Raw genomic sequence first — 57,671 nt, 5'->3', positions numbered from 1 at the left:
GCGTTCATGTCTTCTAGGGCGCGTTCGCGGGCGGCGAGGTCGCAGTCGGCGTCGACCATGATGCGGATCAATTCTTCGAACGGCGTACTCGGTTCCCAGCCCAACGATTCGCGAGCTTTGCTGCAATCTCCTTGCAAGAAGGAGACGTCGGTGGGGCGGAAAAAGCGTGGATCAATTTCGACGTAATCTTCCCAGTTCAAATTCACACGGTCGAAGGCGATTTCCAGGCAGTCGCGAATGCTGTGCGACTCGCCGGTGGCGATCACAAAATCATCCGGCTCGTCTTGTTGTAGCATCAGCCACATGGCTTCCACGTAATCCTTCGCATAACCCCAATCCCGTTTGGCATCGAGGTTGCCGAGGAAGAGTTTGTCTTGAAATCCATGCATGATCCGGCCGACGGCGCGGGTGATTTTGCGGGTGACGAACTGTTCGCCCCGACGGGGGGATTCGTGGTTGAACAAAATTCCGTTGCAGGCATACAGATCATACGCTTCGCGGTAGTTGATGGTCTGATAATACGCATAGACCTTGGCGCAGGCGTAGGGGCTTTGTGGGCGGAATGTGGTGAATTCGTTTTGCGGAACATCGGGAGCTGCCCCGAACATTTCGCTGGAGGAAGCTTGGTAGACTCGGACTTCCTTACGGCGAGCGAGTTGCCGGGCGACTTCTAAGATGCGCAATGCTCCCACGCCGGTGATGTCCATGGTGTAGAGCGGTTTGTCGAAAGAGACGCGCACGTGGCTTTGCGCAGCCAAGTTGTAGATTTCGTCCGGCTCGATATCGAGGATCAGAGTGTTCAACCCGATGCTGTCCGAGAGATCGCCGTAGTGCAATTCGACGCTCCCCGGTCCGGGAGCGGCATCCATCAGATGGGCGATGCGGCCCGTGGTCGTGGTACTGGAGCGGCGGATCAGCCCGTGCACCTCATATCCTTTGGAGACCAGCAGTTCGGCCAAATAGGACCCGTCCTGGCCGGTGATCCCCGTAATTAGTGCACAGCGATTTTCGCTCATCGATGAAACCTTGGCGTGACGAAGAAATTGATACGGGACGTGGTTTGTGTCCCATAATTGGGTGAGGGGGCGGGCATGGGTGCCACAACTCCTCACTGAATCATACCAGTCAACCGAACCAAAGTCACATGCTGCAGAGCGAAGCTGCCGGTTCTGGTCCGTTTTGTTGCGTGTCGGTGCGTTGTTGGTTGTCGATTCCGACTTTTCCGATGGAATTGAGTTGTCTGGTTATACCGGTGTCAGTTTTCGCGGCGAATCTTGTCCCCTATAATTGATTACGCAGTGTTACGGCCGACCGCTAATGTGGCTCGTCCGTGTTTGTCTGGTCAAAACAGCATATTGATTATCGGTCGTGCATGTCCTCTTCTAAGTCAATCCCCTGGTGGAGTAGCCCGCGAACGCTGCTGCGGGCAATTTTATCGTTGGATGACAGTGCGCATTCAATCGCCAAAGGGACTGCGATCGGCATGTTTTTGGGGCTGACCCCCACGGTCGGCATCCAAATGGTGTTGGTGATGCTGGTCAGCCTGTTCGTGCGGTTCAACCGTAAAGCGGCTTTGATCACGGTCTACATTTCCAATCCCCTGACGATGATTCCCATCTATTGGGCGAATTATAAGGTGGGGACGCTGTTCTTTAAGGACACAGTCAGCCACGACGACTTTGAGCGGTTGTTGACCTATCATGGTTTCAGCGAATGGCTGGATGCGATTCATGCGGTCTTTATTGACGTCGGTATGCCGTTGTTGTTCGGCTCGGCGATTGTGGCGACCGTGGGCGGAATCATCACGTATCCCATCATGCGATGGTTGTTGCGTGCCGTCGGCAAGGACAAACCGCAAGACGTTGAGAAGCCGGCCGATCCTGTCGAGGCTGTGGAACCAACCACGAATAATGCGGTGAAGGTCGTTGAACGTCCGGTCAATGTGCCCCCAATAACCAAGCCGGCCGAGACCGCTGGGTAATTCTGTCGAGCCGGGGAGAAGAACGGGGATATGGCTGAGTACCGATATGACTGTCTTTGCGTCGGGATTGTCGTCGCTGACCATGCCTGCACGCCGATCACGTCGTTGCCTGCGGCAGGTCATCTGCAAATGGCCGATCGGCTGCAACTTTCCACCGGAGGCTGCGCCGCCAATGTGGCGGTCGATTTGGCCAAACTGGGCCTGCGGGTCGCCATTGTGGGACGTGTCGGCGACGATGTCTTCGGAGGTTTTGTTTCCGAGTCACTCACTGCTGCCGGCGTCGAGACGCAGTATCTGATGGAAACGCCCGATACGGAGACCAGTGGCACGCTGATTGTCAACGTCGCCGGAGAGGACCGCCGTTTCGTGCATGCATTCGGCGCCAATGCGGTTTTCGACGGAACCGAGGTGAGCGACGAAATGTTGGCCTCTGCGCCGATTTTGTATCTCGGTGGATATTTGCTGATGCCCGCCCTGACCGCTGAGGCGGCGGCGGATTTGTTTCGTCGCGCGCAAGCGGCGGGGGTGAAAACAGTCTTAGACGTGGCTATCGCTCCCACGGCAGAACTCTGGGAGCGGATTGCCGCCGTCTTGCCGTACACCGATCTGTTTTTCCCCAACGAAGACGAAGCGCGGTTGATGACTGGTTTGGAAAATGTGCGGGATCAAGCCGAGCGATTTCGTGCTGCGGGAGCACGGACGGTCGTGATCACCCGTGGTGAAACGGGTACGGTTTTGGCCAGCGATGGCGAGCAAATCGAAGGGGGCGTGTTTCCGGTCTCGTTTGTCGACGGGACCGGCAGCGGCGATGCCTTTGACGCGGGGTTCGTGTTGGGCATGCTCGAGGGACGCTCCAATGCCGAGTGTTTGCGACTGGGTAGCGCACTGGGAGCAAGTTGCGTCCGCCAAATCGGCGCCACGGCGGGCGTCTTCACGCGTCCGGAGTTGGATGCGTTTTTACGCGAGCACGACTTGCCGCTCGATTGATGTCTGTTGCACGACCAAGCCGCTTGACAGCACACTAAAAAACCGGCCGCGTGAAATAATTTCACGCGGCCGGTTTCAATTTTTAACAGTGAGCTTCTCTACAATGGTGAGAAACCGTTGTTCTGTCGTTTCGATCAATCGTCGTAGTCGACGATCACTTTGCCGTTCCGCGAAGTGACTTCGATGCGGTACTTGCCATAGTCGTATTTGACGTAGTGGCCGTTGCGACGCGTCTTGATCTTCGGGCAACCGCAAGGGGGAACGCAGATTTGCACGTTCACACAGGGCGGGGCACAGCAATTACCACGCTTCTGCCCGCAGGGATCGGCGATTTGGATAATCGTCGGGACTGCACACGGGTGAATGTGATGCGGATCTTTCACTCTCACGCATTGAAACAGCGAGAAAGACTCGACCACGCCGCCCGGATAGGCTTCCATCGGACCGGCGGGAATCGGCTCGATAATCGCTTCACCTTCGGCGGTGGGGGCGGCAAGGGTGTCACCACCACTGGCCGGACCGAGAATCACAGGACCTTCTTGGCCAAAACTGACCGTCGAGGCGCAGAATAGTAAGGCAAATGCCGTCGTAACCATGAGTTTTTTCATCGAAAATGCTCCTTCTCAGATGAACCTTCCTTGCTCAAGCCAAATCTTTCGAAACGTTCGAAGGGTAACTGGATCAGGCACTGAGTTGTTTGTCTTACCCACAACGTGACGAACTCCGTTTTGTCGTCAAACTGCTCTAATTGTTGAGGCGAACCAAATTCGCTGGGTCCATTTTGGGGATCTCGTCACGAGCCGCCGTAATCACTTTGGCTCAGACACGCGAAGTATATCTCAGAAACCAAACCCTTTCAGCGTGTTTTCTGGAATTCCACTTACAAATCCGTACAATATGGGTGAGTTCTTCCGGTTAGGGATACTAGGAAAATCTTGCTTGTGCAAGTCACTCAGCCTGCTTCGGCCCCCTTTTCCGCAAACTGGGAATAATTCCTACCAGTCACCAAAATCAGGCCGCAAACGGGATTCCGCACAAGGGGACAAACGCCTCTTCACGGCATCCAACAGTCGGCCTCGTCTTGCGGCTGAACTGTCGACCTCGCATAATGGCCGTCGCTGCTAAAAAAACATCGGGGGGATATGCCGTCTTCTAGTTGGACACTTTGTGCATCTGAAATTTCATAGGTCGCCCACACATGTTTCGGCGACGATGGCTGTCGCCACAAATCGGATGGGAGAACAGGTTTTTGAAGAAGTTTGACCAACAATCGTTTGTCGAACGCGCGCTCCACGCGGTTGTGCTCGTCGTCCTTGGGACGTTCTGCGGATGCTCCGGCAACGAGCCGACCACGGATACGCCGACCAACGATCCGACAAGCGCAGCGAATGCTCAGTCCGCACCGAGCAACGCTACACCAAGCAATACCGCGCCACAGGCTGCTCCACCGGCTGACGACCCGGCGAAGACGCCGCCGACTATCTCTGGAATTCCGCTCGATGTTTGGCCAAACGTCTGGTTCGATGACCCGTTGGCGGTTGCCAACTCAGGAGCAGCCTCAAGCACAACGGCGCCGACTGGCACAACGGCAGAGACCACAACGACTGCAAACTCCACCGAATCCGACGCGACGAATTCGCCCGCAGAACCAGCGAACCCGAAGGACAACTCCGACCAGGCGGCCGTGTGGGCGGCGCTGTTATCCGGCGATGGCATTCAATTTGAAGCCAAGACGATTCGGCTGGCGCTCAGGCAAGCATTTCAATCTGTGCAACGGTACAACGGCAATTACAAAGCCCTGCAGGTTCAAAGCAGTGTGATGGCCGTGCTGGGAATGATTGCCGAAACGCATCCCGACTTGATCACTTGGAAGGCTCACGGTCCCGAGGTGCGGGATCTTTCCGCGAAGCTCGCGGAGACGGCGACCGGCTTGGGGCGCCAACACTACGACCCGGCATCGAGAATTTATGAACAATTGGAACAACTGCTCTCAGGAAATCAGCCGGCCGATTTAGAGCCGCCCAACACCAACGCGCAACTCGACGAATTTGCGCCGCGCAACAACTTGATGAAGCGCATGCAACTTAGCGATGCGTGGTTGAAAGCGAACACCGGGGATGAAAACAGCTTCCGGTCGCAGCCAGATCAACTACGGCATGAGTTGTCGATGCTGGCATTGTTGGCGACGGTGACGGCACGCAAGGAATATGATATGGCCGACGAGCCAGAATATGTGACGCAATCACAAGCCTTGATTCAAGCGGTCCAAGATGCATTGCAAGCCGCTGAGAAGACCGATTTCGCCGCGCATTCAGCAGCACGGGAGCGGATGACCAAAGCCTGTACTGCCTGTCACCTCGACTTTCGCTTCGACGCAGAATAAACTGTTTTCAAGAAGACACGAGTTCGCAATAGAAATTCTCGTCGGGTGCTTCGCGAGAAAATTCTCACCCCGGCCTTCTCCCGGAGGGAGAGGGAGTTTGTTATGGATATGAACAAGGCGAACGCAGTGTTGAATCACTTCGCAATTCGAAACTTTCCCAAGCGGAAAGAAAACAGCCATGATAGGAAAGGATGCCTGATGCAGCGGATTTCCCACAGTCGTTTGATGATGCTGGCGGTTGTCGTGGGGGCAATCGTCGGAACCGGTGCCCGCGCGGCACGCTGCGATGTGATTGAGTTGAAGTCGGGGCAAACACTGCAGGGGGAAGTCCTCAAGGATGCCGGCGAACAACTGATTCTTGATCTGGGAGTCGACATTGTGCGGGTACCCAAGTCGCGGATTAAGACCCACACCAGCGATGACAAACCAAAACAAGCCGCGCCGCAGGCGGTCGAGAAGAACGACCTTTACAGCTCCGCCAAACTGCCGGTTCGTTCGGTCAAGGATTTGACGCAACAATTTGGCGAAGCGGTGGTCCTGATCACCACGCCCGGTGGACTCGGCTCGGGATTTATCTTAAACGACCGCGGATATTGCGTCACGAATTACCATGTGGTCGAGCAGGAAACTCGCATCGCCGCGACTGTGTTTCATCGCAGCGGCGAAGGGGAGTTCGTGCGGCGGCAAATCAACGATGTGAAGATTGTGGCGCTGAATCCGTTTTTGGATTTGGCATTGTTGCAAATCCCCGTGCAGTCCGACTTGAAATTCAAGCACGTCTTCATTGCCGAGGATGACGAACTGCGCGGCGGCGATCCGGTCTTTGCCATCGGCAATCCTCTCGGTTTGGAACGTTCGGTTTCTCAAGGGATTGTCAGCAACCGCAATCGCAACTTCCAAGGCTTGGTGTTTATCCAAACCACGACGGAAATCAATCCCGGCAACAGCGGCGGGCCGTTGTTCAATATGCGTGGCGAAGTGGTCGGCGTGACGAACATGAAGCTTTTGTTCGGAGAGGGTTTAGGATTTGCCATCCCGGTCGCCTATTTGAAGCAGTTTTTGAATAACCGCGAAGCCTTTGCGTTCAATAAGAACAATCCCAACACCGGCTATCGCTACCTCGATGCGCCGCGACGCAAAACCGCCGGGGGGCCGGAGCGGAAAAAAACAACGACGCCGAAACCCTAATCAACGTGCCAGTCAATCTCGCTCCGTTTTACCGAGAGTGTTGCGACACACTTTCTCCAACGACTGACGGATTCCCATCGTAGCCAAGTGTTGGGGACTTTAGTGACCCGCTCACAGGCTGCAGTTGGTAATTTGTTGAGACGTTATGTGGTCATGTCTGCGGGGCGGTCGCTGACAGCTGAGAAGCGCAAGCCAAACGGCGATTTCAGGCGAGAGCGATTTCGGGCTACGACATTTCCCGCTTGTCGACTAGACTTGCTGGGCGTGGCCACTAGAATTTCGTCAGGCTGTGGCGGACTTCTCCGTTTACCAGCCGAACGGCAAGTGATCGTTGCGTCACGACGACTTATAAACGGCTGCGAAAGTGCGGTGGGCGGTTCCGCCGCCGCGGCCGATGAAATCCAGAAAGGATCAAACGAGACCCATGAAACAACTTGTCCAATTCTGCCTGAGTGTAGTGGTCGGCTCGACCTTAGTCTTCGCCGCTGCACAATCGGCCCGCGCCCAGGACGAGGCAATTTCCAGCGTGCGGCGCTTGCCTACGAATGTTTATGCGTATTTGAGCGTTCGCAATACCGCTGAATTGAAGGAAAAATTCAATGCGTCGTTGTCGGGGCAAATGTTGAATCATCCTGATTTGGCAACGGTCCGCGAAAGCATCGTCGAGGTCATTCAAGGGAAATCCGAAGAATTCGAGGAGAAACTCGGAGCGAGCTTGGAAGAATTCCTGTCGATTCCCCAAGGGGAAATCACAGTGGCCGTCGTTCAGCCTCCTGGAAAATCGATTGCACCGGTCGCCATGATCGACTTCGGCGACAAAGGCGATCTCGTCAATACGGTGTTGGATAAAATCACCGAAGGCATGCAGGAAAAAGGGATCGAACGCTCGACCGAGGAGTATGAGGGCAGCGAGATCATCTCACTGAAGGAGGATGTGGCCGAGGGTCAAGCCCAGCCTACCGATTTTGATCTGGCCTACTGCCTCAAGGATTCGTACCTGATCATCGGCAAAGGAGTCGACGTCGTTCAGACGGTCTTGGCACGCTGGGACGGAGAACATGACAGCACGCTGATGAGCAATGACGTGTTCCGGTATCTCGTCAAAAAATGCAGCGGAGAAGGCGAAACCTCCCCTTCGTTGATCACTTGGTACTTAGACCCGATTGGGTTGGTTCAAGTGCTCGCTGCTTCCAACCCGCAGATGGGCATGGTCGTCGGCTTTTTGCCATTGACCGGTTTGAGCAATCTCAAGGCCGCTGGGGGAACCGTGTCGATGGGAGAAGGGGAATTCGATTCCGTTTCTCGGACATTGTTCTACATGGAACAACCCACAACTGGACTGCTGAAAGTCTTCAATTTCCCTCCCGACTCACAAGTGCCGCCGGCATGGGTCCCGAAGAATGCGACCAGCTATTTTGCCATCAACTGGGGAATCGATAAAGCCTATCGTTCCATTGAGACATTGGTCGACACCTTCAGGGGACCGGGCGCATTGGCTATGGTTTTGGACCAGTTATCCGAAGGCCAATTCAACGGCGACGTGCATCTGAAAGACGATGTGATCGATTTGCTGACCGGGAAAATCCGAGTCGTCCGCGACATGCCTGATGTCGACGATCCCGAACATACGCGATCGTTGTTTGCCATGGAGGTCAAGAATGGCGAGGATGCCAAAGCCGTTTTGGCCAAGATTGCGAACATGGAAGGCTTTCCGGTCGAAACACGTGAGTACCGCGGTGAAACCCTGTATGAAATCACGGTGCCTGCGGGAATGGCAGCCCAGCTGAATCCAGGGCAAGCCGCCGGTGGTGGTGAAGAGCAGTTGATCGGGGTCGCTATTGTCAAAGATCATTTGATGATCGGCATGGACGTGACCATGCTGGAGAAAGTGATTTTGGGAGATGCCGACGCGGGCAAATTGTCCGACTCCGCTGCCTACAAGAAAATCGCTGCATATTTCCCAGCCGAAACATCAGCCGTGACATTTACCGAAAGCGATGCCGATGTGAAAACGGCATACGAGTTCATCAAAGCGGGTAACGGTGGATTTATGTTCGGCGAAGCATTTGATGAGATTGATTTCTCCCAATTGCCGGACTTCGAGACGATCGCAAAATTCCTCCCGCCGCGCGGCAGCTATATGGTGCCCGATGAGCAAGGGTACTTTTTGCAAAGCTTTACGCCCAAAAAGTCCGAAGCGCCGTAATCGAACTTCGGTGCCGAGAAAGTCGACACCGTTCAGAAATTGCAAAATGTCAACGGTCCGCAATCCCTGCTAGGGAGCGCGGGCCGTTTTTTAATCATTGGATCGGAATAGGATTCTACGGAGATTTTCGCAATTTTTGCCAAGGCGGGCGATACCTGGGGGGAAAAGCGGTGTTTAATAGGTTGTGAACGAACAATACCTGTCTCCCCGCCGTGGGGCATTTGCTTCCCGCGGCCGCGAACACTTTTCGACCCTCCAATTCAGGAAACACAATGATGAAAGTGACACTTTTTTCGTGGTTCGCGGTGCTTGGCCTCAGCCTGGGGCTTTCACCGTTAGTCGCCACGGCAGATGATGCAGCAGACGGTCCTAAACCGGCCAATCTGTTTGAGAAGTTGGACAAAAACAGCGATGGCCAAATCGATGCGGATGAAGTCGGAGAGGCGCGGGCCAAGTTCTTTGCACGTTTGGTCCGTGTGGGAGACGAAGACAAAGACGGAAAATTGTCGAAAGACGAATTCGTCAAGGCCACCAAACCCGAACCCAAGCCAACAGCCACTGCTGAGGGTCCCGGCAAAGGCAAAGGTAAGAACAAGAAAAAGGGGGGACGAGATCCCAAAAAATTGTTTGGGCGGCTCGATAAAAACGGTGACGGTATAGTGACCAAAGACGAGATTCCCGAGAGGCAAAAAAAACGCTTTGACCGCATCTTTACACGGTTGGATAAAGACGAGTTGACGCTTGAGGACTTTGAGAATTTTTCCGGTAAAGGCAAAGCGGGCAAGAAAAAAGCCAAGGGCGAAGGTAAAAAGCCCGACGCTGAAGGCAAAAAAACCGCTAAAAAAGGCCCCGGCCCCGGTGCTGGTCGGCCTGAGGGACGACCGGACCCCGAACGTATGTTCAAACGGTTCGATGGCGATGAAGACGGCAAGCTGACCGTCGATGAAGTGCCTGAAGGTTTCAAGGAACGATTCGCGGGCATGCTCAAGCGTGCCGGCAAAGACGAGGATGGCAGCATCAACTTGAATGAGTTCCGCCGCGTCGCCCGACCGGGGCGTGGCGAGGGAGACGGACCGGGACCGCGACGTGGAGCTGGGCGTGGCGCCCGACGCGGACGTTTCGGCGGTCCCCCGCGGCCTCCGGCATTCTTTACGAAATTGGACGCGAACGACGACAAAAAATTGAGCAAGGAAGAGATGACCAAAATCTTTGAATTGTTTGATGAACTAGACAAAAACAATGACGGCATGTTGGATGGGCCTGAATTGCTAGGTGCCCCCGGACGACGTGGCCCGGGCGGAGATCGACCAGCATTCGGACGACGAGGTCAGCGGCCGGAACGAGGACGTCGTCCTCAAGGTGGCGAAGCAGGGCGGCGCGGCAGGGGACGCATGCTTTTGGAACGTCTCGACGAAGACAAAGACGGCAAAGTCTCCAAAGAAGAAGCGGACGAACGCTTGAAGCGGCATTTTGAAAGAATGGATAAAAACTCCGACGGTTTTCTGGAAGCTCAAGAGCTTCGTTTCGGACGACCCGAAGGGGGACCGGGCGGAAAAGGTGGCAAAAAGGGCAAGGGGAAAAACAAAGACAAATCTCCTGAAAAGTCCGAAGAGAAACCCGCCGATTCTAAGGACGGCAAAGACGCTTAGCATTAGCGGCGACTAGTCCGTCGACTGGTACGATGGAAGAAGTGTTTCTGGCCGAGTGGCTGATTTTTCGAAATCGGCTGCTCGGCTTTTTTTGTAGGGCCAGCGCGCATCTTGCGAAGGCCCTTCCGCACTGATACGCTATCAGGGCAGCGCCGCTGCATCGGCCGTTGAACGTTTCGTTTGAAATGACCTACTCCTCCGAGATCCAAGGCAGACCAATGACGCAAAACCACATGGGGCAGGACAGTGGAGTTTCCCGACGGGATTTTTTGCGAACCAGCAGCGCCGGTCTGGGGGCAGCTGGCATGGGGTTGGCCGCAACACCCTCCCTAGCCAACACGAACAGCACGCGCGCCGCACAAAGTGAGCGCCGCGTGATTCTGTTGTTCCTCAACGGCGGACCGAGTCATCTGGATACGTGGGATCCCAAACCGGAGGCACGATCGGAGATTCGCGGACCGTTTTCAGCGATCTCGACTAATGTTCCCGGCATTCAACTCAGTGAACATTTTCCATTGATGGCGGCGCGAGCCAATCAATATGCGTTGTTGCGCGGCGTCTATCACGAGGAATCGCCGATCCACGAAACCGGTCATCAATTGATCAATACCGGCTTCCTGTTTCGCGGCGGTATCGAGCGGCCCAGCGTCGGGTCGGTCGTACGGCAGCTGCGCGGTAGCCGTGACGACAGCGGCTACGTCGTCTTGGGAGGTCGCTTGGGAAACACCGGCGTGAATGTTTCTCATGGGCAGGACGCGGGGGGATTGGGGCGGCAACGTGATCCGGATTACCTCACCGCTAGCTCCGTATTATCGGCTGAGCCGACCCCCGCTGCGGACTGTTACGGTCACACGTCCTTTGGACAAAATTGTCGAGCGGCGGCGCGGTTGGTCGAAGTGGGGGTTGATTTTGTGACGGTCAATATGTTCGATACGGTGTTCGGTCAAGTGAGTTGGGATTGTCATGCCAACGGCGGCGACTTATCCACAACGCTTGAAGATTATTCCCGGACGGTTTGCCCGATGTTCGACCGCGCTTATACGGCGCTGCTGGACGATTTGAGTGAACGAGGTTTGTTGGAGTCGACACTCGTTTTGGCCGTTGGTGAATTTGGACGGACGCCGCAGATCAACGCGCGAGGCGGACGCGATCACTGGCCCGGCGTTTGGACGGCGATTGCCGCCGGCGGCGCTGTTCAGGGTGGCCGTGTGATCGGAGCCAGCGACCGGCAAGGGACCGAACCCAAAGACCGCCCGGTGCATGCCTCTGAATTGGCCGCGACGATTTATCAGCATTTGGGAATCGATGCTGCCGCCAAACTCAACTGCGGTCGTCACGAATCACTCGCCATCGCCCAAGCGGACCCGATTGCCGAATTGATGGCTTGAAATCGACAGTCACATCCGCGTTAAGGCATAGACGTAATCGGCCGAGCTAACCAGCGTCACACCGGCAGCGATGTGCACGTCGATTTTTCCCTGCCCGCTAAAATGTAGTTTCTGGACCAACGCACCGGTCGCCGGATCGCAAAACAACACCGGAAAATCACCAGCTTGATTGTGGAAGCGTGGCGACGCTAGTAGATAACGTCCGCAACATGCGATCTTCCAGGACACGTTGTCGCCCCCCAAAAACTGTTCCCAGCGAAGGTCGCCGTCATCGATCCGGAAACTACGCAGGATACCCTCGCTCGCCACATAGATCGAATCTCCGTCGATGGCCATGCGGTTGCGGGCGTGGGGCAGGATCTTCAGTCCCAGCCCAACACTCCATCGCTTACTTCCGTCGTCCGCGCCAACGCCGATCAATGTGTCGCCATCGACGACGAGGGTGACGTCGCGACCGTTAGTGAGAAAATCAGGAGCGGCGTTGGTGCGGGAAATGGCTTGCGGGTATTGCCAGCGGATCGCGCCGTTTAGCCCGTAACGCGTGAAGGTGGTCTCTGCTGCGGAGTTGACCGCCAAAGCCAAATAATCATTCTCGAAACTGCGTGGATCGGCCGACCATGGCTCGTTGGGGCTAACGGAATCAGCCAATGGCGTACCGTCGGCGGCGTTTAAAACAAAGACGCGCAGTGGATCTGTTGTCTGCACGACACAACGGTCGCGGTGTAGAAACCAATGGGGATTGATGGTTCCTTGGGGTGGGCGAAACCGCCACGTGACTTTCCCATCGTTAGCCCGTACGCAGACGATTTCGTCATGCGCGAGCAAGCAGACCAGCGGACGATGTCCGTCAAAAAGCAGCCGGGGTTTCCTACCCACGTCGTTGGTGAGTTGGTGGGAGGAATTTGCCAGCGATTCATTCTCCATCCGCCACAACCGTTGGCCAGTACGCAGTGACACCCCTTCTAAGCCGCGCGGTCCGGACAACAGCAACCGCGTCCCCGCGTATCCGGCCCACTCGATTTCGTCCGCTATCGCAGCCTGCCAACGCAGGCTGCCGTCGATCATGTTGAAACAGTTGAGGCGGTCAGCGGCGATGATCACCGATTGCATTTCTAGTGACGGCGGCATGCCGACCGGAATCAGCAGTCGCCGGTGACTACCCAGTGAGCGTCTCCAACTGCGTCGCAGGGGTAAAATGGCCTCGGGGGGGGCATCGATTTGCGTCTGATGCGCAAAATCCGGCCGCTCTAAATGGGACCGCACATACGCAGCAAACCTCATCGGCGGTTCACTATCAGGAATCATTGATTCCGGGAATTGCGCCGCCAATTCCAACCAAGACTGCTGCGCTTCTCGCCAATTCTCGGATTGTTCTAGTGCACGAGCCATGCCCCACAGCGCCGACAAACGGATCTCATCGTCGCGGTGATCCAGCAAATGTTCATAGGCCTCGATGGCGCGGTCGTAGGCATGCAGCTGGCTGTGTTCCTCTGCAATATCGAGCCAACGACGCGCCGCAACGCGCGCATGTGGATAGCGCATTAAGACTGCGCGAAGTCTATTCGAAGAGCTGTCAACAGGCAGTGCTTCCGTGTCAGTCGTGGCGCGAGCTTCGATGGATTCATAGACGGCATCGCCGTGCAGGGCGAGCAGGTTATCGATTTCAGCATCGGCAAGATCGCCGGCGCGGCGCCGGTGGCCCGGTGTCGCATCGATGTAAAGTTCTGAAAGTTGGGAAGCATCTAAGATCTCCTGCCACGCTGCGACTGCCTCACGTGGCTTCTCCAACTCGGCATAAGCGGCAGCTAGGCCGCGTGCGATTTCCAATCGGACTTCGGGAGCCGTCGACAACTGCAGCGCATCGTGATAATTTTGAGTTGTCGTCTCGCCATCGCCCTCCTTGGCCGCCCGCTGCGCTGTCAGGATCAACAATTCGGCCAGTTTCTCGGTGGCAAACGTGTTGAGCGGACGATTTTGAAACTGGTCCCGCGGCGCTGCCAGGCGAACGGCTTGGCGGTACTCTTTGATGGCCGAGTCCCAATCCCCCGAGGCATGTTCGGCACGCGCCAGGCGCAGATGGGGAAACGGGTCGTCGGGCGCCGCGGAGATTTCCTCGCGGAGTTTTTTCTTCATGCGTCCCCAGAGTGCATAGGCGACCAGCGCCTGCTCCTGGGCGATGACCAACATGTTGTCGGCAATCAACAGATTTCCCCCGGTCAATTTTGGGCCGGAGTCGGTGCGCCATTGTCCGATGGCGATTTCCGCATGTGGTGCTCCCGTGAGAGCATTCAAAACCCAGATCGATTCTCGCTTCGGCCACATCACAAAATCCCCGGCCAGCAAGCCCCTCCCGTAGCCGTACGACTCTGCATCTCTTTGTCCTTTCTTCCAGACCATTCGTCCCGTGTCGAGGTCAATGCCCCAAAGAAAGTCGCCCGAAACAATCAGCCGGTTTTGACGAACACCCAGCAGATGTCGCACGCCGCCGGTTAGCTCTTTGGTCCATTTGCGAACACCGGTCTTAGCATCGATGCCCATGATCGTCCCCGTTGCGGGCTTCCTCCAAAATTGACCGGGACCGGCACCTTGGGCGGCGATGTTCTTCAAGTCCGCCGGTGCTGCCACAACGGTTCCTTGATGGTAGAGGCAGGGCACCAGGCCGTTTTTTAATTTTGACATCCAGGGCTGTTGCGTGTTTCGCTCGTAAGTGACGACCCAATTTAATGAGCCGTCGTGTGCATCAATCGCGGCGATGGCGCCCTGATTCGTGGAGTAGAACAGTGTTCCATCACCCAACGTTAAGAGTTGATGGCTAACCTCCTCCAGGTTATCCCCATCCGGCGCCAAAAACGCGCACACCTTACGATTCCACAGCAGCCTTCCGTTCTCCGCATCAAAGCAGGCGACATTCGCTTGCGGTTGCGGTAAACTTTTCCTTAAGGCGACATAAAGTTTTCCATCCGTCACAATCGGCGAGCCTTCGAATTCCCAGTTCCCAAGATCCGGAGAAATCTCGCCCGCCTCGATCGTCCATATCGCTTTGCCTTGCCCCGTGGCGATGTTCAGACAGACAAGATGGCTTTCCGAACGGATGAGTTGATTCTCGTCGGATCGGCTTGTGACCGGGGAGCCCATCCGTGCGTAGAGCCGACCATCATGGACGGTCATGGTGTATCGCGGAATTCCCATTCGCGCGTTCTTCTTGTCTCGTTGATTGCCAAATGGCCGCAAGGCCCGATAGATAACTGCATCGTGACTATTCGGTCCTGACCATGCCGGTTTCCCGGTGAGCAAGTCATAGGCGGAAACCGTAGTTGCGTCGTTGACAAACAGCGTATCGCCGACGATGACCGGGAAATAACTCAAATAAACCGGTTTCGCCAAGCCGCCGCGGCGCGACTTTTCTGCATGGGCCGCCGGCGGCAAGGGGTGCGTCCACTGCACGGCGCCGATGTCGTCAATGGCTTGCGGAAGCACTGCATTGCGACTCGCGTTTCCAGCAAACGTTGAGACGTCGGAATCGGTCGTGGAGTCAGTCCAATGCTGTGCCTCCTCGGCCAAGGTCTTCAATATTTCGCTCAGCTGTCCCGTTCGTCCCGCCAATGTTCCTTCAGCGTCGCTGTGCCGCAAGGTGAACGCCGCTAGTTCTTGTTCGAAGCGGGGCAAGTCCCGTTGAAACAGACTGCACATCACCAGGCGGGCACGCATTTCTGCAAGGTCGAGGTCCGTATCGGGATAGGTCAGGACGGTTAGCGGATCTCGCGCCGGCCGCGGCGGTTCGATCGGTAAAGTCATTTCCCAATAACCGCGCGCATCCCCATAGGCCCCGCGTTCGAATGCCATTTCTCCCAACGTCGCTAAAGCGTCATCTCCATGACTGCTTAAGAATGCCAGCTTGACGATCTTCAGCAGCGGCGCTTCCTCATGATTGGTGCGGCCTTCCTCCAGCCATTGTCGTGCTTGGGGATCAAGCCGTTGCCGCAAGGTTTTTAAGCCGTCGGCATTCATCGTCGCTAACAACGCATGGCACCGCGTTCGCAGACCGATATACCGCCCGGTTCCCGCTGCGATCAGTTTTTCGCCATGTTGTTCCAGGATCTGATTGGCAAGCTGCACTGCTTCGGACCACTGTTCGGCAAGCAGGTATTCCTCGAGCGCGCTCAATTTTTTCGTGGCGGACGAATCGGTATCCAGAAACACCGATTCCTGTAGTCGCCCGGTCGGAGCCTGAGCGATGGCGTCTGCCGCACAGACCGTGAGGCTGATTGCGGAAATCGTCAATATCGCCAATGTGCGGGCGGTCGTCATGAGGGCGGCCATCGATAAGAAAGGGTTGGATCAGGGGCCGGCTATGTTTCGAGCGTGTTGGACAGCAATTCCGTTGTTTCCAATGGCGAAGTTGTTGCCATTGTGCTTACTCGCTTTTCAACACCTGTCCCAAACTGAAGATGACGATCGTAATGAGCAGCGAAACAGGCATCACGATCAGCGGAAAGTTGTAGAAGTTGATCGAGAAAATCACCATCAGGGGTAAAAACACGAGGCAGCAAAATTGTAACGCAGTGCCAATAGATTGTCGCACGGTGCTGTTCCTAACGGGTCGATTTTCTCTCAGACGCCCCGCCTTGCAGCGGGCGCGGCGGGGGCAGGTCTTTTTGCAAACACAAAGCGGCCCCTAGTATTTTACCGCTGTGGACGCGGACAGCAACGATCGTTGGGGGGAATGGGGGATAAAATTTGGGAGAACTAGGGGTAGGGAAAGCGGTGTCGCTCTCCTAGGCTCCTGCGCATGAGAAAAGAATTCGCTAAGCTTTCCCGTTTCTAATGTGTTAACATCAAAGCGGTAACACATTTCTATGGGAACAGTGTTGCCCAATCAGGCGAATTTATCAGCGGCACGGATTACGGAAGCTTGGTCAGCTCAACCATTCGAGAAATTAGCCATGTCAGACTTCAGCGCCAAAGGTTTGAATCCGTTCGAGCGTTTAGTCATATTCGATTTCAGCGCTAAAGCTTGGAATCGGTGGGCGAAGATTCTTTGCGGGATGTCTGTGCTTTTCCTGCTCATCGGGGCCGTGTCAGCAGTTTACCGATGGAACTATCTGAGCGATGCGATTACAACGCAGGCCACAATTACGGATTTGATAGAGAGAGAAGGAAAGGACGGGGACACTTTGTATGCCCCGGTATATGTCTTTACCGATCAAGACGGCCAGTCTGTTAAGGTGATATCCTCCTCTGCAAGCTATCCACCTCCAGGTATGGTGGGAGACCAGATTGAAGTGCTTTACGATCCAAAGAATTCTCAGCACTCAATCCAGAATCGGTTTTTCAGCGTTTGGGGATTGGCAGCGATAACCAGCGGCCTTGGCGCGTTCGATTTTATTGTATTTGGTGCTGTCGCATTTTTCACCGGACGCCATCTGAAGAAGAAAGCCGCACAGGATGGTCCACCCGCCGGCATTGGTCGTCTCCAAACCCAACAGTAATACCGCCGCCTGAATTGCAGCAAGCGTCTTCCTGAGGGGCTGACGACGGGTGACCTTGGGCGTTGGGTGATTGAGTCGCGTAGGGTTTCCGCGTCGTCTATTCGGCAATGAAACCATGCACCCGCCCCATATAGTAGGCAAGTAGATAATGGAAGCCGGGACGGAGTCGCATTCCGTCCCCACCGGAGGTGAGTTTCCAGGGGTTCCAATCCCAGTAGGTTTCCTGACGCTCGTCGATCGGAAAGACATAGCCATCGACGCGACGACCGATGGGAGCCCCATGCCCATCGTGGTCACCCATTTGGACCAAGTCGATACGATGGGCGTTGGACATGGGCCATTCGATCAGATCCAAAGGATATCGCTGCAGCGTATCGATGGCTCCTGTGAAACATTCCGCAGGAGGAGACAGGTCCACTTCGCCCCATTGGTCACGACGTGTCTTCCCGAGTGAACAGGCGCCGTAGATAAAGTTCGTGAAGGAATTGCGTTCCGGCTTTTCGTATTTCCAGTTCACGCGAATCGCGTACTGGTACATATTGAGCAGTTTGGGATCCGTCTCGTAGCGAATCAGGTGGTAGTAATTCATAAAGGCCATGTTGTCATCCGGTTGATGACCGGGTGAATTGGGGCCTTCCAACAATCGCATCTGAGTCATGCCGTTCATGCCGTAGCCGTGATCGAGTGCAAGTTTCAAGTAGGCTTCGCGGTACTTCGGGTCGCCCGTGATGTGCTCCGCAATCAAGAGATAAGTCAGGATGCTGTAGGAATTCAGTCCTCGCTCGGCAACCCAAGCGAAGTTTCGGTTGAGGTCGTCCGGAGAAAAGTGCGCCCAGCGTGTCGGCAGACCGTCGTGATCGACGAGACTCAAATCGTTCGCCAGAAGGTGATCGATGATTCGCCGCACAACTTTTCGAACCTCGTCCTTTTGCGCCTTGGTCTCGCAAACATGGTCGAAATAAGTGGCCAACCCGAAGAAATGGCCGTCGAGTTCATCGGAACTGGAATCACACTTCCAGTACCACTTTCCCGACGCATCGACCGGTAGTCGCGGCTGGATGATCTTCCACAATGAGTCCCGTTTGGTGCGACCCATGTCATAATTCAAGTCGTACCGCTGGTTGGGATCGGGGTCGGTGGTCGGGATCACGTTGCGAGCAATAAACCCGCGCGGCGCCGGGTGCGGTCCGCCTTGGGTGACTTCGCTCAAAAACGCCAGGGCCCGGAAGGAGTTTTCAGCATGTTGTCGGTAGGCGGCGTCCCCCGTCACGGTATAGGCCATGCTCATCGCGCCGAGATAAAGTCCCGTGTTGAATCCGTCGTTGTCGGAATACGTGGGAACCGCCGTGCTTTTGTCCCCTGGTGCGGATAGCACGGCTGGATTGACGTATCCGAAACTCGTTCGGCGGTGATACTTCTCGATTTCAGCTTCGTAGAATTTCGCTTTCTCTTCGAGTGTTGTCGGACGAAACTGGATGCAAGAAATGCCGCCGGCTGTGGCGAACCAAGCGTTGCCGTCATCCGTAATGACAATGTCGCGGACATGGTTGTCGAGGAGCCATCGTCGTCCTTGTCGAAATTCCCAGACACCATCGGAGTAGCGAATGGCGCCGTTTTTGGTTCCAAACCAGATTCCTTTGGGACCTGCGGCCATGCAGGTGAAGTCGTTGTAAGGCAAGCCGTCTGTTCCATCCAGCAGCGTCCATTGATCGTCACCGGAGCGAAATCCCACACCTTGCGGGGAAGCAAACCACAATCGGCCGTCACGATCATAGACAACGGCACGGACATAGATCGGCGCCCAACGTCTCCGCTCATCGCCCGGAAGCGCCAAACTCCAGTTCTTTCCATCTCCGAGAAACAGGCCGTTCTCGGCAGCAACAGCGATTTCACCCTCATGCTCGGCGACCGCACGGACCATCCCGCGGCGGCTGACATGCTCTGCCAGCGTCGCATACCAAGGGGACTCGACCGGAAAAAGCCCTGCAGCAACGGAATCGTCGACCGCAACCCAGCTCGGATCCTCGAAACATGCGATCCCCTTGCTCGTCTTGGCAAAGAGGGTCCCGTCGTCGTCGCGCGCTATTTGCAACACATCATTCGACGGCAGTCCGTTGGCAGTGGTATAGGGAACCTGGACCTGCTGATCGAACCGCGAAACCGTAATCGGCAATTCACCAGCCACATCAGCCCCGCCCGCAGTCGCGACGAAAATGGTGCTGAGAACCACCGCAGGCACGACACAAAGACTCAAGCGATGAAGGTGACTTCGAAATTTTAGCATCATCAATTGGTCCTGCGGGTTGCGGTTGAAATGAGGGTGGCATCGCACGGCACTCAGTATAAAACTTAAAATTATCTCTAACCCTCGTCTTCTGGGAATGTGGAAACTGAATTGAGTTTAGCCCCATCGCTGTCGTTTGCTGACGCTCGAGTCATGAATCCAAACTCACCGTCCACCTACATCGGTTTTAGGCTCGCGGTCAGGGTTGGTCGATCAGAAATGCTGGGCATTGCGTCTTTTGGGTTTGGGTAACGATCCGAATCATCGGGCGATTAAGTTTCGCTTTGATTTCAGATTTGGCTGGATTCTCCGCTTCAGTTCACTCTGTTTTTCCTCAATTTTTTCGCGAACCGTTCACTCGACTACCCCAAAAGTCTTTTGAAAAGAATCGGGGGAATACATTCGGCAATCAGTATTGTGTAGCCACACACCGGGGCAACGCTTTTGGATGCCATGCCAAACTCTTAAAAGTTCCGACATTGTGCAATGCGTTTCAAATTTGGAACCGCCCCAATATGACGCAATTCCGGGCCGTATTTCATTGTCGGGGGCGAACGGGCAATCGAGGATGTCGAACTCGATGTAGTGATGTCCAGATTCCCAACGTGCAACCCAAGCAGTCCAGTCTGGCTTCGCGTCATGCACTAGCCTCACTTGTGAAACCGCAAGGATCGCGTCTGCGATCTCTTTTGGGGTGTAGATTTCAGACTTCCAATTGTCGTCGAAACTATACGCAGGGTCGGGAAGATCTATCGGCCCCCAAACAAGCGAAAATTCTGTCAGATTAATGAGTGAGTCCGACATGTTTTTCCAGATAGCGTCTGGCATAACCGGGCGGCGGGGTTACGCGTTGATTGTAAAATCCACAGGATTTGTGGCTCCAGTTCACAAAATTATTACGCGGCCTGTTGATCATTATTCAGTTGATTCGTAGTCGGCCAGTTTTGACATTGCAATCACGTTGTATGTTTCGAAGGTTATTCTTGAATCCGCGATGTCTATCAATTTACAACATCCAGTAATTCGCTTCTACTGCCGAAATGTTTTGTCTTTCTTGTCGATCACGACGATTCGAAATCCCGGATTATTGTCGGAAATATCCCACGCCACGACAGCGAGATATCGTCCGTTATCACTCTTAGAATGGATATCCTGCCAAGTAAAGTCAGGCAATTCAGGTACCCAACTCCCTTTCAATGTTAGATCAGCCCACTGATACGGGGAACCCATTTGGACTTCCATTGCGTTTGTGAACACAGGCTCTAACCGCGCGTATGGCATTCAATCTCTTTCAATAGAACAACTGTTGATCCAGATCCGAATAAACCCCCGCCGAAGCCAGATCACCTCCCGCGGACGGTTCGCTCATTATGCTGCAAACCCCATCCCGAATGCAAATTTCGATCCCAATCTAGCAATGCGTCGTGGAAATCATCCGACTGTTTTACACGTAGCAGATCTCCGATCCCTTCTTCTAGGCATGGACAATGCAGCTTACCGCGTGCACCCCGCGTGACCAGTAAACCAAAGCCCCCACCCAATTCACCGTTGTCGCAATCACACCACCCAGTTTTTCCGGGAATCCCTTGCAAGCCGTCGTGAAATCCATGAAGATGTTTTCGGTCTTCACGCTGGTCGATGCGCGGGTCTCTGTGTCCTCTGACCTGGCGGGTTTTTTTGCTGTTGCCGTCTGCGGACATTTTCCGGCGGATGTGTGGGGGCCGCATGGGATACGCTTTCGTGGCACGTATTGATGCCGGCTGAGCGGATGCCTCAGCCAGTCTGCTTTTTTCGTCGTTTATTTCGCCCCCTCCACCGCTAGTCGGGAGTCACCCAACGGATGTCATCGTCTTCCCTCAAGCCGGCTCGGATTGCATCGCTGGACCAATTCCGCGGCTACACCGTGGCCGGCATGTTTCTGGTGAATTTCCTGGGTGGATTCACCAATTGCCCCCAAGTGCTCAAGCATAGCCACAACTATCTGAGTTACGCCGACACGATCATGCCGCACTTTTTGTTTGCGGTCGGATTCGCCTTTCGCCTGACGTTCGGCCGCCGCATCAGCTCCGCCGGTGTGGGAGCTGCCTATCGAAAGGTCGTGACGCGTTTTCTGGGTTTGATGTTGGTCGCCATTGCCGTTTACGGCTCGGGCCGTGCAGCGGAATCTTGGGAAGAATTGCAACACATCGGCGTGTGGGGCGCGCTCTATTCCCCAATGAAACGGGAATGGTTTCAAACCTTGATGCATATCGCACTCACAGCCATTTGGATCACTCCGGTCATCCGTTCCTCGGCTGGTGTGCGGATTGCCTATCTGTTCGGATCGGCTGCCTTGCATGTTTTACTATCGCACTCATTCAACTTTGAATGGTGCAGCACGTCTCCCAACGTCATCGACGGCGGACCCATCGGCGTTTTAACGTGGTCGATCCCCGCGCTGCTGGGAACACTGACCTGCGACGCGGTCGCCGGCGCCGAGGGACGTCCCAATCTGGTCAAAATGTTTGCCTGGTCGATCGTGGTGATGGGCATCGGCTGGCTAATGACCTGTGGCACGCGTCTGTACGACGTGACCGAAAGCCAAATCGCCGAGCGGGAACAAGACGCCAAGATGCAGAAGTATCTCACCGACGAAATCAATGGGCGAATCGCGCCGCTGAATAAAGAATTGGGTGAAGTCGGCAAGGCGATCGCCGGTCTCCGCGCGCAACTGGACGGCATGTCGCTGGCCGTGGAGCAAGTCACCGATCCCGAGGAACGCGAGAAACTGAATCAAGAGCTGGAAGCCGCGCTGGAGAAGGATAGTGAATTACGCAACAAGATCGACGTAATTAAACAGGAATTTCAGGCCTATCGCGACGGCACTGAGGTCTTCATCAGCAAACAACTTGAAGTCAAAGCCAAGTTGGGTGAGATCAATGCAAAACTGAACGGTTCGAAAACCGTCGACAAGGTCGTTGATGAAAAGCAACGAGCGAAACTAACCGCCCAAAAGGAAGCATTGATCCAAGAGGATGCGGCCGCTGCGGCTGGACTTGAAGAACTCAAGGCGAACCCTCAGGACCCCAACGCGCCACAGGTGCGAGTCTTCCGCGATTCCAAACTCGCGATTGATCCCGTGTTCCCTTCCCAGGCGCGCATCGATGCCCTCAAGGCACGCTTTGACGAACAAGGCTGGCGCGCGATCGTTGCCGAGCCTCCGTTTGTCTATCCCCCGCACACCAAACCGGGTGTAGGCAAGAGATCGGTGATGTTGCGGGAGTGGAATTACTGGATGGTCAGCCAGCGACAAGGCACGTTGTCCTACACCGTCATTGCAGGGGGAATGTCGATTTTCTTGTATGCGATCTTCTATATCGCCTGTGATATTTGGGGATTGCGATTGGGGTTATTCACCACATTCGGCACCAACGCTTTGTTCGCGTATGCCTTGCATCCCTTGACCGGTGGTGCCGTAAAAGCCTTCATGCCGCGCGATGTGGCCACATGGTACATGTGGTTGGGATTCACCGTCTTTATGTTATTCACGTGGCTGTTTGTGCGCGTCCTGGAGAAGAACAACATCTACATCAAACTATAGGTGTTGCTCGATAATTTGATTCGAAAAAAGACCGGCGGGAATGCTTCCTGCCGGTCTTTGATTTTTTCTGAGAGTCGCGTGCCACTTCCAGCTTGCTGAGCCGTGCTTTGCCGGCCGCTCCCGTTTTCGATCGTCCGCCTAATAACGGATATGCGTTTGCAGATAGAATTGCGTGGCAGTATCCCGGGGCAGGGCATTGTGCACGTATTCGCCGTACCAGAACCACGAGTATCCGACCGAGACGGAGAAGTTGGGGTTGTACGTATACGTGGCGATTAGGTCCAACTCGTTGCCGATGTTTTGGCCTTGGTCAAGCGTTCCCAGCGGCGCGCCGGCGACGTTGTAGAGAAAGTCGTTGGTGCTGGCCAAATCAAACCAGTGCCAAGCGGCTGTCCCTTTCCATTTTTTTGCCGGGCTGAAATCAAGTTGCGCGCTGTAGTCGAGCAGGTTTTGGCCGGCGAGGTTATCCAAGATCCCCCAGTAGGCATGTCCCAGCGGATAGAGTACGCTGAAGGTGTTCGTCTCGTCATCGTTGGGATCCTGATCGCCTGAGCCCCAGTAAAACAGGCCGGACAGACGCGGTTGCCAGGGGACCTGCTTCCAGGTATGGCCCAGGATTCCGGTAAAGAATCCAGCGTTGATCCGCTCGCTGTTGTCGCTGCCGAATTGGTAGGCGCCTTCAAAGTCCAGGTCCCACACTCGCGAGACGTTCCCACATGCGTCCGTCACTGGGCTTGTCATATTCCAATGCAAGCCCACGGTGTGCCGAAACCCATCGGCGACGTTCTCGACTTGCTGAGTATCCCGCAACCACAACCAATACAAATCGACGTAACTATTTTCGAATCCCCGGTAGGTGGAATAAACACCCGAGAAAAACTGATCGTAATCGGGTTGATTAAAGTTGTTGTCAAAATCTTCAACCGGTACGATCCCGCGAGCCGCAGCGTTGACCGGGTTGGTGGCGAAGATGTTCAGGTCCCAATCCCCTTCGCTGTAAAGGTATTTAAGCCCCTGGAAGTTCCGACGCGTATTGCTCCAATCCAACGGCGAGACCAACCGCTGCTTGCCGTAGAGCATTTCCTGCCGTCCCACTCGAAACGTACCGGGAACATCCAACGTGGTTTCCAGGTTCACGTCGACAAAGGCGTTGAGTACCTCCCAACGATCGACGTCGATGGGCAATAGCGGCAGATCAGGGTCCCAGGCGGATGCGTCAATAAATTCCACATAGGCGCGGCCCCAATCGCCCACTTCAAGATTGAAGTATTGCCGCCACCGCCACAAGTTGTAAGTACTGCGCCCCGGTCCACCCGGCCGCAGACGGTTGCGTTCGTCCATCGGGCGAAAACGCAGTTCGCCACCGGCGGAAAGAATGAGGAAATCGTCCGCCAGATGAATCTGGTTGAGGCTGTCACCCAAGAGCGGCGGGTCGTTGGGATTGCTTCCGTAGGTGAAGTCGTTGTCAAAAAACAGCGGCTTATACGGATTGATTACTTGAGGGGGCGCAGGCTTGGGCGGCGGCACATAGACCCTCTGCTGCTGTTGTTGATAGCCAGCTGCGTAAGCATTTTGATCAACAGGCGGTTCCGCAGCCTTCGAGATTCCGGCAGAAATCCCCAACCCGATCGCGGTCAACGTGGTGATTACAATGAATCGGTGTGGCATGCCATCTTCCTTGATTGCGCGCACGACGCGATGGGAAATCAGCCAGCCTGAGCGGCCAATTGATCCCCCAAATGCAGCTGGTCGGACAGTTTTGAGATCACGGACCGAAGCAGGATGCGGCCGTGCGGTGCTTGACTCAAAACGCCGGATAAGGACTGTGGAATTGTCCAACAATTCCATCCCTTAAATCGGAAGAATGCTTTCAACCGGTTGAGTTCGCCCGGCCCTCTGTGCACAAGAACCGGCAATCTCTACCAACCAATAGGCAGGGTTTGCCTAACCGGAGCACTGAGAGGTAGTAGCGCTACTTAAAAACTCCACGATTTGAAAGACCGGCTCAAATTTGATACGTAACCTGCATGGGGCGTTTATCAAGGCCTTGGCTATCGATGGTGATATAGGCGTTGACGGTTCGCACTTCTTCGAGAATTCTATGAAGTGTGGACCAGCGTGGCAGCATAATTTCGCGGCAACGGCCGAATTCACCTGGCGTTATGCGGGAGCCATGTCGGGAACCGTCGACGCATCGACGAACATCCGCTGCCACAACTCTAAGCAGAGCAGCGACCACAGACGGTAACTGTGATCCCATTGGCCATCGAGATGCTCTTTCACCAATTGCTCGACCGCTTCAGGGCGGAAATAGCCACGGTTCAGTGCGGACCCATCCAGCAGTGTTTCTTGCAGCATCGGTTTCAATTCATGCCGAAACCAATGGTCCAACGGCACGCCGAAACCCATCTTCGGCCGCGACTGGATCGATTCCGGCAGCAGGTCGCCGAACGTCTCCAGCAGAATTCGTTTCCCTTGCCGCCCGCGAAGTTTGGCCTGTATAGGCAGGCTGGCGGCGAACTCGGTGACATGGTGATCCAAAAACGGACTACGGCATTCCAACCCATAAGTCATACTGGCGATGTCGACTTTGTTGAGAATGTCTCCCGGCAGATAAGTCAGCACATCGGCGCAGGTGGTGCGGGTGACGAAGTCGCGATTCGGACATTCTTCGTACGACCGTAATAACGGTGCAGCTGCGTCGGCCTCTCCTACAGCCGCACGAAAATCATCCGTTAGCAAACCCGCCAGGCGCTGGTCGTCAAAAATGCTGACCCATTTCAAATAGCGTCGTTCCCGCGGTTCGCCCAGGGCGGCCAACAAACGTTTGAGCCGACGTCGCCGCGATTTCTGTCGGACCGATGCCGGAAAATGTTGCCACAATTTCAACGTCGCCATTTTTTGCAACGGCCGCGGCAAGCCGTCAAACCATTCGGCGATGCGGACCGCCTTGTAACGATCGTAACCGGCAAATAACTCATCACCCCCATCGCCTGACAGCGACACAGTGACATTTTGGCGGGTCATCTCCGAGAGATACATCGTGGGGATCGCGGAACTATCCGAGAATGGTTCGTCGTATTGCCAAATCAATCGCGGTAGGATCTTGAGCGCATCGGGTGTCACCATCGCATCGTGATGTTCGGTTCCCAGATGCTCCGCTGCTTCGCGGGCATAGGCGCGTTCATCGAACGCTTTGACGGGAAATCCGATCGAAAATGTTTGTACGGGGCGCTCGGAGAGTTTTTGCATCAGCCCGACGATAATTGTCGAATCCACGCCGCCGGAAAGAAACGCCCCAAGCGGCACGTCGCTCCGCATCCGCAACCGGACTGCTTCGGTGAGCACCGTGCGAAGTTGCTCACGAATTTCCTGAGCGGGGGCATTCTCCGGATTGCTGAAATCGAGTCCAGCGCGTTGCAACTCCCCTTGTTCGTACCCCGGCTTCCAATAACGACGTACGTTCAATTCGCCATTGTGATAGATCGCCAAGTACCCGGGCGGAAGTTTTTGAAAACCGGCCAGCATGCACCGCGGGGCGGGGACGTACTGATAGGTCAGATATTCATTCAAGGCAACCGGATCAATGTCGCGCGGCAGACCGGGGACCTGCAGCAGGCTTTTCAGTTCGCTACCAAAGAGCAACCGCTGTGGATCATGCCGATAAACGAGCGGTTTTTGGCCGAGCCGGTCACGAGCAAGCAACAGTTGTTTTTTGCGATCATCCCAAATGGCAAAGGCGAACATACCGCGAAGATGCGTGACGCAGTCCGGGCCGTATTCTTCGTAGAGGTGAACGATAGCTTCCGTGTCGCAGGACGTACGAAACTGATGTCCCCGTTTTTCCAGGTCGGTTTGCAGTTCACGGTAGTTGTAGATTTCACCGTTGAAGGCAATCCAAACAGTGCCGTCTTCGTTCGAGAGCGGTTGATGCCCGCCTCCCAGGTCGATGATCGACAAACGACGGTGCCCCAAAGCCGCTCCGGGGGGTTGAGCAGCGGACATCTCGCTGGATGCATTGGAGTGATCCGTGGAACGGTAGTAGCCGCAATCATCCGGACCGCGATGCGCAAGAGCAGTCGTCATCCGCCGCAGGATATCGATATCCATTGGCGGTTGTCCGGCGGTCCAAGCAGCTCCAGTGATTCCACACATGGGGAAGGTCGTTTCTGTGATTTACGTTTTACGATGCCGTGTGAGGTGGGGGAGAATCTCTCGTCCGACATAGAAAGGTGCGTCACGACTAAACCGACGGGATTAGTCGGTCAAGACTTCACGATACAATTTGGCATAGGCGGCAACCATGCTGGGGATGCTGAATTGGTCGCGAATCCGTGCGATGGCAGCTTGCCCGAATGCCGCTCGCTGTTCTTTGTCTTCGAGGAGGATGTTCGTATACTTCGCCCGCCCCACGTTGTCGCCGACCGGAACTAAGTAGCCGGTTTTTTGGGGGACGACCAATTCTCGGTTTGGCGGAATGTCACTGGCCACGACCGGCACCCCGGCCGCCATCGCTTCCATGATGCTGTTGGAAAGTCCCTCAAAATCACTGGCCAGCCAAAACACCTCGATCGCCGGAAAAAACCGCGCGGGGTCAGGGTGATGCCCGAGGAAATGAATACGGTCGGTATTTTGTGTTTCGCGGGCGAATGTCTCTAGCTGTTGGCGATCGGGGCCATCGCCGATGATCAAAAAATGAATGTGCGGCTGCAAATTGCTAATGAGTTCTACGGTCCAGGCGAGGTCCCGTACACGTTTTTGCGGCGCGAGTCGCCCGATGAATCCCACGACGCGCGCCTCTTCAGGCAGGCCAAGTTCCTCAAAAAGATTTGCGCGGGTCACCGTCGGAGGCATGGGAAGATCAATTCCATTATAGATCACCCGTAATTTGCGATCCGGAACCTCTTGCTGGCGATAAAAATCAGCAACACTGTGCGAGTTGCCGACGAGCAGGTGGGTCCGCGGAATTAGTTTTTTGTCAAACCACAGTTGCCACCGCGATTTCCAAGAATCGACACAGCGTTCCGAGACGATGATTTTCGGAGTCTTGCCCTTACCAGCAACGAGCCGCCCGTAGGTATTGGCGGCAAATAACCAGGAATGCAAAATGTCCGGTTGCCACTCTCGAATGATCCGACGCAAACGCGAGAGGGTCAGCGGATCGAATTTGAAGCGTTTTCCTAAAACCTGAACATCGATGCCTTGTTCGGCCAACGTTTCGGCATAGGGGCCGCCGCGCGTTAAGGCGACGACGCGGACGTCGAATTCCTCAGACGACAATCCCGAGGCCAAAAGCGTGAGTTGCTTCTCGGCTCCGGAGCGGTCCAGGGTGGGAATCAGCAGTAGGATTTTCGTCTTCAAAGCGGAATTCGGCCGAATCTCTTGTAATCATAGGGGGCGTTGTAATAATTCGCCGTATGTGACGACTGACTTTTTGATATGTCGCTCGGCCGGATAGGTCAAGGTCAGACGTTTCGGCACTGGGACGCTGCTGCGGGGCGTTTGGCCGAAAGCCGTGTTGTTTTCTAAAGCAATTTCCGCTGCTGCTCAAGCGAGAAGGAGTGATATGCGACGTTTATTCTTTACGCCCTGTTTTCTCTATGTGGTGACAAGTCTGATGACAGCCAGCGATCAATGCCAGGCCCAGGACGCCAATTCCGCGCGTCCGACGGTGAAACGTCCCCAAACCAAGAGCGAACCGGTAACGGATGTGCTGCACGGCGAAAAGATCGTCGATCCTTATCGTTGGTTGGAAGACCAACAAAGTCCTGCCACCCGTGAATGGATCAAGCAGCAAAACGTCTATACCGATGCGATGCTCAAAGACCTGCAGGGGCAAGATAAAATCACTGCCCGCTTGGGCCAGTTGATGAAGGTCGACGCCGTCGGTTTGCCGCATGCGCGGGCCGGGCGATATTTCTTTATGAAGCGGCGTGCCGACCAGGACCTAGCGGTCATTTGCTTCCGCAAAGGTGTCGAAGGTGCGGACGAAGTGCTGATCGACCCGGCTAATCTCAGCGACGACGGCAGCAAGTCGGTCAGCATTGAAGACATCTCTGAGGATGGCAAATTACTGGTATACACGATTCGCACCGGCGGCGAAGACGAAGTCGCCATCCACCTCTTCGATGTCGATGCCCGTAAAGACTTGGCGGACGCATTGCCGCGAGCGCGGTACTTCGGTGCGACGTTAACGCCGGACAAAAAGACGATCTTTTATACCAAGCACGACGATGACGGGCCGCGGGTGTTTAAGCACACCGTGGGCGACGATCTCGCAAACAACAAGCAAATCTTCGGCGACGGGTACGACAGTGGAAAAATCCTGTATGCCACATTGTCGCACGGCGGGCAGTATCTGATTTTTCATGTGCTCTATGGATCGGCAGCACCCAAGTCGGACTTGTACTTTCTGGATTTGACAGACGACGGACCGGTTCGGCCGATCGTCAATGATATTGATGCGCGTTTCTTCGGAGCGGCGATTAACAACCGCTTGTTCGTCCGTACGAATTGGGAAGCCTCCAACGGTCGGATTTTAGAAATCGACCTCGAAAACCCTCAGCGCGCCAATTGGCGGGAAGTGATTCCACGCAGCGAAGCCGTGATCGAAGATTTTTCACTCTGTGGTGGGAAGCTCTTTGTGAACTATCTCGACAACGTGAAGTCGCGCGTGAGTGTCTATGATCCTTCTGGCGAGCATGTGCGCGACGTCGAGTTCCCGGCATTGGGATCGGTGAGCGCGGTGTATGGCGAGTGGGAGAGCGACGAGGCCTTCTTCTCCTACAGTTCCTTTCACATCCCCTCGACAATCTATCGCGATGTCGTCTCGACCGGAGAGCGGTCGGTGTGGGCGCGGTTAGCGGTGCCGGTCGACAGCGACAACTTCCAGCTTGAGCAAGTCTTTATTACCTCCAAGGATGGAACCCGCGTGCCGATGTTTTTGCTGTATGGCAAAGGCACAAAACTGGACGGCAAAAACCCGACGTTGCTGTATGGGTATGGCGGCTTCAATGTCAGTTTGACTCCCTCGTTTTCGGCGCGGGCCGTCAGTTGGGTCGAGCAGGGAGGCGTGTATGCAGTCGCCAACCTCCGTGGCGGCGGAGAACTGGGCGAACAATGGCATGAAGCCGGGATGCTGGAAAACAAGCAAAATGTGTTCGACGATTTTTACGCAGCAGCGCGGTGGCTGATTGACCGCGGGTATACCAATCCGGACCGGTTGGCAATCGCTGGCGGCAGCAATGGCGGGCTCCTGGTTGGTGCGGCAATGACGCAACATCCGGAGTTGTTCCGCGCCGTGGTCTGTTCCTATCCGTTGTTGGATATGCTCCGTTACCATCAGTTTTTGGTCGCACGGTTTTGGGTGCCGGAGTACGGTTCCTCTGAGGACCTTGAACAATTCGAAGTGCTCCGTGCGTATTCGCCTTATCACAACGTGAAACCGGGAACAAAATATCCCGCCTTGATGTTGATTACGGGCGACTCCGACACGCGTGTTGATCCGCTCCATGCGCGAAAAATGGCGGCGTTGATGCAGGCATCCTCCACCGACGACCGTCCGATGCTCTTGCACTACGATACCAAGGCGGGGCACTCCCGCGGCCGCCCGGTCAGCACGCAGATCGAAGATTTGGCCTATGAGCTGGGATTTCTCTTCGATCAATTGGGCGTGAAGGTGAAATAGTCGCCGTCACAGCATTCACAGCACGGAGTTGCATTACCCATCAACGCGAGCAGCCGCCCTTCGGCGTACCGAGGGGCGGCTGCTGTTTGTTATTAAAGGGATTAGTCAGAGGACGTGGTCGTCTTGAGAAGCGGTCGTGCCGTTGAACAGGCACTGTTGACTTCTCAGCGGAAACAGTAGGGCGGATCTTGCATGGTCGATGCCTCCTATGTCTCTACCAATTTGGTACGATACGAAACTCTTCTGCGGTCGGACGGTCAGGGTTGTCCGGAATCTAGCGGCCACATAGAGCGGGCCAGCCTTTGTCGCAACAACCATTCCTCCGGTTGGAAGACAAAATGAAACTGCACTTCAAACTTCATACGTAGTATCGCAGGCTGTTTCTAAAATTGCCAGAAAAAAATGGAGCGTGAGCCAATAATTTTGCAGTTCGATCCACTGGCGAAAACGGCGGATTCTCGTTGACCTGGTGACTCGTGCACTAGGCACCTCGTCCAATTTTAAGGCGGGTAATTGTTGTTGACCGGATTCTGCAATTCTGCGACACTCCCGCCGCCCATCTCAGAATCACCGGCAAAACCGTTGCTGGCGTGCGTCACGGAAGGCGATAGAGTGCAGATAGGCAGAATGTTCCGCCTCAAAAAACGTCAATGCGGCGGCCACACAAAAGTGCCATCGGCACGAGCAAGCGGACTATCCGCTCGATGCTTCAAGGAGGAAGTATGCGAGTTGCAATCGTAACCGACCCCCAATCCCACTCCGCTGGCGAGACGATCATCGCCGAGTCCTTGCAGGAAGCGTTTGCCGGGCAAATCAGTCCGCTCGAAACGGCCGATGTCGTCATCAGTACCAGCCGCGCCGCTGCTCGCAATGTGACCGCACCGCTCGGTTCGCCGCACATTTGTTACCTCGCGGACACAAATAACGCCCCACAATCCCATTTGATGGTCCAGTCGCCGCAACGACTCAAGCCAAGCACCTTGGAACTGTCAGCGGTTTCTGCCACGCCAACCGAAACGCAGGCAACTGTGAGTCCCGGCCATCAGGGAATCACACATTATCTGGCCGGTAACGGCATCGCCGCCAACCAATTGCGGCAGGCAATCGACCGCCCGGTGAAAGTCATCTCTCCAGCCATCGACACCCAACCCTTCCGGCCGCAAAAGTTACGACGGTCTGAGCATTATTTACTGATCATTGACGAAGGGAACATCAGCGGATTGGAAGTGGCCATCGCTGCATCGCACATCGCCGGCCGAGAGCTGGTGGTTGTGACCGAACCGAATTTCGAGCTGCCTGATTTGCTTGCCGAGCAATCGCATGTGCAATTCGTGACGGCCGACGATGACTCCGATTTGTACCAATACCTCTGTGAATGCCGGGCCTTGTTGTGCCTTTCGTCTGGAGACTTTGATGCCAATGTGATTCGCGCGCAAGCCTGCGGCACGCCGGTGATTGTCCCTGCCGGAGGAGGCATCGAGGAACTAATTTTAGATGCTGAACAAGAAGGGCCGGGGACCGGATTACTTTTTGAACCTTCGACGCCTGAATCAATTGCCTCAGCGATGCTCGAATATGAGCGTAGGCCCCATAAGTGCTCCGCTATGTTGGCATCGGCACACGCGCAGGCCTTTTCCCCAACACGGTTTGCCGAGGAAATCCACGCCTTTGTGGAAGCTGTCGTCAACTCGACCGTCCGGGCTGTTGCCGACGAACCGTTTGGCGGCGAACAACGACGCGCAGCATAACGCTCGGGCAGGTAGACATCGCCCGTGCTCATGGAATCGGGATTGCGGTCGTGTTCCCATCCACGGCCAAAAAAAACGCAATTTACGGCTGAAAAACTCAGCAGGTTGTGAGATGATACATCAACTTTCGGTCTTGCGATGTTTGCGTCTCATTGCGGCCGGCGACTACGGGCGCTCGTTTGCTATGGCCAGTCGATAAATTTGCCAGAAATTGCAGAGCGACGAGTCAGAGGCGGCACGGCGCTGGCTGGTTTTGATTATTCATCACCCGGGGATCATTCCTATCGTGTTCGGTCCGTTGTATTTTTTGAGTGACCCGCAACTGCTGCTCACCAGCCCGCTGATGTTGATCATGGCGGGGGTGTGGCTGTGGATGCTCATATACTGCATTCGCAATGATCCGGAGCGCAATGTCTGGCTGTGGGTGCTGATCATCATCCCGCCGATCGGCACATTGGTTTACTTTTTCGCACGCTGGCTGCCGCAGGCACGGTTGAAGCCGCCAAGATTTCTCAATCGGATTTCCCGCGGCAAGGAATTGCAACGGCTGTCGATCGCAGCCCGCCAAATCGGCAATTCGCACCAGTTCGTCCAATTGGGCGACGCCCAGCGCGATACGGGCCGCTATGAGCAAGCCGGGGATTCGTATTTTAAAGCGCTGGAAAAAGAACCGGATAACATCCAAGCACTTTGGGGCCTGGCGCAGGTGGAAATGCATTGGAAGCAATACGACAAAGCCCGTCCCCGCCTCGAATCCGTATTGGCCGTTGACCCCAGTTACAAATTCGGCGATGTCTCGTTGGCCTATGGCCGCTGCTTGTTGGAGTTGCACGACCAGGATGCCGCTTTCACGCACCTCACAGAACACCTGAAACGCTGGAAGACTCCCGAATCGCAAGTTGTGTATGCCCGATTGTTATGCGAGCGTGGCGAGACCGACGCTGCCCGTGAGATGTTAGAAGGCATGGTGTTGGAAGTCAGTGGCGGCCCCAAGTTTTTTCGACGTCAAAGCGCCCGCTGGGTCCGCGACGCCAAACGCATGCTAGCCAAAATGCCGCGCCCCCAATAAGAGAGCAACCCAACGCAGGATGCGTCGCGAGGCACCTTTCTCCGTAGGGCAAGTTGCTTACCACTCAAAACAACGGCATTGCAAAAAATCTATCTGCAAACGACGAAAGAATCACACAAACCTTGCCGGACCTACCTACGATCGCTGAATGGATCCGTGAGGCTGATTCCATCGTTGCCTTCACCGGCGCGGGGATTAGCACCGAAAGCGGCATTCCCGATTTTCGTTCGCCCGGGGGGATCTGGTCAAAGTCGACGCCGGTTTACTACGATGACTTTGTGCGGTATCCCGAATCGCGTTACGAATATTGGCGGCAAAAGTCGATCGCCCACCGTGAATTCGCTTCCGCCCAACCAAACGTGGGCCACACGGTGCTGGCTGATTGGGAAACGGCCGGCCGCTTAGACGGGGTGATCACGCAAAACATCGACGGACTACATCAAGCGGCCGGAAGTCAACAGGTGCTGGAATTGCACGGAACAGCGCGGTTCGTCGCTTGTCTTGAGTGTGAGTCGCGGTTCGATGTCGACCCGTGGGTGTTGTATTTTCAGGAGCGGGACGAGGTTCCCCCCTGTCCGGAATGCGGCAGTTGGTTGAAGCACGCAACGGTTTCGTTCGGGCAAGCGCTTCCGCGGGAAGTCCTGTCGCGATCGATGGAACTGGCTCGTGGCGCTGATCTGTTTATTGCGCTCGGATCATCATTGGTCGTCGAACCGGCAGCCAGTTTGCCCCGCTTGGCGAAAGAATCGGGCGGGCGGTTGGTGATCATCAACCGCGACACCACAGACCAGGACCGCTCCGCCGATGCAGTGATTCATGCCTCGATCGGCGAGACTTTGACGGCGATCAATGCACTATTGTGAGCCGGCTGTCACACGTATACCCACAGTTCGATGTAGCTGTTGATTAGGTTGCGAAACGTCTCCGACAATTCCGAGGCGACCATCAACGGCATGTAGAAGATCAACAGGCTGTCGTTGTCCCCCGTCATCATCGCATCTTCCCATTTCCAGTACATGGGGCCAATGGAGAGGACATAGACCACTAGCAGGATAAGCACACGCGTGGCGAACCGCTTGAGCAGTTTTTTGAATCTCGATTTGGGGCGAGGTTGAGTCGTCACGGCGAACGGTTTTTCAGAAAGGCAGAGTAATGGGCGATGCTATTGTTGAGCATCGCAGCCCGCTCCGTTTACGATAAACCGAACCCCACCTCGAAACAACGGATTTTTTAGTTGACCGGCCGAATTTATTCGCTTTCGGACGTTCCCGGCGGCAGAATCGCAAAGATCCGCGTCGGCCCGCCGCTGCCGGTTTCGATTTTGATCGGGGCAATCACCAGATAAAACCCGCGAGCCGGCAATTTGTCGAGATACGCCACGTTTTCCAGGGCATATTTGCCGGCGCCGTTGATCGTATGATGCACGGCAAAGTCCTTCGATGGTCCGTGATCAATGCTCAGCGTATCGATGCCGATACCGCGAATCTTGCGTTGCTTGACCAAAAACTGGGCCGCTTCGTCTGAGAATCCGGGGAAATGCAGGCCGCCGCGGACGTCCTGATTTTTGTACCGCGCGAAGTTCGTCCAAAATCGTCCCCAACCGGTTTTCGCCATCACGACGGCCTTCTCGGGGATTTTGCCGTGCTCTTTTTCCCAATCCGTAATGTCCGCGACACTCATGCGATAATCGGCATCCACTTCCGCTTGTGGCGAAATATCGATCACCACGCCGGGAGCAAAAAACTGCTTGACGGGAATCTGGTCGACCGAGGGCTGATTCGGCTCGAAATGATTCGGCGCATCAATATGCGTACCAAGATGCTCAGGCGAGGTGAATGCTTTGGACAGCACCCCGTCGTTCTTCAGTGTTGCGATCGTCTTCAACGAGAAAGGAATATAATCATCCGCCGGCCAATACGGGCTTTCGGCGTTGAGCGGATAGGTCAAGTCGATGATCTTCATCTCCCCCGCAAACAGGCTTTCGAGCGTGGGAGCAGGAGTCGTCTTTGCTGTATCTTCAGCGACCGACAATTCCGAAAGCCAAAACCCAAAGGCGGACAGCATGGTGAGAACAACGATGGTTAAGACGCGGCGCATGTGTCTCTCCTGATCCAAAGGGTGGGTTTGAAAGTCGGGCCGGCCGACGGCAAACAATTCAACCGGCGGTTCGCGACCATTGTACCGCCGGGGGGGCATTTTGTGACGCTCCCGCATCCCTGGAGGGAGAATTCACCATCCACGGAGCGGTGCCGGTTTTCCAGATCGACTCCAACAATTGTTTTTCACGGAGCGTATCCATCGGCTGCCAGAATCCGTCATGGCGAAACGCCGCCAATTGTCCGTCAGCAGCGATTCGTTCCAAGGCATGTGCCTCAAGCTTGGTCTCGTCACCGATGATGTAGTCCAAGACTTCCGGCTCAAACACAAAGAAGCCGCCGTTGATCCAACCTTCTCCGGTCTGTGGTTTTTCGGCAAACGTCGCTACGCGGTCGCCATCGAGTTCCAGATGGCCAAATCGAGCGGGCGGGCGGACAGCGGTAACCGTCGCCAAACGTCCCTGCTGACGATGAAATTTCAACAACTGCGAAATGTCGACATCGCTTAGGCCATCCCCATAAGTGACCATAAAGGTGTCGTCGTCCAGATATTTTCGCAACCGCGCCAGTCGCCCCCCGGTCATAGTCTCCGCTCCGGTGTCGACAATGCCGACTTCCCAATCCGGCGGCGACTCCCGCACGACGCGATGCGTTCCCTGGCTCAGATTGACGAATAGATCATTTTGACGCATATCAAAGTGACAAAAATAATCCTTGATGACTTCCGATTTGTAGCCGGCTGCAATCAAAAATTCGCGATGACCATACGCCGCATAATAGCGCAGCAAATGCCACAAGATCGGCTGTCCGCCAATTTCCACCATTGGCTTGGGAACCCGCGCGGTCTCCTCCGCTAAACGCGTTCCCAACCCGCCAGCCAATACGACCACCTTCATAATCCGTCCTTATATGCGCTGCATGCGTGTTGGGGGCGGTTTTCTAAGTGATTTGAGATAATCGGTCAACTGCAATTCCGCCGTTGATCTTGGTACACTGGCGACAAGGATCAGCTATCTTAAAACGACACAACAACGATACTTTCAACTCAAGGGATCAGGCCATGTTTCAGGGATTGCGTTTCTTGCTGGTGCGGGCATGTGTGGCGGTTGCAGTGATTGCAATTTGGACATCCTCGGTCGCCTATGCCGATTCGTTTGTCTATCTCTCCGTGGGCGGCGAAAAGCGGATTGCGATATACAAAATGAACGACAAGACCGGCGAACTGACGCATCAAGCCGATGTCGACGTCGCCGGCGCTCCCGGGGCCATGGATGTCGATGCACAAGGACGGTTTTTATTCGTCAGTCTGCGGTCGAACAAAGAGTTAGCGGCATTCGCCATTAATCCCGCGGATGGCAATTTGACGCCCATTAACTCCACAACCATCGGAGAAAATGCCGCCTATGTCAAAGTCGACAAGACCGGCAAGTATCTGCTCTCTGCCTATTACGGCGCGGGCAAAGCGGCCGTGCACAAGATTAACGACGATGGGTCCCTCAGCGAGAAACCGCTGCAAATAGTCGAAACAGCTCCCAAGGCACACGCCATTGTTCCCGATCCCACTAACCGCTTTGTGTTCGTTCCACACACAGGACCGAACAAAATTTTTCAATTCGCATTCAACGAGCGGCGTGGCATGCTGGTCCCGAACTCAGTGGCCGCGGTGACGACACCCGAGGCCGACGAGCCACGGCACATCGCCTTTCATCCCATGTTGGATAGAGCCTACGTCGACAACGAAAAAGGAAACAGCGTCACCGTCTTCGCTTTTGATCCAGCCAAGGGAACTCTCACCGCCAAGCAAACCGTATCAACCGTTCCGGATGATTTCACCGAACGAAGCCACTGCGCCGACATCGAAGTCGCACCGTCAGGCCGATTTGTGTATGCCTCGAATCGCGGACACGACAGCATTGCCGGGTTTGCGATTGATCCCGAAACGGGACTGCTGACCTCGATCGGGCAGACCCCCACAGAAAAAACGCCTCGTTCGTTCAACATCGATCCGTCCGGCCGTTTCATGTACGCGGGAGGGCAGGGGAATGGAAAGTTGGCTGCGTTTCGTATCGACGAAAATACCGGCGGCTTAACCCGATTCGCGACGTACGACGTTGGTCCCGGCATCGGCTGGGTCCAGGTGGTCCGTCTGCCTGAAAAGACGGTTCGCAAATTTGAAGCGAATTACGATGAATCCAAGATTCCCGCCTACAAACTCCCCGACCCGTTGGTCACGGCCGACGGTGAAAAAGTCACCGATGCCAAGACGTGGTTCGAAAAACGGCGGCCGGAAATTTTGGAATTATTCGAAACCCACGTTTACGGCCGCGCTCCCGGTCCGCCGGCTGAGATGACTTTCGAAGTCGTCAGCGTGGATGACAAGGCTATGAACGGCAAGGCGACGCGTAAAGAAATCATCGTGCGGTTTTCGAAAGACGAAAAGGGGCCGAGCATGCGGATCTTGCTGTATGTCCCCAACAACGTCAAAGGCCCGGTGCCAACATTTCTGGGACTGAATTTTTACGGTAACCATTCGATTGATGACGACCCCAAAATATCTCTGTCAGTAGCGTGGATGCGGCCGAATCAATCAAAAGGGATCGTCGATAATCGAGCAACAGAAAAATCACGCGGCACGAGCGCCCAGCGTTGGTCGGTCGATAAGATTATCTCGCGCGGATATGGCATTGCCACCATCTACAACGGCGATATCGATCCCGACGTCGACGACGGATTTCAAAACGGCGTGCATCCCCTGTTTTACAAACCGGGACAAACCCGACCCGCCGATGATGAATGGGGCACAATTGCCGCATGGGCCTGGGGCCTGAGTCGGGCGCTCGATTATTTTGAAACCGACGACGATGTCGATGAAACCAAGGTCGCCGTGATGGGGCATTCACGGCTGGGAAAAACAGCCCTCTGGGCCGGCGCGCAGGATCCACGGTTCGCCTTGGTGATCTCCAACGATTCAGGCTGCGGCGGGGCCGCGTTGAGCCGGCGGGGGATCGGCGAAAACGTCTGGCGGATCAACACCGCCTTTCCCCACTGGTTTTGCGGAAACTTCAAAAAATACAACGATAACGAACAAGCATTGCCGGTCGATCAACATCAACTGATCGCCTTAATCGCTCCGCGCCCCGTTTATATCGCCAGCGCCGAGGAAGATCGTTGGGCCGACCCCCACGGTGAATTCCTCTCCGCCAAGCACGCCAGCCCGGTGTACGAGTTGCTTGGTACCGATGGTTTAGGAGCTTCGGAAATGCCGAATGTCAATGAACCGATCGCCAACACCATCGGCTACCACATCCGCAGCGGCAAACACGACGTGACCGATTACGACTGGGAGCAATACGTACGATTCGCCGACAAACACCTGCGCAACAAAAACGAGTAAGCCCCAGAGTAGGGTACATCACGACGCACCTTGTCAAAAAGCCTCGCGCAAAGCCGCGAAGACGCAAAGAACTATCTTGCGAAGGCAGATTGTCGTCTGTCACACATCGGTTGCGCATCTAGAGTTTGACGTTGCCGAGTTCAACGGTCCTCTCTTTTTCTTCTTATTACCTTTTCTTCTTAGTGGCTCTGCGTCTTTGCGCGAAACCTTTTTTAAAGTCGTTCACCACTCGCAACGCATCGAAATAACAACAGCCCCCGGCGGATTGCGCCGAGGGCTGTTGTTTTTTAGGAAACCTGCTTTGTCTTTCCGCTGCATCCTTAGGCGGCCGCGCCTTGGAAGCGGGCGTCGCCGAAGCCCAGCATCGGGACGAAGATCGCACCCAAAAAGGCGATGCCTACCCCGTATCCGGTCCCCTTGCCATACGCTTTCGCAAAATCGATTGCGGCGATAATCGCTACGACCATGCCGACCAACGGAATCAGCAACAGAATGAACCACCACGCCGGTTTGCCGGCAATTTTCAAAAATACGATCGCATTGTAAATCGGGACCAGCACCGCCCAACCCGGTTCCCCCGCCTTTTCAAAGGCCTTCCAAAATCCGGCAATCACTGCGACACCGATCGCCAACATCACGAATACGGGAACCAGCCCCAACAAACCGCCGCTGCTACCTTCGCTTTGTGCCAACAATGCTTGTCCGAAATCAGCCATATTGAGTTCTCCTCGCGTCAAAAAAAGTGAGTGTGATGCCCCGTCTGCGCATCTTCATCGGGGTGACCGATGTGTAAGACTGCGAAACCAGGCGGAAAGCTTGCCCCAATGCCTGCTACTATTCACAACGAAAAAAAGAGAATCATGGTTCAAAAAAAATGAACGGTTTTGATGTTGTTGTCAAAAAACATTCTGCCGTTGCTGCCATAATTCCATTTTGCGACATTGCCAATCAGAGGATACCTGTGGACTCTGGTGTGCTTTGGAATGCTGATTGGTCGGAGAGTGACTTTGCCTCTCCACAAGGTTGATTCCATTTGCGTCCCCAAACCGGACAGCCAATTTGGCCTTTGTTTTGATTTTTGACGCAATGCAGCAGCTTGCCCGGATTATGCGGCAGCTGACAGCCTATGGAGCTTTCATCCGTCCGCTTCGACCTCAAGTTCAATGGCACGTTGGATGTCGTCGTCGGCTTGTTGAGGGCGTCCCAGTTGGCGGCGGGCTTCGGCGCGGCTGCGATAGGCAAAAGCGATACTGGTGAGCTGCGTACGTCGCATCACCGAGTCGGTCGTGCGTGGTTGTTCTTCCAGTAAATCGACCGCTTTTGAAAAATCTCGTTCTGCCTGCTTGGCATGGTGGCCGGCATCTAGGTAGGCCTGTCCCCGTTGGCTGTAGGCATAAAATGAATCAGGATCAACTGCGACACCTCGGGAGAAATCAGCAATCGCTTCGTCAAAGCGGTTCGCTGCCAACAACACTCTAGCGCGCTCGATGCGATAGGTCGAATCTTCGCCTCCCAGTTCAATTGCACGATCAAAATCGGCCAAGGCTTGCTTGAGCAGATCGTCATCCGGAGCATCGTTATACCAATCGGCCAAGCATTCTCCGCGTTCGCTATAATTGTCAGCATCTTGCGGCTCCAACGCGATGGCCTTGCTGAAATCGGCATGGGCTTCTCGGTACCGCTCCGATAACAAATAGGACATACCGCGAGCGTGATACGTGGTGACCGACGGCTCTTTTTCGACCGCTTGCGATAGGGCGGCAAACCCTTCCTCTTCGCGACCATCGATTAACAGGCTGCGCCCCCGTTCGATCAGGGCGGGAATGCTGTTGGGATTCAGCCGCAGTGCTGCTTGGACGGCCATCTCTCGGTGTGCCTCGTCCGGCGACAATCGGCCGATGGCCAACAAGGGTTCTGCTAACGTCGGGTCGAGCTTATTCGCTTGCATGTAGTAAAAAATCGCTTCTTCGCGGTGTTCGACCGCTTCGTCAGACTGACCTTGATAGTCGGCCGACATCGCGCTTCCACTGGCCAGGCTTCCTAAGGTCATGTATTTCTGAGCGATCTCCTTCGGCGGGCGGCCGCGGCCCTCGAGTTCCTTCTCTTCCAACCGTTTTCCCAGAACGTACACCTCACAGGGAACCGACCACCCATCCGCTAGCCGCCGCGCAACGTCGAGCAGGATATCAACCGGTTGACCGGGCTCTTCGGTCGACGACAAGATTTCAAACAGCGAAAACTGGTTGCCGGCGACTTCAATATCCACAGTTCCATCATAAGTCGGTGTCTCGCTGCCGATCTGTTTCGTTTGCACGCAGATGCGTTGAATCTCCGCAAACGGAAATGTCTGCCAGCGCATCCCGTGCCGATAACGGATGGTTTCATCACTCCAGTCAATCACCGTTTCACGAGAGCGGTTCGAGCGATTGTAGGGAATGACAACCAGCGCAAACAGCCCCACACAAATCAAAGCAGCGATGAAAAACACTTGGTAAAAGCTAGCCGAGTTGCCCATCACAAAGCCGGCAATGACCAAACCGATGAGCGGCACCGCGAGCAGCACGCCGCATCCCAGAGCAATCGAGAGTTTGGGCCGTTGAATCACAACCCGTTTGCCGATCCGCCAATCGGAGACATTTTCCGTAACGGACATAAAGTCGACTTCGGGAACGTCGATCATCTGGTGCTCGGGCATCAATGGTTCCCTTTTCAAGAAATGCTGATTTTTGGCCTCCCCCACAAAGCTGGGACGGAGGGGGGGCGTCGACCCCTAGTACGTGGTAAACCGATCCTTGTGACACTTTCGGAGGGAAAAAATGGAGATCTGCACTTGAGAAACCAAATTTTCCTCTGTATTTGCACACTGACCGTATGCACCATGGCACAAAGAAACAACCATCGGAGTTCTCACACCGACGCCTGGAAGAATGCGGATTCGCAGCGCAGTTCAGCAGTTATGTCCGCTGGACATGCCAATCGGGACGCTCAGAGCAATCGCCGCGGGCACTAAGAATAGGTGACGAACCAGAACAGAATAAGTTGTCCCAAACTCAGCGTCGTCGCAACGCACATGGCCATCGATTCGCGGTAGAGATACAGAAACGCAATTGCCGTTAGGACGACAATTGTCCCGATGAACTTACAGCCCACGAAGAGGGCGACCGATCCGTTGTCGAGATCCATCAGCCAGCAGCCGATGGGGTTCAGTTCATGGATGGTTTCTTGAAACCGGACGAGCATATATGTGTCGTACGCCGAAATCAGGCTGATCAACAAGCACATCCCACACAGGATTGCGACTTCGACGCGTCGTTTTCCTAGAGGTGAGGATGCGGCCTGCGGAACGGCGACCAGCGCGCGCTCGAGGGGTAGAAACAAATGACGATGTTGCCGTGCGTACGGTGTGCGATTGATTTTCATAACAATGACCTCCTTGCCTAGACTCTCCGCCTGCGCCGTTATTCTGGATAGCAGTTTTTAAGTCTCTCAAAAAACGCCTGTCGCTAAGTCGAAGGCGCACCGTCGACCCTCGGCCAACGAATCCTAATTCGCGCTGGGGGCTTTTCATGCATTTGCCGTGCCCTTTACGTTCGTAAACGCGGAAGAAATATTTTCCCAAAAAAGTTGCCGATTTATGGTCACAATCTGTGATCCCTAAGTACAAGATGGTGACACACAGGGATCAGGACAGCGAAAACACGGGAGCATTTACCGTAACTCGCTTCTGTGAAAAGCAGTTAGGAGCACATAATCAGCATCTCTCAAAATTTGTCGCCGGTCGTCAGGCAGGGCGCTTTGATCGGTCGTGTAACAATTCGCAGTTTTTTTCGCTGAACGAAATCAAAATCCATTGTGCAACAGGGACGGGCGTAGCCTGCCTATTAATGTCGCGACAAGGTGCGCCGCATCGCAAATTCCCACCACCCATGAGCGGTAACAGGGAATTCCGAGCGAGACTGAGTCACGTCAACGACCGCATCGATGACCACAAACAACACAGAACTCAAAACACCTCAGAGATAATTTACATGATGAGATTTGTTCATATTGCGTATGACCTCAATCTGTCGCAGATGGCCGATGAGCCGCTTGTGGTACTGGCCAAGGAATGCCAATTTCAACCGGCAGAGAAGGAGTTGCTGTTGCGGTATCGCGTTTGGTCCAATCGGTTGATCGTACAACTGGGACGCAAACGCGGGCTGACCCTGCATGAGATTGAGGATGCGGCGCAGGATGCCGTGTTTTCCGTTCTCAAAGCCGTACAACGTTACGACACGCAGCAGATGGGCAGAATTCAAGGCTGTTCCTTTCAAGCATTTGTCGGACGAGTCGCGACTGATCGCTTTAAGGACTTTGTCAAAAAGTTGTACCGCATCAAAATTCGCTTTGGACGGTCGTTACAGAGTTACGAGCACAAGGAAACGGGGACCACGTCCGGTCTGGATGCGAACAGTCGGCTTGCCTGTCACAAGAAAAGCAACGACCCGGTCCATATGTCGCAGCGGCACGAGATGGATGTTCAGTTGCGCCGTTTCTTAGATGGCCTCGATGCAGCCGCTTGCCGATTCATGGAGCACCTACTCGCCGGCGATTCCTTGCGGGAAGCGTCGGAGCACGCGGGCTACTCCTACGACAAGGGCAAACGCATGCGGCGCAAACTCCGGGGGAAAATCGCTCGCCGTCTGGGCGTACCGGTTGGGTGAACGAAAGCGGGCTTGAAATCACAGGCCAACTCCTCCCACGCGAGCGGATGTTCGCGAGGGGCAGGGGGAGGATTGGTCCTGTGGCACATCGTCACACGGAATCGACAACCGCCGGAACTTTAGAGTCATCACCAACCGGCGACTGTACGGCGGGATCATCTTGTTCGAAGGAAGTGCTGGGGGGCCGTTTGTGACGCCGTCCTGAGCCCATCGCCAACACGTAGGCCGAGGGAATAAAGTACAACGCCAAGATCGTTGCGCCGCCCACCCCTCCGGAAATTGCAATCGCCATGGGAGGCCAAAATCCTCCTCCGGCGATGACCAGCGGCGCGAATCCCGCCATCGTCGTCAGCGACGTCGCGACCACATGCCGCGTGGAGTGGGTGACGACATTTCGAACCGCGATAGGGTCTCCTCGACGTGCATCAGGATCTTCACGCAGTCCGGCCAGCACAACAATCGCATCGTTGATTGCAACGCCAGCCAGTCCCATGGAGCCGATGATTGCCATAAAACCGAACGGATGCCCAAACACTGATAATGCGCCCAAACCCAAGCCCACTGACAGCATACCCACCATGCCGACCAAGGCCGCTACGCGGAACGATCCGAAGGACAACACCAACGTGGCCACCATGAGCACCAACAAGACGCCGACGCTGGCCATGAGATTACCAATCGCGTCGTCCCGTTTTTCAGTTTCTCCCCCAAACTCATAAGTGTAACCGGGGGGCATTTCGAATTTGGCCTCTTGCAACCGTTGTTGAAATGCCCCCAAAACGGTGGCCGGCAGAACTCCAGCGGAGATAAAGCCTTGCACTTCGTTCATCCGCCGCCCATTAAAACGGGGGATAGCGGAGATTTCCGCAGTGACTTCAACATCGGCGATTGCCGACAGCGGCACGCGCGGTCGCTCGCCGGCCGCATTGGCTGTCGTTGGCAGTAGCTCTAGCGAATTGATCAAGCTGAGGTCAGCGCGGGTATCATTGGAAACGCGTACGCGCACTGGGATCTCCTCCGTGGCTTCCATGATCGACCCACCTGTAGTCCCCTCAAGGGTCGATTGCAGTTGATCGGCAATGGCTTGATGATCCAAGCCCGCCAACCGGGCTTGTTCTTCATCCACCGTCAACGACAATTTCGGCAAGGCTTCCGCGAGTTCCGAACGCGTGTGAATCACGTCAGGGACGGCTGCCAAATGGGCTCGAAGTTCCTCACCCAATTCGCTCAGTGTTGACAAGTCGGGGCCGTAGATTCGGACTTCAACTGGAGCGCTGAACGGTGGGCCTTGTTCCAATTGTCGCACCAGGATGCGCGAGGACGCAAAAGATTCGTCCAGCTCCGTCTGCAATTGATGGATTATTACCCGTGCCCCTTCGGCCGATTTTAACTGCACCATTGCTTGTGCATAGTGCGACGCGTTTTTTTGTTTGGGCATCAGGTTGTAATAAAAAGCCGGCGCACTTTCGCCGATAAACCAATCGGCCGAGACGACCGAATCGCGCGCCAACAGATGGGTTTGGACTTGCTTGACCATCTCCAACGTTTGTTCCATCGATGTGTGTGAAGGCAATTCCATTTCCACGTGAAATTGATCGCGGTCGGCGGGCGGGAAAAACTGTTCCGAGAGCGTCCGCGATTGCACGAAACCGGCAACCGGTAAAATGAGCCCCAAGAGAATTCCCAAAAGTGGGTGTGCAAAAAGTAGGTCCAAGGAACGGCGGTACAGCACGCCCAGACCGGCATGGGAAAATCCATCGCGCCACCAACGCCATTCTCGTTGCGCGTGACTCAAACTTTGACCGATGACCGTCAACGCGGGAATAACGGTCATCGCCAGGACAAACGAACTGGAAATGGCCAAGATGACGCTGACGGCGATGGAACCGACAAATTCTCCTGCCGGACCCGGCATCAAAGCAATCGGCGCAAATGCAAATGCCGTGGTCAATGTCGATCCCAGCAACGGGATCGCCAAATGTTTGACGCTCGCCGAAACCGCTTCCCCCGGCGGCATCTGTGCGCGCAAATTCGACGTGACGTCGTCTACAATCACAATGGCATTATCAATCAGCAGTCCCAAGGCGATGATTAAGCCGGTGACCGACATTTGATGAATGGGAATCCCCAGCATCCGCATTCCCGTGAGCACGATCAACGACGACAGCGGCAATGCGATGCCCACGATCAGCGCGTTGCGCCAACCCATGAGCAGGAAGATCACCACAATCACCGCTGCTCCCCCCAGCAGTAAGTTTTTAAACAACGAGCTGAGTCGCGCTTCGACGTATTGACTTTGTTCGAAAGCCGTAATCAGGACGATCCCCGCCGGCAATTGTTTCGAGAATGCGTCCAATGTCGCACGTGAACGCTGCGTCCAATGATCGATACGTTGCGATTCTCGGACGAGCACACTCAATGCGATAGCCGGATAGCCATCGATGAGCACCAAACTCTCCGGCGGTTCAGCGATCCCCTTGTGGATTTCAGCAATATCACCCAGTCGGACGAATTGGCCGTCGGCGGCATAATGAATTGGCATCTGGGCAATGCGCGCCAGCGAATCCAATTCGCCGTTCACTTCCAACAGCAAATCCGATCCATGTCCACGAAATTGTCCCGAGGCAACCTTGGCGTCGCTGGCCTCAATTTGCTTCGCAACATCGGTCGTCGTCAGCCCCAGCATCGCTAGTTGCTGCAAATCAATGGCGACGGTGATTTCCTCCGTGGGATCGCCAAACGTTTCGACATCCTCGGTCCCGGGGATTGCCCGGATCTGGTCTTCCAGATCTTCGGAGAGTCTTCGCAGAATCGCATAATTGGGTTGATCGTCCTGCTGCCAAGTGAGCGCCACGATCTGAGCATATGCTTTCATGGGCACATCTTCAAATTTTGGAGCCGACGCACCGGCCGGTAACATCGGCGTCGCATCTCCCAGCTTATCACGGACGCGTGACCAGATTGGATCCGACTCGTAGACGTCGTCGCGCAGTTCGATGGTCACCACCGAAATTCCTGTGCGGGAGACAGAGCGCAGCTCCTTGATTTCGTCGATGTCTTGAAGTTCTTCCTCCAGTTTCTCCGTCACGAGCGTTTCGACACGTTCGGGATCGGCACCAGGGAAAAAAGTATGCACCTGCGCAATCCGTTCTACGAGGATGGGGTCCTCCATGCGGGGCAAGACGGCGTATGACGACAGTCCCGACACTAAGATCAATACGATCGTCAGTGCCAGCAAACGTCGATTGCGGTGAAACAGATTGGACATGTTGTAAGTTCGCTGGAGCAAAAACAGTCGAAGGGACTTATTGAATCATGCCGCGGACTGTTTGCCCCGCCACGATGCGATGTGTACCGCCGGTGATGACGCGATCGCCGGGCTGCAAGGTGCCCCGGACCAACATGCGTTCTCCCTCTGCGTGCAGAATCTCGATTTCGCGCTGCTCGGCTGTGCCTGTCCCGGAGTCATCCAGATTGTCGATGACCAAGACGGACCACAAGCCGCGACTGCTACGACTAAGTGCCGCCGTCGGCAACCAATACCCAGCCATGCGAACCGTCTCGGGAATAGAAATACGCGCGACTTCGCCCGGAACGACAGTCTCAGCTGCTTCGGCATCCAAGGCCAGTACCACAGTCCGCGTGCGGGTGGTGATGTCCAATTCGGGCAGTACCGTCTTCACTGTTGCCGAATAGGTCCGATCACCAATCACCACGTCTTGTTGCATTCCGGTATGGATCGTTCGCGCAATGTCGACCGGTAGACCGATCCTGGCTTCCAAACTGGCGATCTCCACATAGCGAAAGACCGACGTATTGGGAGAAACATAGGTCCCTTCATCCATGTGCCGTATAGCAATTCGTCCCTCAAACGGAGCAATCAAATGGGCGTCGTCGACATCAACCGCCAAATCCTTCAAGGCCGCATCCAATCGCGAAACCGCGGCGCGCTGCGCGGTGATTTTTTCTTTACGCGTACCAGCCAACAATTCATCTAGCTTTCGTTGCGTGGATTCATACTTGGCCTTGGCGGAACGTAGACCGAAATTCGAACGATCAAAATCTTCCTTGGAGATCACCTTGCGGCGGTACAGATCTTCGTTGCGCTGATGCGAGGCCTGGGCATGTTCAAATTGCGAACGCATGTCAGTGACATCGGCGCGGGCTGCTGAAATGGTTTCCTTACGCGGGCCGGCGAGGTACTCCTCCAACAACGCCGCCGCTTGTGCGCGTTGTGCCTGCAGTTCCGAGCGTTGTGCCTCTAAGTGTCTGATGTCGAGTTGTGCCAGACATTTTCCTTGATAAACGTCCTCTCCTTCATCGACGAAAATCTTGGTTAAGCGTCCAGCTCGCGCAAATGCGAGTTCACTCACACGCTCCGCTGCAATCGTTCCCGTGTAGGCCTTCACATCCTCGAACTCTGACACCTGTTTAGCAACGATAAAATTCACCGGGACGCTCTTTTTTTCAGCGGCCCCCTGTTCTGACTGTGGACTGTTCGCAGCAGCAGCAATCCCCACAGCCACAGCTGCTATGAAAATCACACTGGCACTCCAGACGATAGAGCGTCGGGTTGGTTTTTGACGGTTCGTCATTTTAATCCTCTGGGAAGCGAGCTATTCCAAAACCGATTGGAATTCTTCGGCAAAGATTTCATGGGTGATTTTTTCGGCGACGGCATCATAATCGTGTTCACTGGAAAGCGGTCGCCACCCGATTCCATTGAGAATGTGGTGCACGTTCGTCCGCACCGACACGAAAGGGTCTTCGACGCCCAAATTGGCCAATGATTCGCCGGTGCTTAATATCGAGTACGCTCCAAAGGTGAGCGACCACAGACCAAACACCAACTCTTCGGGCGTAGTTTTTTCGGGGAGCACCACATCGCCGCAAGAGATTCCATCACGGACAATCCCCGAAACCATGTGCATACATTTACCTTCGGCAACTTGCATCAGCTCCCGCCGGTTATGGGATGTTTTTTCCCAAATCGAGCGGGAATTGATGATTTGTTCGACGGCAAAATGATCAGGGAACAGACGGACAAACAATTCGCCGGCGACTCCGATCGCCGTAAGCCGTTCCCGCGATAGTCCCTGGAACGCGGCGGCCCGCGAAAAAAACTCCGAGCGCTTTTCCTGTGTTTCAATCGCCAAGGCGATGATGATTTCTTCCTTGCAGGAAAAATGCTTGTAGATCGTCCCTTTGGAGTACTCCAACTCGACCGCAATGCGGTCCATGTTCAGACCATGGTATCCCCCTTCAATCAGCATCGGCCGGGAAAGGGAGAGAATGTCCGCTTCGCGTTTTTGAATTTCACGTTGTTTGCGCGTAAGAGTCTCCATACCAGTATTATTGACGCTTCGTCACATTTTGACAAGGGGTCAGTTTATGGTCCATTTTGCGTTGACTACTGCAAGCCATCTTGGGGGAATACCGGCATGTATTAGCTAGTAACGCGTGGCAGAATATAGAAGAATCCACGGAAAGTAGGTGGAAACCCTTAGCGGCTCGGGCGTTCGATCTTGAGGTCATGCTGGGGATTTGCTAGCGTACTGTCGGTCCGGTTTAAGCGAATAGCCCTGCTTCGGCGGGGGCGAGCGCCTATTCGCTCGCTGGGCCATTTTTTGCGCGCTGTGCGCTGGAGAGCGAATCGTCGGCGAACGGAATTATTTGTTTCTGTCCACCGCTTTGACGGCCAAATCTTGAAAGCCCGCGCGGATGTCCGAGGCATCGCCATTGCCAAATCCAGTCCGTTGAATCATCAACACGTAGATCGTTTGGCGATCCGGATCAGCCCAACCTTGTGTGCCAAAGGCACCGCCATGGCCAAAAGTACCGGGTGATAACATCTTCGTCACCCCCTGGGGATTGCGAACCACGCCCCACCCGTAACCCCACCCGCAACCAGGCGTAAATCCTGCCTCAAGTTCACCGGTTTGTACAGTCGTCATTTCACGTACGCTCTTTTCGGATAGGATCCGGACATCGCCGTATTGACCGCCGTCAAGAATCATTTGATAAAACCGGGACACATCTTTGGCCGTCGAAAAAAGACCGCCGGATGGGTTGGGCGAGCGTCCATCGTTTAATCTGCACCACCAATTGGGCTCTGTGACAAGCGCAGATTTATCTTTGCTTGGCTTATACAGCGTGACGATTCGCGTCTGTTGTTCAGTATTGGGAGAAAATGTGGTGTCCGTCATTTGCAGAGGATCAAAGATGCGTTGCTGCAAGAACTTTTCGTAAGGTTGTCCGGAGACGATTTCGATGATGCGTCCACAGATGGATAACCCTGGGCTATAGGCCCATTGCGTGCCGGGTTGAAATTTTAAGGTCCGTTTCGAAAACTGTTGAACGGTCGCCTCAAGTGAGCCTTGGTTCTGCTGGTTCCCAGAGACCCCCGACGTATGCGTCATCAAATCGCCGATGGTGAGGGGCCGCGCGGGTGGACCGGATCTGAGCTCGATGTCTGCAAAGTCGGGGAGGTATTTCGAGACGGGATCATCGACAGACAGTTTGCCCTCATCGCACAAAATCATCACTGCCGTCGCCGTCATCGGTTTGGTCATCGAGGCAATGCAAAACAGCGAGTCGGTTTGCATGGGGCGCTGTTGGTCCATATCGGCAAGTCCGACTGCTTTCAAATGGACCACCTTGCCTTGATGCGCGACGAGCGTGACGACACCCGAAACCTGTTGCCCTTCCACAAACGCCTGCATCCGCTGCCCGATTTTTTCCAACGCTGCCGAGTTAGGTGACTTAGAGTCAGCCGCCTGGCTGATTCCTGGAAATGCGGGAGTGGTCAGCAACACAACAATGAAGAGAATCCGTTGCACAGTAGATTATCCTGAAAGAGATTGATGAGATGAGATAAATATGATGTGAAGTTGGCGAGTGCCGAGAAATGGTTTGGGGCGTACTCATGGTCCTGCTGTGATTGCCAACCAGCGGCTGACTGATCCGGCCATTACTGGGCGGCGAATGCAAAAGTTTTTGCAGGCCGGGCAATCCGCAAGTAGTCTGCAGTGGCCAGGATGATTGAATCGGTGAGCGAGCCTGCGTTGAAGGCAATCTTGTCGTTTTGCTCGATCCCCGTGTCGACATTTAAGTCGAAGGGGAGTATGGGGTGTCCGAAGGGAGGGACACAACCGGGGACCAATCCCGTCAATTCGAGCAATTCGTCCCGGGTGGCGAATCGGGTTTTACGTACGCCCAGTTCGTTGCGTATAGCGGCGGAATCCGCTTTGCAATTTGCTGGCAGTACGAACAGGCGAAAGTCATCACCGACTTTTAATAACAGCGCCTTGCCCCCAATGCGTATTTCTTCACCCCGAGCACGGGCCGATTCTTCCGATGTGAACGTCGGTTGATGATGCACTTCGCGATAAGCGACCTGCTCGGCTGTGAGAAACTCACGAATATTTTCAAGAACAGGCAGTTCGGTCATGTAGGATAAATTGTGGGCTAGGGTGATTCAATTCGCGCGTGGTAACAGCGGTTCGATCACCGACGTCCACAATTCGTAACCAGCGGGGCTGAGATGCAAACCGTCCTTGATGAACAGTTCCGGCTTTGGCGTTCCTTGCTCATTGAGCATGGGCTTGGCGATGTCGGCGAAGGTGATTCGCTCATCGGTGTCGGCGAATGCGGAGATCAGAGCATTGGCATTTGCCATTTGTTCGTACAAGTTCCACCGCCTCAAACTCGGTTTGATCGCGATGTAGACGATTTTCGTCTCCGGCAACGCCGCATGGATCTTGCGAGCGAAACGTTGGAAATCCTCAGCGACTGTTTCCGGCGATTGTCCACCAGCGATGTCATTATCGCCCGCATAGACCACGATCGTGCTCGGCTGATAGGGGAGCACGATTCGATCGGCGAAATACAGACTGTCGATCATTTGCGAGCCACCGAAGCCGTGATTGATCACAGGTCGGTCGGGGAAATATTTGGGCAAATCCCAAAATCGGATGCTAGAACTCCCGACAAATAAAGTCCCACCAGCTTCAGGCGGTTGTTGGCGACCTTGGGTTTCGAACTTTCGAATGGCCTTTTCCCATCGGCTGAATTTGTGTCCGCGGGCGTCGCTGATGCGATAGTGAACCGTTCCACTTAAAGTTTCACCCGGTTCGGCGACGAGCAAATGGGACTCCGCTTTCAACCCCTGTTGGTAGAGATTGTGTGCATCGGTCGAGCAGGTTTGGTTTTCCACGCAAAACCAGTTTTTGTTTTCCGGTGTATAGACAACCAAATGTGTAAAATCATCACTGGCAACTAGGGAAAGCTGAATCCCCACGTCGCGGAAATCGGCCACAGTGGGGTGATCCGATTGCATCCCTGAATAGACGTCGTCGATAACAAACCCCTCTAACGACTTCGCAGCGCGGGCATCGAAGGCAGTCCCCTCCAGGTCGACCAGTTTTCCAGTCGGCAGTAGGTTCTCAGCTTCCATCCAATGCGCAGCTGGGATCGTTAGAAATGTGTTTTTGCGCTCGCCTTGATACAGAATCCAAGGGTGCAGCGCAAAGCCAAACGGCACCTTGGATTTGCCGTGCGTGTTGTCGACTTCATATTCCCAACTCACGCCCTCCGCGCGGACGGTCACAGCGACACGTAGTGTGTGCTTAAGCGGAAACGCTTCGTAATGTTTATTGCCGGGAGCGAAGACCAGTTCTGCTTCGATCACAGCCTGATGGGCGTCTACTTCCGTCCGGCGAACGGTCCAGGGGACATTGTGAACCAGGCCGTGAATGAAGTTCGTCCCGTCATTGGCATCGAAGTGATAAGTTTTGTCTGCAAACGTAAATTGAGCATTGCGTACGCGATTGGGGCTGGGATACAGCAGCGGGGCGCCGTACGAAACCCCCGGCAAGTCGGCGAGCGTTGGAGGTGTTTTGAGCAATTCCCGTCCGGCATGTTCAATGGAGAAAACGTTGAAACCCGCAGCGGGGACTACCCGAATTTTTGTTTGTCCGGCCTGCGCCGTAATCACCCGCCATCCGGTGTCGGCGTCAATATCGTCATGAATTTCGGTTGCCGGTAGCGGCGCGGCGGCGGCAATCAGGAGTAGGAAAGTACCGGCGTATCGCATGCATCAATTCCTTTGCGCGGACGAATGAGTGAGTGGCGTCTCCATGACTCGCAAGCTTGTTAAGCATCGTCCGCATTGGCCGGTGCAATCGTTCCCATCATGTGTTCAAAAATTGGTTTGGCTGTATCAAACTGTTTGGGGCTACAGCGAAAATAGGCGTTGTATTTTCCGCCATCCGGATCATACAACGTCATTCGATAACCGGTCGTGCTCCCAAAGATGAGTCCAGGGTCGGTGAATTTCGAATATTGTGCGATTCCAAAACCGGTGAGCATTTCCTTGGGCGGTGATTCTTCGAAGTCAGTATTCGACTCTTGGATTTCCTTGAGTCGACGCTGGTGGACCGCGTAGGACGGAGCCTTGTCCGGATTGTTAAATCTGGATTGTCCTCCGGTCATCGCGACGTTCATGGCTTCCTTTTGTGGATCGAATTCAACGATGAAAACCTCTAAACCTGCGTGGTTAATCCGCAGGAAGAACAATTTGTTGGAGTGGCCTCCGCCGTGTGAAATGTCCCAGCCTTCGGGGTACTCGATCATCACTTCGCCATCAGCGGGTTCATAAACCAGATATTGTTTGGGTGCTACAAGTTTGCCAGATTCCGCGATTCGCTTGGCCATCGAGGGTCCAAAGACCGCTCCCAGGATGATCAATGACAGCAGGACCACACCGCCTGCTACGGCAATGATTTTTTGCAGCTTGGTCGTTTGGGCTTTCTTCTTTTTCCTTTTGCCCTTATCAGCCGACTTCGCTTTGCCTTTTTTTCCGCGCGGCTTGAGTCTGCGCTTGGGAGCGGCTGGCTGGCCAAATTCATCGGGTTCGTCAGCTTCCGGTTCTTCGGTCTCTGAAACCCTTTGAATTTTTTTGATCTTCCGGCCGCTGACCGGCAATTCCCCGGTCTTCGAAAAGGAGATTTCTCGTCCGTAGGGATCAACGCTGCTGTTGGTTTTGCGCCTAGCGCCACCGCCGCCGGATGTGATCGGCTGAACCACGAACGGTGCCTGGCATTTCCGGCATTTGATTTTTTTGCCCGCTAGACTGGCGTCTTTAAGCCGAAACACGGACTTACACTTGGGGCATCGAGCATCAATGGTCGACACGAGTCACCTCAGTTTTGAATGACGCAAATAGGGCACGACACACCTGTTCACAATGATTTTAATCGGATTGGTGTGGTGAATTCAAATTCCAGCATGCGAAAAACAGGGCAAGTCTTGTTGAGTGCATAACCTGTTTCGATGATCAACTGCCCACAGAAACAGTATCCCCGTTTTCGCGCCACAATAACAGGCGCCGCACACGGTTTTTAGCCATCTGACGTGCCTGCGGTCAGTTTCGACCCTAAAACCCGGCGCCGACGCCCCTTCTTTAATTGTGCCAAGGACCGGGATATTTTCAATGATCATGCCCGTCGTGATTCACGAATCGCGCCGAATTCCTTATGCTGGTTATTCGGGAGAGTCATTCCCCTGTTGAAGACCTAGGAAACTAGAGAGCCGATCATGCTACTGAAAACCACACCACTGAAAGCCTTCGCTATCGTTTGTCTCGTCGGATATACGTTATCCATCGCAACTGGAGCGGATGCGGTTGCTGCTGAACAGCCCACAGTGACTTTCAAAAAAATCCCACTGGCTGTCAGTCCCAACGAGGGATGCGCGGTTGCTGATATCGACCGGGATGGAAAGTTGGATGTCATTGCCGGCCGCAATTGGTTTGCAGCTCCGGACTTTGCGGCGCGACCTCTGCGAAACATTGAGGAGTTTGGTGAAGATTACTTGAAGAACAACGGCGACCACGTCTACGACGTCAACGGTGACGGTTGGGTTGATGTGATTTCCGGCGATTGGCACGGCGAAGAAATATTCTGGTACGAAAACCCGGGCAAAGTGGGATTAACCAAGGGGCTACGTTGGAAGCCTCATTTGCTAAAGAAAACACGTAGTCGCAATGAGGCGTATTTTCTTCAAGATCTGGATGGCGATGATGTGCCTGAAATCGTTGTCGATTGTTGGGAAACCGAAGCACCGCTAGTAGCTTGGAAGTTGATCCCTTCTGAGGAGGGGCCGACACTTGAACAACATGTGTTGGGCAACAATGGCTGTGGACACGGCATGGCGTTCGGCGATGTCAACGGCGACGGCCACGATGACATCTTGACGCTTGTCGGTTGGTACGAACATCCCGGCAGTGATCCGCTCTCGAAGGAGTGGAAACATCACGCGAGTTGGAATCGTCCGCACGGCAGTTGCCCGTTTCTGGTTGTGGATCTCACCGGCGACGGACGGAACGACGTGATTTGGGGCAATGGCCATGACTACGGCCTGTATTGGCTGGAGCAATTGAATACCGGCGAAGACGATACGGCCTGGAAAGAACACCTCATCGATCGTTCCTATTCGCAAACGCATTGTTTGCATTGGGCGGATATCGATGGCGACGGAGCAGGGGAGTTGATCACAGGCAAACGAGTCCGCGGTCATGCTGGTCGCGATCCGGGGGGCGTGGAGCCAGAATGCCTCTACTACTACGAATGGGATCAGGCCAGCCAAAAATTTGACCGGCATCTCATCAGTGCCGGAGAAGGCATCGGCACCGGCATGCAGATTCGTACCGCAGACTTGAACGACGATGGACAGCTCGACATCGCCGTGTCGGGAAAATCGGGCACTTGGGTCTTGCTCAACCGAGGTGTCGAAAAATCTCCCGCGGCAGGGAAATAAACAAAGGGTCTCACCGATGATTCGTTTAAAACTTGCCGTCGATCAATTGTTGTGCGCCCGCAATTATACGCTGGACCTGTTGGATACGATCGACACCGTTGATTGGTATCAAACACCGGCGCAGCACACCACGCACGTGGGGTGGCAAGTGGGGCATTTGGCTGTCGCGGAATACCGGTTGGCGTTGGTGCGGATTCGTGGCTCGCAGCCGGGTGACGAAAAGCTGATCCCGCCGGATTACTTGCGGCTGTTTGGCAAGAATTCGATTCCATCGAGTAAGCCGGGCGACTATCCCGGGCCTGACGAATTGCGGGCGACGTTGGACCGGGTGCATGTTGCCGCTCTGAATTGCATGCAAAATCTGCCGGTCGAAGAACTGGACATGCCGTTAACCGAGCCGCACCGGGTCGCCAAGACCAAGCTCGAAGCGCTGCTGTTCTGTGGGCAGCACGAAATGGTGCACGCCGGGCAAATTGGCTTATTGCGGCGCATAGCGGGATACGCTCCCGTGTGGTAGCGCCAATGCGAACCAACACCGCCCAGGGGCTGGGCTGTTAGATTCTCGCGAATGCCGATTCAAACGCCGCCGGGTCATCGTCGGCGGTCAGACGGTCAGCCATGTCACCCAGAAGTGAGAGGACGCGGAATTCGCCGCGGGGAATCACTTCACGCAATTGCAGGCCGAATTGCCAATACCCGCCTTCAACTGGTTTCCGGTAGCGGATTTCGCCTTGGATGAAGTCGCAGTGATTCTCGTGCCAGAAACCAACTGCGACAAGATCGGTGGTGACCGGCCGTTGCGTGAGAATGGCGGCTCCGAGGCTGGAAAGGTTCTTTGTCACTCCAAATGCGGTGAGTTCCACGTTTGGTTTTTCGTCAACTAACGGAATCAATAAAACGGGCAACGAACGATTGACCCGTAACTCCTGTCGCGTTTCGGAGTCACTACGCAATGTGGGCGTCGTGCGGTCGGCAAGCCGCCGCATGAAGGCGTTGACTTCGTTGCGTTTTCGGTGATTTTTGAAGAAGAACATGATCCCAATCTTAGTCGGCGCAATTCGAGGGTTGCCTAAATGTAGCCCGCGTTGCGCGCTCAAACAGGGAAAATGACTAAGAAATGGTGCGTTTCTTCAACAGCCTTGGGACGTTTGACGTGGTTGTATGGATTCTAACGGCGGGGCCGTAGTCGAAACTAGGATGGTTTCCCGATGTCCACAGTCCCTTTCGTTGGAATTCAAAAACTTGCAGGTTCACTGAATTCTTCAAAGTCATCGAATGTGTCGGGAGCACGCCGTTGGTCGTCCCGAGGTTTGGGGGCGACGTATTTGTCTGCGTCCTGGATGGCGAGGCTTTCTAATGGGAATTTGATGATCAGTTTTTCTGACTGCATCTCTTCAAACAAACCGGCGGTTGAACCGGTCTGATGGATGGTGACATCGTCCAGCGTCAGTTCGCCTTCGGCATAATGCAGATTGCTGGCATGGATCTTCGTTGTGCCGTTCTCCAGCGTCACCGGACCGCTGCACTGGATGGTGTAACTCACCGCCTTTCCCGGAGCTGCACTGCCGGACAGCTTGACATCCGCACAGAGCACGCGCAACGTTTCCTGTGTGCTGGATGGTTTGGCGGGACGTTTCGAGGACCGTTTGGGCTCCGGCTTATACGATAAAACTTTCCGTTTCGGAACTGCTTGGGTGGGGTTGTACGGAGCACCATAAGTTGGGATTGCATTGCGATCCACCGGCGCGTCGTCCGCAGCGACTTGCCGCGTTAACAGCAGCACAAAACGAGGGACTGCTGGTTCCTTTTCGGCGTCGTCTTGGGGCGTCGGTGGATCGGCGGGCGCCTCACTCGCTGTCGCTGGCGGATTCAGTGGGGCATCATCGGCCCGAGACTCGGTAAGGCAAAACCAGCACAGACCCATCAGGGGCAGGACGGAAAATTGAATGCAGCGCCGCATAGAGAATCCTTTCGCGAACGGGGAGCGGAGCCCCAGCGGGGCCTGATAACGGGGAATCATGC

Annotated in this window: 42 protein-coding genes and 1 pseudogene (1 of these 43 only partly in view); 17 read left to right on the top strand and 26 right to left on the bottom strand. The window is 54.9% G+C overall.

What is annotated here, in order from left to right; all coding sequences use genetic code 11:
* On the bottom strand, positions 1-1,016 hold the 5' portion of the coding sequence (gene gmd / locus CA54_RS23000; protein ID WP_146373300.1) for a GDP-mannose 4,6-dehydratase. It extends 22 nt beyond the left edge of the window; only the first 1,016 of its 1,038 coding nucleotides appear in the window; the start codon lies at positions 1,014-1,016; its stop codon lies beyond the left edge, outside the window.
* 356 nt (positions 1,017-1,372) lie between these two features.
* Between gmd and CA54_RS22995 the strand changes: the two genes are divergently transcribed.
* Together CA54_RS22995 and CA54_RS22990 are read left to right on the top strand one after the other, a co-directional pair.
* On the top strand, positions 1,373-1,981 hold the full coding sequence (locus CA54_RS22995; protein WP_146373299.1) for a DUF2062 domain-containing protein: 609 nt from the start codon (positions 1,373-1,375) through the stop codon (positions 1,979-1,981).
* Positions 1,982-2,011: 30 nt separating this feature from the next.
* Positions 2,012-2,968, top strand: a complete 957-nt coding sequence (locus CA54_RS22990) for a carbohydrate kinase family protein (protein ID WP_146373298.1) — start codon at positions 2,012-2,014, stop codon at positions 2,966-2,968.
* Positions 2,969-3,102: 134 nt separating this feature from the next.
* Here the strand turns inward: CA54_RS22990 and CA54_RS22985 are convergent, their stop codons facing one another.
* A complete protein-coding gene (locus CA54_RS22985) occupies positions 3,103-3,576 on the bottom strand; it encodes a hypothetical protein (protein WP_146373297.1) in 474 nt (157 codons plus the stop codon).
* Positions 3,577-4,217: 641 nt separating this feature from the next.
* Here CA54_RS22985 and CA54_RS22980 point away from each other — a divergent pair.
* The 5 genes from CA54_RS22980 to CA54_RS22960 all read left to right on the top strand — a co-directional run bounded on the left by CA54_RS22980 (position 4,218) and on the right by CA54_RS22960 (position 11,782).
* A complete protein-coding gene (locus CA54_RS22980) occupies positions 4,218-5,351 on the top strand; it encodes a hypothetical protein (protein WP_146373296.1) in 1,134 nt (377 codons plus the stop codon).
* Positions 5,352-5,549: 198 nt separating this feature from the next.
* Positions 5,550-6,539 carry a S1C family serine protease gene (locus CA54_RS22975; RefSeq protein ID WP_231963167.1) on the top strand — a complete coding sequence of 330 codons (990 nt, stop codon included), beginning with the start codon at positions 5,550-5,552 and terminating at the stop codon, positions 6,537-6,539.
* 424 nt (positions 6,540-6,963) lie between these two features.
* Entirely contained in the window at positions 6,964-8,745 is a 1,782-nt protein-coding gene (locus CA54_RS22970) for a hypothetical protein (protein WP_146373295.1), read from the top strand.
* A 272-nt stretch (positions 8,746-9,017) separates the two neighbouring features.
* The gene (locus CA54_RS22965; protein ID WP_146373294.1) at positions 9,018-10,394 is read left to right on the top strand and encodes an EF-hand domain-containing protein; all 1,377 of its coding nucleotides are present in this window, start codon (positions 9,018-9,020) and stop codon (positions 10,392-10,394) included.
* Positions 10,395-10,612: 218 nt separating this feature from the next.
* Positions 10,613-11,782 carry a DUF1501 domain-containing protein gene (locus tag CA54_RS22960; RefSeq protein ID WP_197532748.1) on the top strand — a complete coding sequence of 390 codons (1,170 nt, stop codon included), beginning with the start codon at positions 10,613-10,615 and terminating at the stop codon, positions 11,780-11,782.
* A 9-nt stretch (positions 11,783-11,791) separates the two neighbouring features.
* Here CA54_RS22960 and CA54_RS22955 read toward each other — a convergent pair whose 3' ends face one another.
* Positions 11,792-16,090 carry an outer membrane protein assembly factor BamB family protein gene (locus tag CA54_RS22955; protein ID WP_197532747.1) on the bottom strand — a complete coding sequence of 1,433 codons (4,299 nt, stop codon included), beginning with the start codon at positions 16,088-16,090 and terminating at the stop codon, positions 11,792-11,794.
* Positions 16,091-16,196: 106 nt separating this feature from the next.
* Positions 16,197-16,364 carry a hypothetical protein gene (locus CA54_RS29590; RefSeq protein WP_197532746.1) on the bottom strand — a complete coding sequence of 56 codons (168 nt, stop codon included), beginning with the start codon at positions 16,362-16,364 and terminating at the stop codon, positions 16,197-16,199.
* A gap of 274 nt (positions 16,365-16,638) precedes the next feature.
* Between CA54_RS29590 and CA54_RS22950 the strand changes: the two genes are divergently transcribed.
* Positions 16,639-17,271: a DUF3592 domain-containing protein gene (locus CA54_RS22950; RefSeq protein WP_146373292.1), complete on the top strand. Its 633-nt coding sequence runs from the start codon at positions 16,639-16,641 to the stop codon at positions 17,269-17,271.
* 97 nt (positions 17,272-17,368) lie between these two features.
* Here CA54_RS22950 and CA54_RS22945 read toward each other — a convergent pair whose 3' ends face one another.
* The 3 genes from CA54_RS22945 to CA54_RS22935 all read right to left on the bottom strand — a co-directional run bounded on the left by CA54_RS22945 (position 17,369) and on the right by CA54_RS22935 (position 20,785).
* A complete protein-coding gene (locus CA54_RS22945) occupies positions 17,369-19,558 on the bottom strand; it encodes a hypothetical protein (RefSeq protein ID WP_146373291.1) in 2,190 nt (729 codons plus the stop codon).
* Between the two features lie 351 nt (positions 19,559-19,909).
* Positions 19,910-20,359 (bottom strand): hypothetical protein, encoded by a 450-nt coding sequence (locus CA54_RS22940; RefSeq protein ID WP_146373290.1) that lies wholly within the window; start codon positions 20,357-20,359, stop codon positions 19,910-19,912.
* Between the two features lie 225 nt (positions 20,360-20,584).
* Positions 20,585-20,785, bottom strand: coding sequence for a hypothetical protein (locus CA54_RS22935; protein WP_146373289.1), 201 nt, complete (start codon positions 20,783-20,785; stop codon positions 20,585-20,587).
* Positions 20,786-21,395: 610 nt separating this feature from the next.
* On the opposite strand from CA54_RS22935, the gene CA54_RS22930 reads away from it, so the two are divergent.
* Positions 21,396-23,135 carry a heparan-alpha-glucosaminide N-acetyltransferase domain-containing protein gene (locus tag CA54_RS22930; RefSeq protein ID WP_146373288.1) on the top strand — a complete coding sequence of 580 codons (1,740 nt, stop codon included), beginning with the start codon at positions 21,396-21,398 and terminating at the stop codon, positions 23,133-23,135.
* Positions 23,136-23,273: 138 nt separating this feature from the next.
* On the opposite strand, the gene CA54_RS22925 is transcribed toward CA54_RS22930, so the two are convergent.
* The 3 genes from CA54_RS22925 to CA54_RS22915 form a co-directional block, all read right to left on the bottom strand.
* On the bottom strand, positions 23,274-24,803 hold the full coding sequence (locus CA54_RS22925; RefSeq protein WP_197532745.1) for an alginate export family protein: 1,530 nt from the start codon (positions 24,801-24,803) through the stop codon (positions 23,274-23,276).
* Between the two features lie 492 nt (positions 24,804-25,295).
* Entirely contained in the window at positions 25,296-27,290 is a 1,995-nt protein-coding gene (asnB, locus tag CA54_RS22920) for an asparagine synthase (glutamine-hydrolyzing) (protein WP_146373286.1), read from the bottom strand.
* A gap of 102 nt (positions 27,291-27,392) precedes the next feature.
* Positions 27,393-28,496: a glycosyltransferase family 4 protein gene (locus tag CA54_RS22915; RefSeq protein ID WP_231963166.1), complete on the bottom strand. Its 1,104-nt coding sequence runs from the start codon at positions 28,494-28,496 to the stop codon at positions 27,393-27,395.
* 205 nt (positions 28,497-28,701) lie between these two features.
* Here CA54_RS22915 and CA54_RS22910 point away from each other — a divergent pair, with 205 nt between their 5' ends.
* The 4 genes from CA54_RS22910 to CA54_RS22895 all read left to right on the top strand — a co-directional run bounded on the left by CA54_RS22910 (position 28,702) and on the right by CA54_RS22895 (position 34,502).
* The gene (locus CA54_RS22910) at positions 28,702-30,822 is read left to right on the top strand and encodes a prolyl oligopeptidase family serine peptidase (protein WP_146373284.1); all 2,121 of its coding nucleotides are present in this window, start codon (positions 28,702-28,704) and stop codon (positions 30,820-30,822) included.
* A gap of 722 nt (positions 30,823-31,544) precedes the next feature.
* Complete coding sequence (locus CA54_RS22905; RefSeq protein ID WP_197532744.1) at positions 31,545-32,570, top strand: glycosyltransferase; 1,026 nt, start codon at positions 31,545-31,547, stop codon at positions 32,568-32,570.
* A 253-nt stretch (positions 32,571-32,823) separates the two neighbouring features.
* Positions 32,824-33,639 carry a tetratricopeptide repeat protein gene (locus tag CA54_RS22900; protein WP_146373282.1) on the top strand — a complete coding sequence of 272 codons (816 nt, stop codon included), beginning with the start codon at positions 32,824-32,826 and terminating at the stop codon, positions 33,637-33,639.
* Positions 33,640-33,761: 122 nt separating this feature from the next.
* Positions 33,762-34,502 (top strand): SIR2 family NAD-dependent protein deacylase, encoded by a 741-nt coding sequence (locus CA54_RS22895; protein ID WP_197532743.1) that lies wholly within the window; start codon positions 33,762-33,764, stop codon positions 34,500-34,502.
* 8 nt (positions 34,503-34,510) lie between these two features.
* Here CA54_RS22895 and CA54_RS22890 read toward each other — a convergent pair whose 3' ends face one another.
* From CA54_RS22890 to rfbF, 3 genes are all read right to left on the bottom strand, one after another.
* Complete coding sequence (locus tag CA54_RS22890) at positions 34,511-34,762, bottom strand: hypothetical protein (RefSeq protein ID WP_146373281.1); 252 nt, start codon at positions 34,760-34,762, stop codon at positions 34,511-34,513.
* 125 nt (positions 34,763-34,887) lie between these two features.
* Positions 34,888-35,736, bottom strand: a complete 849-nt coding sequence (locus CA54_RS22885; protein WP_146373280.1) for a cyclase family protein — start codon at positions 35,734-35,736, stop codon at positions 34,888-34,890.
* A 58-nt stretch (positions 35,737-35,794) separates the two neighbouring features.
* Entirely contained in the window at positions 35,795-36,631 is an 837-nt protein-coding gene (gene rfbF, locus CA54_RS22880) for a glucose-1-phosphate cytidylyltransferase (protein ID WP_146373279.1), read from the bottom strand.
* Between the two features lie 164 nt (positions 36,632-36,795).
* On the opposite strand from rfbF, the gene CA54_RS22875 reads away from it, so the two are divergent.
* Positions 36,796-39,129, top strand: a complete 2,334-nt coding sequence (locus CA54_RS22875; RefSeq protein WP_146373278.1) for a lactonase family protein — start codon at positions 36,796-36,798, stop codon at positions 39,127-39,129.
* Positions 39,130-39,449: 320 nt separating this feature from the next.
* Here CA54_RS22875 and CA54_RS22870 read toward each other — a convergent pair whose 3' ends face one another.
* The 3 genes from CA54_RS22870 to CA54_RS22860 form a co-directional block, all read right to left on the bottom strand.
* Positions 39,450-39,845, bottom strand: coding sequence for a DUF5684 domain-containing protein (locus CA54_RS22870; RefSeq protein WP_197532742.1), 396 nt, complete (start codon positions 39,843-39,845; stop codon positions 39,450-39,452).
* Between the two features lie 419 nt (positions 39,846-40,264).
* Positions 40,265-41,824 carry a tetratricopeptide repeat protein gene (locus CA54_RS22865; RefSeq protein ID WP_146373277.1) on the bottom strand — a complete coding sequence of 520 codons (1,560 nt, stop codon included), beginning with the start codon at positions 41,822-41,824 and terminating at the stop codon, positions 40,265-40,267.
* A 311-nt stretch (positions 41,825-42,135) separates the two neighbouring features.
* The gene (locus tag CA54_RS22860) at positions 42,136-42,549 is read right to left on the bottom strand and encodes a hypothetical protein (RefSeq protein WP_146373276.1); all 414 of its coding nucleotides are present in this window, start codon (positions 42,547-42,549) and stop codon (positions 42,136-42,138) included.
* 608 nt (positions 42,550-43,157) lie between these two features.
* Between CA54_RS22860 and CA54_RS22855 the strand changes: the two genes are divergently transcribed.
* Positions 43,158-43,832, top strand: a complete 675-nt coding sequence (locus CA54_RS22855; protein ID WP_197532741.1) for a sigma-70 family RNA polymerase sigma factor — start codon at positions 43,158-43,160, stop codon at positions 43,830-43,832.
* Positions 43,833-43,923: 91 nt separating this feature from the next.
* Here CA54_RS22855 and CA54_RS22850 read toward each other — a convergent pair whose 3' ends face one another.
* From CA54_RS22850 to CA54_RS30250, 8 genes and pseudogenes are all read right to left on the bottom strand, one after another.
* On the bottom strand, positions 43,924-47,100 hold the full coding sequence (locus CA54_RS22850) for an efflux RND transporter permease subunit (protein ID WP_146373274.1): 3,177 nt from the start codon (positions 47,098-47,100) through the stop codon (positions 43,924-43,926).
* Positions 47,101-47,137: 37 nt separating this feature from the next.
* Positions 47,138-48,427, bottom strand: a complete 1,290-nt coding sequence (locus CA54_RS22845) for an efflux RND transporter periplasmic adaptor subunit (RefSeq protein ID WP_146373273.1) — start codon at positions 48,425-48,427, stop codon at positions 47,138-47,140.
* Between the two features lie 21 nt (positions 48,428-48,448).
* Complete coding sequence (locus tag CA54_RS22840; protein ID WP_146373272.1) at positions 48,449-49,177, bottom strand: TetR/AcrR family transcriptional regulator; 729 nt, start codon at positions 49,175-49,177, stop codon at positions 48,449-48,451.
* A gap of 324 nt (positions 49,178-49,501) precedes the next feature.
* Positions 49,502-50,671: a serine hydrolase domain-containing protein gene (locus CA54_RS22835; protein ID WP_146373271.1), complete on the bottom strand. Its 1,170-nt coding sequence runs from the start codon at positions 50,669-50,671 to the stop codon at positions 49,502-49,504.
* A gap of 131 nt (positions 50,672-50,802) precedes the next feature.
* On the bottom strand, positions 50,803-51,282 hold the full coding sequence (locus tag CA54_RS22830; protein WP_146373270.1) for a YbaK/EbsC family protein: 480 nt from the start codon (positions 51,280-51,282) through the stop codon (positions 50,803-50,805).
* A gap of 27 nt (positions 51,283-51,309) precedes the next feature.
* Positions 51,310-52,926 (bottom strand): aldose epimerase family protein, encoded by a 1,617-nt coding sequence (locus CA54_RS22825; protein ID WP_146373269.1) that lies wholly within the window; start codon positions 52,924-52,926, stop codon positions 51,310-51,312.
* A gap of 59 nt (positions 52,927-52,985) precedes the next feature.
* On the bottom strand, positions 52,986-53,918 hold the full coding sequence (locus CA54_RS22820; RefSeq protein WP_231963165.1) for a hypothetical protein: 933 nt from the start codon (positions 53,916-53,918) through the stop codon (positions 52,986-52,988).
* Positions 53,919-53,927: 9 nt separating this feature from the next.
* Positions 53,928-54,026, bottom strand: a pseudogene (locus tag CA54_RS30250) (MJ0042-type zinc finger domain-containing protein); the annotation flags it as partial.
* Positions 54,027-54,428: 402 nt separating this feature from the next.
* On the opposite strand from CA54_RS30250, the gene CA54_RS22815 reads away from it, so the two are divergent.
* Both CA54_RS22815 and CA54_RS22810 read left to right on the top strand, forming a co-directional pair.
* Positions 54,429-55,649, top strand: a complete 1,221-nt coding sequence (locus tag CA54_RS22815; protein WP_146373267.1) for an FG-GAP repeat domain-containing protein — start codon at positions 54,429-54,431, stop codon at positions 55,647-55,649.
* 16 nt (positions 55,650-55,665) lie between these two features.
* The gene (locus CA54_RS22810) at positions 55,666-56,166 is read left to right on the top strand and encodes a DinB family protein (RefSeq protein WP_197532739.1); all 501 of its coding nucleotides are present in this window, start codon (positions 55,666-55,668) and stop codon (positions 56,164-56,166) included.
* A gap of 37 nt (positions 56,167-56,203) precedes the next feature.
* Here the strand turns inward: CA54_RS22810 and CA54_RS22805 are convergent, their stop codons facing one another.
* Entirely contained in the window at positions 56,204-56,683 is a 480-nt protein-coding gene (locus tag CA54_RS22805; RefSeq protein ID WP_146373265.1) for a hypothetical protein, read from the bottom strand.
* Between the two features lie 200 nt (positions 56,684-56,883).
* Positions 56,884-57,609: a hypothetical protein gene (locus CA54_RS22800; RefSeq protein WP_146373264.1), complete on the bottom strand. Its 726-nt coding sequence runs from the start codon at positions 57,607-57,609 to the stop codon at positions 56,884-56,886.
* Between the last annotated feature and the right edge of the window lie 62 nt (positions 57,610-57,671).

The sequence above is a fragment of the Symmachiella macrocystis genome, from assembly GCF_007860075.1.
Lineage (GTDB): Bacteria > Planctomycetota > Planctomycetia > Planctomycetales > Planctomycetaceae > Symmachiella > Symmachiella macrocystis.
This window is presented reverse-complemented; position numbering and strand designations above follow the sequence as displayed.

Bases quoted from the DNA above. Each gene is read 5' to 3' on its own strand.
- CA54_RS22995 (WP_146373299.1), top strand. From the start codon at position 1,373: ATGTCCTCTTCTAAGTCAATCCCCTGGTGGAGTAGCCCGCGAACGCTG.
- CA54_RS22990 (WP_146373298.1), top strand. From the start codon at position 2,012: ATGGCTGAGTACCGATATGACTGTCTTTGCGTCGGGATTGTCGTCGCT.
- CA54_RS22985 (WP_146373297.1), bottom strand. From the start codon at position 3,576: ATGAAAAAACTCATGGTTACGACGGCATTTGCCTTACTATTCTGCGCC.
- CA54_RS22975 (WP_231963167.1), top strand. From the start codon at position 5,550: ATGCAGCGGATTTCCCACAGTCGTTTGATGATGCTGGCGGTTGTCGTG.
- CA54_RS22970 (WP_146373295.1), top strand. From the start codon at position 6,964: ATGAAACAACTTGTCCAATTCTGCCTGAGTGTAGTGGTCGGCTCGACC.
- CA54_RS22965 (WP_146373294.1), top strand. From the start codon at position 9,018: ATGATGAAAGTGACACTTTTTTCGTGGTTCGCGGTGCTTGGCCTCAGC.
- CA54_RS22960 (WP_197532748.1), top strand. From the start codon at position 10,613: ATGACGCAAAACCACATGGGGCAGGACAGTGGAGTTTCCCGACGGGAT.
- CA54_RS22955 (WP_197532747.1), bottom strand. From the start codon at position 16,090: ATGACGACCGCCCGCACATTGGCGATATTGACGATTTCCGCAATCAGC.
- CA54_RS22950 (WP_146373292.1), top strand. From the start codon at position 16,639: ATGGGAACAGTGTTGCCCAATCAGGCGAATTTATCAGCGGCACGGATT.
- CA54_RS22945 (WP_146373291.1), bottom strand. From the start codon at position 19,558: ATGATGCTAAAATTTCGAAGTCACCTTCATCGCTTGAGTCTTTGTGTC.
- CA54_RS22940 (WP_146373290.1), bottom strand. From the start codon at position 20,359: ATGTCGGACTCACTCATTAATCTGACAGAATTTTCGCTTGTTTGGGGG.
- CA54_RS22935 (WP_146373289.1), bottom strand. From the start codon at position 20,785: ATGGGTTCCCCGTATCAGTGGGCTGATCTAACATTGAAAGGGAGTTGG.
- CA54_RS22930 (WP_146373288.1), top strand. From the start codon at position 21,396: ATGTCATCGTCTTCCCTCAAGCCGGCTCGGATTGCATCGCTGGACCAA.
- CA54_RS22925 (WP_197532745.1), bottom strand. From the start codon at position 24,803: ATGCCACACCGATTCATTGTAATCACCACGTTGACCGCGATCGGGTTG.
- asnB (WP_146373286.1), bottom strand. From the start codon at position 27,290: ATGTGTGGAATCACTGGAGCTGCTTGGACCGCCGGACAACCGCCAATG.
- CA54_RS22910 (WP_146373284.1), top strand. From the start codon at position 28,702: ATGCGACGTTTATTCTTTACGCCCTGTTTTCTCTATGTGGTGACAAGT.
- CA54_RS22905 (WP_197532744.1), top strand. From the start codon at position 31,545: ATGCGAGTTGCAATCGTAACCGACCCCCAATCCCACTCCGCTGGCGAG.
- CA54_RS22885 (WP_146373280.1), bottom strand. From the start codon at position 35,736: ATGCGCCGCGTCTTAACCATCGTTGTTCTCACCATGCTGTCCGCCTTT.
- rfbF (WP_146373279.1), bottom strand. From the start codon at position 36,631: ATGAAGGTGGTCGTATTGGCTGGCGGGTTGGGAACGCGTTTAGCGGAG.
- CA54_RS22875 (WP_146373278.1), top strand. From the start codon at position 36,796: ATGTTTCAGGGATTGCGTTTCTTGCTGGTGCGGGCATGTGTGGCGGTT.
- CA54_RS22870 (WP_197532742.1), bottom strand. From the start codon at position 39,845: ATGGCTGATTTCGGACAAGCATTGTTGGCACAAAGCGAAGGTAGCAGC.
- CA54_RS22865 (WP_146373277.1), bottom strand. From the start codon at position 41,824: ATGCCCGAGCACCAGATGATCGACGTTCCCGAAGTCGACTTTATGTCC.
- CA54_RS22860 (WP_146373276.1), bottom strand. From the start codon at position 42,549: ATGAAAATCAATCGCACACCGTACGCACGGCAACATCGTCATTTGTTT.
- CA54_RS22855 (WP_197532741.1), top strand. From the start codon at position 43,158: ATGATGAGATTTGTTCATATTGCGTATGACCTCAATCTGTCGCAGATG.
- CA54_RS22850 (WP_146373274.1), bottom strand. From the start codon at position 47,100: ATGTCCAATCTGTTTCACCGCAATCGACGTTTGCTGGCACTGACGATC.
- CA54_RS22845 (WP_146373273.1), bottom strand. From the start codon at position 48,427: ATGACGAACCGTCAAAAACCAACCCGACGCTCTATCGTCTGGAGTGCC.
- CA54_RS22840 (WP_146373272.1), bottom strand. From the start codon at position 49,177: ATGGAGACTCTTACGCGCAAACAACGTGAAATTCAAAAACGCGAAGCG.
- CA54_RS22830 (WP_146373270.1), bottom strand. From the start codon at position 51,282: ATGACCGAACTGCCTGTTCTTGAAAATATTCGTGAGTTTCTCACAGCC.
- CA54_RS22825 (WP_146373269.1), bottom strand. From the start codon at position 52,926: ATGCGATACGCCGGTACTTTCCTACTCCTGATTGCCGCCGCCGCGCCG.
- CA54_RS22815 (WP_146373267.1), top strand. From the start codon at position 54,429: ATGCTACTGAAAACCACACCACTGAAAGCCTTCGCTATCGTTTGTCTC.
- CA54_RS22810 (WP_197532739.1), top strand. From the start codon at position 55,666: ATGATTCGTTTAAAACTTGCCGTCGATCAATTGTTGTGCGCCCGCAAT.
- CA54_RS22805 (WP_146373265.1), bottom strand. From the start codon at position 56,683: ATGTTCTTCTTCAAAAATCACCGAAAACGCAACGAAGTCAACGCCTTC.
- CA54_RS22800 (WP_146373264.1), bottom strand. From the start codon at position 57,609: ATGCGGCGCTGCATTCAATTTTCCGTCCTGCCCCTGATGGGTCTGTGC.